Origin of the sequence: Pseudomonas sp. MWU16-30323 (genome assembly GCF_020515595.1) — a bacterium.
GTDB lineage: Bacteria > Pseudomonadota > Gammaproteobacteria > Pseudomonadales > Pseudomonadaceae > Aquipseudomonas > Aquipseudomonas yamanorum.
The window spans coordinates 56,464-112,910 of sequence record NZ_JAIWYM010000015.1 but is presented as its reverse complement, the minus strand read 5'-3'; the positions used below and the strand labels follow the sequence as shown (position 1 = coordinate 112,910).

The 56,447-nt window shown below is 61.5% G+C and carries 52 protein-coding genes and 1 pseudogene (2 of these 53 only partly in view); 31 read left to right on the top strand and 22 right to left on the bottom strand.

The window, feature by feature from the left end; translation table 11 throughout:
- From LIY45_RS18565 to LIY45_RS18505, 13 genes are all read right to left on the bottom strand, one after another.
- Positions 1–1,810: the 5' portion of an acetoacetate--CoA ligase gene (locus LIY45_RS18565; protein WP_226477174.1), read on the bottom strand. It extends 149 nt beyond the left edge of the window; only the first 1,810 of its 1,959 coding nucleotides appear in the window; it begins with the start codon at positions 1,808–1,810; its stop codon lies beyond the left edge, outside the window.
- Positions 1,811–2,004: 194 nt separating this feature from the next.
- A complete protein-coding gene (locus tag LIY45_RS18560) occupies positions 2,005–2,778 on the bottom strand; it encodes a 3-hydroxybutyrate dehydrogenase (protein ID WP_226477173.1) in 774 nt (257 codons plus the stop codon).
- Between the two features lie 7 nt (positions 2,779–2,785).
- Positions 2,786–4,177: a GntP family permease gene (locus LIY45_RS18555; protein WP_226477172.1), complete on the bottom strand. Its 1,392-nt coding sequence runs from the start codon at positions 4,175–4,177 to the stop codon at positions 2,786–2,788.
- A 295-nt stretch (positions 4,178–4,472) separates the two neighbouring features.
- The gene (locus tag LIY45_RS18550; protein ID WP_226477171.1) at positions 4,473–5,870 is read right to left on the bottom strand and encodes a sigma 54-interacting transcriptional regulator; all 1,398 of its coding nucleotides are present in this window, start codon (positions 5,868–5,870) and stop codon (positions 4,473–4,475) included.
- Positions 5,867–7,438, bottom strand: a complete 1,572-nt coding sequence (locus LIY45_RS18545) for an ABC transporter ATP-binding protein (RefSeq protein ID WP_226477170.1) — start codon at positions 7,436–7,438, stop codon at positions 5,867–5,869. Before LIY45_RS18545 ends, LIY45_RS18550 begins: the two co-directional genes overlap by 4 nt.
- 11 nt (positions 7,439–7,449) lie before the next feature.
- Complete coding sequence (locus tag LIY45_RS18540) at positions 7,450–8,472, bottom strand: ABC transporter permease (RefSeq protein WP_003208019.1); 1,023 nt, start codon at positions 8,470–8,472, stop codon at positions 7,450–7,452.
- A complete protein-coding gene (locus LIY45_RS18535; RefSeq protein ID WP_003208021.1) occupies positions 8,472–9,533 on the bottom strand; it encodes a microcin C ABC transporter permease YejB in 1,062 nt (353 codons plus the stop codon). The genes LIY45_RS18540 and LIY45_RS18535 overlap by 1 nt, the downstream gene beginning before the upstream one ends.
- On the bottom strand, positions 9,533–11,392 hold the full coding sequence (locus LIY45_RS18530) for an extracellular solute-binding protein (protein ID WP_063029235.1): 1,860 nt from the start codon (positions 11,390–11,392) through the stop codon (positions 9,533–9,535). The genes LIY45_RS18535 and LIY45_RS18530 overlap by 1 nt, the downstream gene beginning before the upstream one ends.
- Before the next feature lie 140 nt (positions 11,393–11,532).
- Positions 11,533–11,814, bottom strand: coding sequence for a peptidylprolyl isomerase (locus LIY45_RS18525; RefSeq protein WP_017479831.1), 282 nt, complete (start codon positions 11,812–11,814; stop codon positions 11,533–11,535).
- 88 nt (positions 11,815–11,902) lie between these two features.
- Complete coding sequence (locus LIY45_RS18520; protein WP_226477169.1) at positions 11,903–12,820, bottom strand: helix-turn-helix transcriptional regulator; 918 nt, start codon at positions 12,818–12,820, stop codon at positions 11,903–11,905.
- Positions 12,817–14,235 (bottom strand): aminotransferase, encoded by a 1,419-nt coding sequence (locus LIY45_RS18515; RefSeq protein WP_226477168.1) that lies wholly within the window; start codon positions 14,233–14,235, stop codon positions 12,817–12,819. The genes LIY45_RS18520 and LIY45_RS18515 overlap by 4 nt, the downstream gene beginning before the upstream one ends.
- Positions 14,236–14,260: 25 nt before the next feature.
- The gene (locus LIY45_RS18510) at positions 14,261–15,361 is read right to left on the bottom strand and encodes a polyamine ABC transporter substrate-binding protein (RefSeq protein ID WP_226477167.1); all 1,101 of its coding nucleotides are present in this window, start codon (positions 15,359–15,361) and stop codon (positions 14,261–14,263) included.
- 104 nt (positions 15,362–15,465) lie between these two features.
- Positions 15,466–15,960, bottom strand: a complete 495-nt coding sequence (locus LIY45_RS18505; protein WP_226477166.1) for a DUF1543 domain-containing protein — start codon at positions 15,958–15,960, stop codon at positions 15,466–15,468.
- Between the two features lie 108 nt (positions 15,961–16,068).
- Here LIY45_RS18505 and LIY45_RS18500 point away from each other — a divergent pair, with 108 nt between their 5' ends.
- Positions 16,069–16,890 carry an aldo/keto reductase gene (locus LIY45_RS18500; protein WP_226477165.1) on the top strand — a complete coding sequence of 274 codons (822 nt, stop codon included), beginning with the start codon at positions 16,069–16,071 and terminating at the stop codon, positions 16,888–16,890.
- Positions 16,891–16,945: 55 nt separating this feature from the next.
- Here LIY45_RS18500 and LIY45_RS18495 read toward each other — a convergent pair whose 3' ends face one another.
- Complete coding sequence (locus LIY45_RS18495) at positions 16,946–17,461, bottom strand: type VI secretion system tube protein TssD (protein WP_003208034.1); 516 nt, start codon at positions 17,459–17,461, stop codon at positions 16,946–16,948.
- Between the two features lie 475 nt (positions 17,462–17,936).
- On the opposite strand from LIY45_RS18495, the gene tssA reads away from it, so the two are divergent.
- Genes tssA through LIY45_RS18415 form a run of 16 tightly spaced genes read left to right on the top strand, consistent with a single transcriptional unit; the run spans position 17,937 to position 37,839 of the window.
- Positions 17,937–19,490, top strand: a complete 1,554-nt coding sequence (tssA, locus tag LIY45_RS18490) for a type VI secretion system protein TssA (protein WP_226477185.1) — start codon at positions 17,937–17,939, stop codon at positions 19,488–19,490.
- A 32-nt stretch (positions 19,491–19,522) separates the two neighbouring features.
- Positions 19,523–20,020, top strand: a complete 498-nt coding sequence (gene tssB / locus LIY45_RS18485) for a type VI secretion system contractile sheath small subunit (protein WP_226477164.1) — start codon at positions 19,523–19,525, stop codon at positions 20,018–20,020.
- A 27-nt stretch (positions 20,021–20,047) separates the two neighbouring features.
- Positions 20,048–21,523: a type VI secretion system contractile sheath large subunit gene (gene tssC, locus LIY45_RS18480; RefSeq protein ID WP_226477163.1), complete on the top strand. Its 1,476-nt coding sequence runs from the start codon at positions 20,048–20,050 to the stop codon at positions 21,521–21,523.
- Entirely contained in the window at positions 21,520–21,942 is a 423-nt protein-coding gene (tssE, locus tag LIY45_RS18475; protein WP_226477162.1) for a type VI secretion system baseplate subunit TssE, read from the top strand. The genes tssC and tssE overlap by 4 nt, the downstream gene beginning before the upstream one ends.
- The gene (gene tssF / locus LIY45_RS18470; RefSeq protein WP_226477161.1) at positions 21,932–23,707 is read left to right on the top strand and encodes a type VI secretion system baseplate subunit TssF; all 1,776 of its coding nucleotides are present in this window, start codon (positions 21,932–21,934) and stop codon (positions 23,705–23,707) included. The genes tssE and tssF overlap by 11 nt, the downstream gene beginning before the upstream one ends.
- Positions 23,671–24,678, top strand: coding sequence for a type VI secretion system baseplate subunit TssG (tssG, locus tag LIY45_RS18465; RefSeq protein WP_226477160.1), 1,008 nt, complete (start codon positions 23,671–23,673; stop codon positions 24,676–24,678). Before tssF ends, tssG begins: the two co-directional genes overlap by 37 nt.
- A 12-nt stretch (positions 24,679–24,690) precedes the next feature.
- On the top strand, positions 24,691–27,255 hold the full coding sequence (tssH, locus tag LIY45_RS18460) for a type VI secretion system ATPase TssH (protein WP_226477184.1): 2,565 nt from the start codon (positions 24,691–24,693) through the stop codon (positions 27,253–27,255).
- Positions 27,255–28,787: a sigma 54-interacting transcriptional regulator gene (locus tag LIY45_RS18455; RefSeq protein ID WP_226477159.1), complete on the top strand. Its 1,533-nt coding sequence runs from the start codon at positions 27,255–27,257 to the stop codon at positions 28,785–28,787. The genes tssH and LIY45_RS18455 overlap by 1 nt, the downstream gene beginning before the upstream one ends.
- A 33-nt stretch (positions 28,788–28,820) precedes the next feature.
- A complete protein-coding gene (locus tag LIY45_RS18450; protein ID WP_063029260.1) occupies positions 28,821–28,952 on the top strand; it encodes a hypothetical protein in 132 nt (43 codons plus the stop codon).
- A gap of 17 nt (positions 28,953–28,969) precedes the next feature.
- Positions 28,970–30,151 (top strand): type VI secretion system-associated FHA domain protein TagH, encoded by a 1,182-nt coding sequence (gene tagH, locus LIY45_RS18445; protein ID WP_226477158.1) that lies wholly within the window; start codon positions 28,970–28,972, stop codon positions 30,149–30,151.
- Between the two features lie 5 nt (positions 30,152–30,156).
- The gene (gene tssJ, locus LIY45_RS18440) at positions 30,157–30,639 is read left to right on the top strand and encodes a type VI secretion system lipoprotein TssJ (RefSeq protein ID WP_226477157.1); all 483 of its coding nucleotides are present in this window, start codon (positions 30,157–30,159) and stop codon (positions 30,637–30,639) included.
- Position 30,640: 1 nt separating this feature from the next.
- Positions 30,641–31,969 (top strand): type VI secretion system baseplate subunit TssK, encoded by a 1,329-nt coding sequence (tssK, locus tag LIY45_RS18435; RefSeq protein WP_226477156.1) that lies wholly within the window; start codon positions 30,641–30,643, stop codon positions 31,967–31,969.
- 4 nt (positions 31,970–31,973) lie between these two features.
- Complete coding sequence (icmH, locus tag LIY45_RS18430; RefSeq protein ID WP_226477155.1) at positions 31,974–32,834, top strand: type IVB secretion system protein IcmH/DotU; 861 nt, start codon at positions 31,974–31,976, stop codon at positions 32,832–32,834.
- Between the two features lie 15 nt (positions 32,835–32,849).
- On the top strand, positions 32,850–36,239 hold the full coding sequence (tssM, locus tag LIY45_RS18425; protein WP_226477154.1) for a type VI secretion system membrane subunit TssM: 3,390 nt from the start codon (positions 32,850–32,852) through the stop codon (positions 36,237–36,239).
- The gene (locus LIY45_RS18420; protein WP_226477153.1) at positions 36,236–36,964 is read left to right on the top strand and encodes a PP2C family serine/threonine-protein phosphatase; all 729 of its coding nucleotides are present in this window, start codon (positions 36,236–36,238) and stop codon (positions 36,962–36,964) included. Before tssM ends, LIY45_RS18420 begins: the two co-directional genes overlap by 4 nt.
- Positions 36,961–37,839 (top strand): serine/threonine-protein kinase, encoded by an 879-nt coding sequence (locus LIY45_RS18415; protein WP_226477152.1) that lies wholly within the window; start codon positions 36,961–36,963, stop codon positions 37,837–37,839. The genes LIY45_RS18420 and LIY45_RS18415 overlap by 4 nt, the downstream gene beginning before the upstream one ends.
- Here LIY45_RS18415 and LIY45_RS18410 read toward each other — a convergent pair.
- Both LIY45_RS18410 and LIY45_RS18405 read right to left on the bottom strand, forming a co-directional pair.
- Positions 37,836–38,165 (bottom strand): DUF6388 family protein, encoded by a 330-nt coding sequence (locus LIY45_RS18410; protein WP_017479846.1) that lies wholly within the window; start codon positions 38,163–38,165, stop codon positions 37,836–37,838. The genes LIY45_RS18415 and LIY45_RS18410 overlap by 4 nt on opposite strands.
- A 27-nt stretch (positions 38,166–38,192) precedes the next feature.
- A complete protein-coding gene (locus LIY45_RS18405) occupies positions 38,193–39,509 on the bottom strand; it encodes a serine hydrolase (protein WP_226477151.1) in 1,317 nt (438 codons plus the stop codon).
- Between the two features lie 247 nt (positions 39,510–39,756).
- On the opposite strand from LIY45_RS18405, the gene LIY45_RS18400 reads away from it, so the two are divergent.
- Entirely contained in the window at positions 39,757–41,850 is a 2,094-nt protein-coding gene (locus LIY45_RS18400; protein WP_226477150.1) for an EAL domain-containing protein, read from the top strand.
- On the opposite strand, the gene LIY45_RS18395 is transcribed toward LIY45_RS18400, so the two are convergent.
- Entirely contained in the window at positions 41,828–42,694 is an 867-nt protein-coding gene (locus tag LIY45_RS18395) for a LysR family transcriptional regulator (protein ID WP_226477149.1), read from the bottom strand. The two genes, LIY45_RS18400 and LIY45_RS18395, sit on opposite strands and share 23 nt — an antisense overlap.
- 92 nt (positions 42,695–42,786) lie before the next feature.
- Between LIY45_RS18395 and LIY45_RS18390 the strand changes: the two genes are divergently transcribed.
- The 4 genes from LIY45_RS18390 (at position 42,787) to LIY45_RS18375 (ending at position 45,543) form a co-directional block, all read left to right on the top strand.
- Positions 42,787–43,341 carry a DUF4865 family protein gene (locus LIY45_RS18390; RefSeq protein ID WP_226477183.1) on the top strand — a complete coding sequence of 185 codons (555 nt, stop codon included), beginning with the start codon at positions 42,787–42,789 and terminating at the stop codon, positions 43,339–43,341.
- A gap of 92 nt (positions 43,342–43,433) precedes the next feature.
- A complete protein-coding gene (locus LIY45_RS18385) occupies positions 43,434–43,997 on the top strand; it encodes a histidine phosphatase family protein (RefSeq protein ID WP_226477148.1) in 564 nt (187 codons plus the stop codon).
- Between the two features lie 58 nt (positions 43,998–44,055).
- Positions 44,056–44,811, top strand: coding sequence for a precorrin-6A synthase (deacetylating) (gene cobF / locus LIY45_RS18380; RefSeq protein ID WP_003208076.1), 756 nt, complete (start codon positions 44,056–44,058; stop codon positions 44,809–44,811).
- A 12-nt stretch (positions 44,812–44,823) separates the two neighbouring features.
- Positions 44,824–45,543, top strand: coding sequence for a dienelactone hydrolase family protein (locus LIY45_RS18375; RefSeq protein WP_226477147.1), 720 nt, complete (start codon positions 44,824–44,826; stop codon positions 45,541–45,543).
- Between the two features lie 145 nt (positions 45,544–45,688).
- On the opposite strand, the gene LIY45_RS18370 is transcribed toward LIY45_RS18375, so the two are convergent.
- Both LIY45_RS18370 and LIY45_RS18365 read right to left on the bottom strand, forming a co-directional pair.
- Positions 45,689–46,267, bottom strand: coding sequence for a hypothetical protein (locus LIY45_RS18370; RefSeq protein WP_226477146.1), 579 nt, complete (start codon positions 46,265–46,267; stop codon positions 45,689–45,691).
- 72 nt (positions 46,268–46,339) lie between these two features.
- Entirely contained in the window at positions 46,340–48,148 is a 1,809-nt protein-coding gene (locus LIY45_RS18365; protein ID WP_226477145.1) for a monovalent cation:proton antiporter-2 (CPA2) family protein, read from the bottom strand.
- A 626-nt stretch (positions 48,149–48,774) separates the two neighbouring features.
- Between LIY45_RS18365 and LIY45_RS18360 the strand changes: the two genes are divergently transcribed.
- From LIY45_RS18360 to LIY45_RS18350, 3 genes are all read left to right on the top strand, one after another.
- On the top strand, positions 48,775–49,080 hold the full coding sequence (locus LIY45_RS18360) for an XRE family transcriptional regulator (RefSeq protein ID WP_226477144.1): 306 nt from the start codon (positions 48,775–48,777) through the stop codon (positions 49,078–49,080).
- Between the two features lie 112 nt (positions 49,081–49,192).
- The gene (locus tag LIY45_RS18355; RefSeq protein WP_226477143.1) at positions 49,193–50,746 is read left to right on the top strand and encodes a DUF726 domain-containing protein; all 1,554 of its coding nucleotides are present in this window, start codon (positions 49,193–49,195) and stop codon (positions 50,744–50,746) included.
- 41 nt (positions 50,747–50,787) lie between these two features.
- The gene (locus LIY45_RS18350; RefSeq protein ID WP_226477142.1) at positions 50,788–52,107 is read left to right on the top strand and encodes an Nramp family divalent metal transporter; all 1,320 of its coding nucleotides are present in this window, start codon (positions 50,788–50,790) and stop codon (positions 52,105–52,107) included.
- 1 nt (position 52,108) lies between these two features.
- Here the strand turns inward: LIY45_RS18350 and LIY45_RS18345 are convergent, their stop codons facing one another.
- Positions 52,109–53,041, bottom strand: a complete 933-nt coding sequence (locus tag LIY45_RS18345) for a LysR family transcriptional regulator (RefSeq protein ID WP_226477141.1) — start codon at positions 53,039–53,041, stop codon at positions 52,109–52,111.
- 118 nt (positions 53,042–53,159) lie between these two features.
- Between LIY45_RS18345 and LIY45_RS18340 the strand changes: the two genes are divergently transcribed.
- The 3 genes from LIY45_RS18340 (at position 53,160) to LIY45_RS18330 (ending at position 54,368) form a co-directional block, all read left to right on the top strand.
- Positions 53,160–53,645 (top strand): DMT family transporter, encoded by a 486-nt coding sequence (locus tag LIY45_RS18340; protein ID WP_026078275.1) that lies wholly within the window; start codon positions 53,160–53,162, stop codon positions 53,643–53,645.
- 4 nt (positions 53,646–53,649) lie between these two features.
- Positions 53,650–54,105 carry a DMT family transporter gene (locus tag LIY45_RS18335; protein WP_003208100.1) on the top strand — a complete coding sequence of 152 codons (456 nt, stop codon included), beginning with the start codon at positions 53,650–53,652 and terminating at the stop codon, positions 54,103–54,105.
- A 92-nt stretch (positions 54,106–54,197) separates the two neighbouring features.
- Positions 54,198–54,368 (top strand): metallothionein, encoded by a 171-nt coding sequence (locus LIY45_RS18330; protein WP_008437063.1) that lies wholly within the window; start codon positions 54,198–54,200, stop codon positions 54,366–54,368.
- An 11-nt stretch (positions 54,369–54,379) separates the two neighbouring features.
- Here the strand turns inward: LIY45_RS18330 and LIY45_RS18325 are convergent.
- Positions 54,380–54,481, bottom strand: a pseudogene (locus tag LIY45_RS18325) (outer membrane lipoprotein carrier protein LolA); the annotation flags it as partial.
- Positions 54,482–54,493: 12 nt separating this feature from the next.
- On the bottom strand, positions 54,494–54,736 hold the full coding sequence (locus tag LIY45_RS18320) for a DUF6555 family protein (protein WP_017479865.1): 243 nt from the start codon (positions 54,734–54,736) through the stop codon (positions 54,494–54,496).
- A 116-nt stretch (positions 54,737–54,852) separates the two neighbouring features.
- Here LIY45_RS18320 and LIY45_RS18315 point away from each other — a divergent pair, with 116 nt between their 5' ends.
- The 3 genes from LIY45_RS18315 to LIY45_RS18305 all read left to right on the top strand — a co-directional run.
- Positions 54,853–55,617, top strand: a complete 765-nt coding sequence (locus LIY45_RS18315; protein ID WP_226477140.1) for a helix-turn-helix transcriptional regulator — start codon at positions 54,853–54,855, stop codon at positions 55,615–55,617.
- Positions 55,618–55,706: 89 nt separating this feature from the next.
- Complete coding sequence (locus LIY45_RS18310; RefSeq protein ID WP_177070947.1) at positions 55,707–55,880, top strand: DUF1427 family protein; 174 nt, start codon at positions 55,707–55,709, stop codon at positions 55,878–55,880.
- Positions 55,881–55,908: 28 nt separating this feature from the next.
- Positions 55,909–56,447, top strand: the 5' portion of a protein-coding gene (locus LIY45_RS18305) for a zinc-binding alcohol dehydrogenase family protein (protein ID WP_226477139.1). The gene runs 421 nt beyond the window's last position; the window shows 539 of its 960 coding nt (coding positions 1–539); the start codon lies at positions 55,909–55,911; its stop codon lies off the right edge, out of view.

The following is a 56,447-nucleotide window of genomic DNA, read 5'->3' as shown; positions in this document are numbered from 1 at the left end:
TCACCGCGAGGATCTTCGCCGGCACGTGGCGCGGCGTGGTGTTGGCGCGGATCACCTGGCGGATCTGCTGCTCCAGGGCGTCATCCAGTTCGACGCCGTCGTTGAGCCGCACAAACAGCACCACTCGCACGTCATCCTGCCAGCGTTGGCCGATGGCCAGGCTTTCCAGGACCTGCGGCACCTTTTCCACCTGGCGATAAATCTCTGCGGTGCCGATGCGCACGCCGCCGGGGTTGAGCACCGCGTCCGAGCGGCCATGGATCAGCAGGCTGCCATTGGGCCGTTGTTCGGCGTAGTCGCCTTGGGCCCACACGCCGGGGAACTGGCTGAAATACGAGGCCCGCAGTTTTTCCTGGTGCGGGTCATTCCACAGGCCGATGGGCATCGCCGGGAAGTGCCGGGTGCACACCAGTTCGCCTTTTTCGCCCACCCGCGGGCGGCCCTGGTCGTCCCAGACTTCGATGGCCATTGCCAGGCTCTTGCACTGCATCTCGCCACGCCGCACCGGCAGCACCGGGTTGCCGATCACAAAGCAGGAGACGATGTCGGTACCGCCGGACATCGACGACAGGCACAGCTGCGGCTTGATCTCGCGGTACACGTAGTCGTAGCTCTGGGGCGACAGCGGCGAGCCGGTGGAGATCAAACCCTTGAGACTGCCCAGGTCGTGACTCAGCCGCGGTTGCAGCCCGGCCTTTTCCAGGGTAGCGAGGAACTTCGGGCTGGTGCCGAACACGCTGATTTTTTCCTGGTCGATCAGGTCCATCAGGCGTTCCGGCCCCGGGTGAAACGGTGAGCCGTCATACAGCACCGCCGTGGCGCCGATGGCCAGCACCGACACCAGCCAGTTCCACATCATCCAGCCGCAGGTGGTGTAGTAGAACAGGCAGTCATCCCGGGACAGGTCGGCGTGCAGGCCGTGTTCCTTGAGGTGGGTGAGCAGTACGCCGCCGGTACCGTGGATGATGCACTTGGGTACGCCAGTGGTGCCGCTGGAATAGAGGATGTACAGCGGATGATCGAAGGGCACGGCGACGAAATCGGGTTCGCCGCCGGGGCTGTAGACGTCGTCCCAGAGCGCGACGTTGGCCCGGGTCTGATAATCCTCGGGACGCGCCTGCGGGCGGGCATACGGCACGATGATCAGCTGTTGCAGGGACGGCAGCCGCTCGAGGATTTCATTGAGCTTGCTGCTTTGGTCGATGACCTTGCCGGCGTAGCGGTAGCCGGCGCAGGTGATCAGCACCTTGGGTTCGATCTGGCCGAAGCGGTCGATCACACCCTGGGTACCGAAGTCCGGCGAAGAGCACGACCAGATGGCGCCGAGGCTGGTGGTGGCGAGCATGCCCACCAGGGTTTGCCAGGTGTTGGGCATGCACGCGGCCACCCGGTCACCGATGCCCACACCGGCCGCCCGCAGGCTGCGTTGCAGGCCGGCGACGTGGCGGGCCAGTTCGGCATAGGTCAGTTGTTCGCGCTGGCCGTCTTCGCTGATGGCGACCACCGCAGGATGATCGTCGCGACGGCGCAGCAGGTGTTCGGCAAAGTTCAGGGTAGCGCCGGGAAACCACTGGGCGCTGGGCATCTCGGCGCCTTCGATCAGCACCGCGCTGGGTGGCGTGCGGAACTGCACGTCGAAGAACTCGACGATGGACTGCCAGAAGTCCGGGCGCTGGTCGATGCTCCATTGGTGCAGGGCCGGGTAGTCGCTGATCTGCAAGGCATGGCGATCATTGATGAAGCGCCGGAACTGGTCCATGCGGGTGTTGTGGATGCGTTCGGGGGAGGGTTGCCAGAGTATTTCGGACATTATTGGCCTCTTGTTATGTGTCGACCGCAAAGATGCTCTAAATGTGGCGAGGGAGCTTGCTCCCGTTGGGTGGCGAAGCCGCCCCAGCAATGCTCATGCGGTCTTTCAGATAAAGCACGGTTGCAGGTTTTGGGGCTGCTGCGCAACCCAACGGGAGCAAGCTCCCTCGCCACAAAAGCGTCACTGATGAATACTTACTGGGCCAGCCAGCCGCCGTCGATATTCCACGCCGCGCCCCGCACCTGGCTGCCGGCTTCGCTGCACAGGAACAGCACCAGTTCCCCCAGTTGTGGCGGCGTCACGAACGCCAGGGACGGCTGCTTCTCCGCCAGCAAATCCTGCTGCGCCTGCTGCGGATCAACCCCGGTGGCAATGCGATCATCAATCTGCTTCTGCACCAGCGGCGTCAGCACCCAGCCCGGGCAGATGGCATTGCAGGTGACATTACTCTGGGCGGTTTCCAGGCCCACCACCTTGGTCAGCCCGATCACCCCGTGCTTGGCCGCGACGTAAGCCGCCTTGCCCACCGACCCCACCAGCCCATGCACCGAGGCGATATTGACGATCCGCCCCCAGCCCCTGGCCTTCATCCCCGGCAGGCTCAACCGCGTGCTATGGAACACCGACGACAGGTTGATCGCAATGATCGAATCCCAGCGCTCCACCGGAAACTCATCCACCGGCGCCACATGCTGGATCCCTGCGTTGTTCACCAGGATGTCGATGCCGCCAAACTCGCGTTCGGCGTAGGCGACCATCTCGGCGATCTGTGCCGGGTCGCTGACGTCCGCCGGGTGATGCCCGACCTTGCCGCCGAAGGCCTGCACCTGGGCGATCACCGCGCTGGCGTCGCCGAAGCCGTTGAGGATCAGGTTGGCGCCGGCCTTGGCCAGGCTCAAGGCGATGCCCAAGCCGATGCCGCTGGTGGAGCCGGTGACCAGGGCGGTCTTGCCGTTCAATGTCGTCATATCAACCTCACACAATGCCGGTGGCGTAGAAAGTACCAATCACCACGAACACCGCGAGGGTCTTGATGATCGTGATGCCGAAAATATCTTTATAGGCTTCGCGGTGGGTCAGCCCGGTGACCGCCAGCAGTGTGATCACGGCGCCGTTGTGGGGCAGGGTGTCCATGCCGCCGCTGGCCATGGCCGCGACCCGGTGCAGTACTTCAAGGGGGATATTGGCCGCATGGGCGGCTGAAATAAAGCTCTCCGACATGGCCGCCAACGCAATGCTCATGCCGCCTGAGGCAGAGCCGGTGATACCGGCCAGCAGGGTCACGGTAATCGCTTCGTTGACCAGTGGGTTGGGAATGCCCTTGAGCCAGTCCGCCAGCACCAGGAAGCCCGGCAGCGAGGCGATCACCGCACCAAAACCGTATTCCGACGCGGTGTTCATCGCCGCCAGCAGTGCACCGCTGACCGCGCTCTTGCTGCCCTCGGCGAGCTTGCTGCGAATCGCCGAGAAACCGAACACCAGCACCACGATGATCCCCACCAGCAACGCCGCCTGCACCGCCCAGATCGCCGTGAGCTTGGCGACTTCGGTCTGCACCGGCACGCTCATGCCCGGCAGGCTGAGGGTGTGGGTCTTGCCGTACCACAGCGGAATCCAGTGGGTGAACAGCAGGTTCATGATGCCCACCAGCAACAGCGGCGACAGGGCGATCCATGGGTTGGGCAGCTTGATGTCTTCGGCGGTCTCTGGCTCGTTGCGCAGGTTGGTGCCATAGCCTTCACCGGCCCGCTGGGCCTTGTTGCGCTGGCGAGCCAGGTACAGCATGCCGACGCAGAACACGAAGATCGTGCCGATCAACCCCAGCCACGGCGCGGCCCAGGCGGTGGTGTTGAAGAAGGTGCTGGGGATGATGTTCTGGATCTGCGGCGTGCCGGGCAGGGCGTCCATGGTGAACGAGAACGCACCGAGGGCGATGGTCGCCGGCAACAGGCGCTTGGGGATATTGCTCTGGCGGAACATCTCGGCGGCAAACGGGTACACCGCGAACACCACCACAAACAGCGACACACCGCCGTAAGTCAGCAGGGCGCACACCAGCACGATCACCAGCATCGCCTGGCGGGTGCCCAGCAACTGGATCGCGGCGGCGACGATGGAGCGCGAGAAGCCGGAAATTTCAATCAGCTTGCCGAACACCGCGCCGAGCAGGAACACCGGGAAATACAGCTTGAGGAAGCCGACCATCTTCTCCATGAACACCCCGGTGAAGGCGGGGGCGACGGCGGAGGGGTCGGTAAGCAGCACAGCGCCGAGGGCGGCGATGGGGGCAAACAGGATGACGCTGTAGCCACGGTAGGCGGCCAGCATCAGCAGCGCCAGGGCTGCGAGGGCAATGATCACACTCATGGTGTGTCTCCATCTGATTGTTATTTTTGTGGGGTGAGGCGGTGGGGAAGGGCTATAGCGAGATGTGTGCCAAGTGGTTAACTTGTTGAAATATAAAGATAATATTATTTTTTAGGTTTGAATTTTGAAGTTTGTCTCTGATTTGAGACTGGCGCTGATCAAATGTGGGAGCTGGCTTGCCTGCGATGGCGGTTTGTCAGTGGGTGGATGTGTTGGCTGACCCACAGCTATCGCAGGCAAGCCAGCTCCCACAGTCGATTGTCTTTGATATGAGATTATTGTCTCTATTTCGAGACTAGGCGATGCCCAGCGCGACCATTTTCTTGTACAAGGTCGACCGGCCAAGCCCCAGCCGCTTCGCCGCTTCCACAACATTCCCTTCACACGCCTTCAACGCCGCCCCAATCACCTGCCGGTCAAACCGTTCCCGGGCCGCGCTGAAACTCTCGCCCTCAACGGTCTCTACCGAACTGTGTTCCACCGGGCTGAACGTACCAATTGCCGCGCGGATTTCACGGGCATCCAGCACCAGGTCATCACTCAACAGCGCCGCCCGCTCCAGGACATTGCGCAGCTCGCGGATATTCCCCGGCCAGGCATGCTGCGCCAATAGCGCCAGCGCTTCCCGGTCCAGCTCATGCTGGCTGCGCAACTCCTCCAGAATCGCCTCACTCAACGCCGGCAAATCATCCAGCCGCGCGCGCAACGGCGGTACCTGGATCGGCAGCACATTCAGGCGGTAATACAGGTCCGCCCGAAATTCCCCGCGCTTGATCGCCGCTTCCAGGTCCATCGACGTGGCGGCAATCACCCGCACATCACTGTGGATCATCTCGTTGGAGCCCACGGGCTCGAACTCTTTCTCCTGCAACACCCGCAGCAGCTTGCTTTGCAGCGGCAGCGGCATGTCGCCGATTTCATCGAGAAACAGCGTGCCGCCCTGGGCAATCTGCAACTTGCCGGGACGGCCCTTGCGGTCGGCGCCGGTAAACGCGCCCGGTGCCGTGCCAAAGAATTCGGCTTCCAGCAAATCATGGGGAATCGCTGCGCTGTTGATGCTCACAAAGGCTTTGTGCGCCCGAGGCGATGCACCGTGAATCGCCTGGGCCAGCAGTTCCTTGCCGGTCCCGGTTTCCCCCAGCAACAACACCGGCGACTCCGCGCTGGCACTGCGCCGCGCCCGGCGTTTGACTTCCAGGCTGGCCGCGCTGGTGCCGATAAAGTGCGCGAAGTTGTACTTGCTTTGCCGCGACCTCAGCAACGATCGGGTGGACGCCAGTTCCTGCTGCATGCTCAGGTAGCGCTCGATCAGCGGCGACAGGTTGCGCAGCTCATCAAACAACGCAAACCCGATGGCGCCGATCACCTTGCCCGCGTCGTCATGGATCGGCAGGCGCATCACCACCAGCGGGCCTTTGGGCGTGTCCTGGATATCCAGCAATATCGGTTGGTCGTTGCGTACCACCTGGCGCAGCAGGCTGTTGGAAATCACCTGCTCGCACGGTTGGCCGATGGCTTCGTCGGCGCTTTTCAGGCCGAAGCGCTTGGCGTAACGCTCGTTCATCCAGACGATGTTGGCGTCACCGTCGACAATCACCGTGCCTTCGCTGGACTGCTCGATGATCTCGAACAACGACTGGATCGCCAGGCCACGAACGTATTGGTAATCCTTGAGGCTGCCGCTGGTGCTCATGGATGTGCCGCCGCGAGGAGTTCCTGGGTGTAGGGGTGTTGCGGCGCGGCAAATACTTCATCGCTGGGGCCGCGCTCCACCACCTTGCCGTCCTTGATCACAATCATGTCGTGGGCCAGGGCCCGCACCACCGCCAGGTCGTGGCTGATAAACAGGTAAGTCAGGCCGTACTTTTCCTGCAGCTCAAGCAGCAGGGCGACCACCTGTTTCTGCACGGTGCGGTCCAGCGCCGAGGTGGGTTCGTCCAGCAGGATCAGCGCCGGTTTGAGCACCAGGGCACGGGCGATAGCGATGCGTTGGCGCTGGCCGCCGGAAAATTCATGGGGGTAGCGATGGCGGCTGGCGGGGTCCAGGCCGACGTCTTCCAGCACGCGGATCACTTGGGCTTCGCGGTCCTTGAGGCTGCACGGGGCATGCACTTCGAGGCCTTCGCTGATGATCTGCGCCACCGACATCCGCGGGCTGAGGCTGCCGAACGGGTCCTGGAACACCACCTGCATCTGCTTGCGCCACGGCTGCATCTGTTTTTGCGTCAGGCCTTCGAGAGCCTCGCCCTGGAAGCGAATCGCGCCGCTGGAATCCAGCAGCCGCAGAATCGCCTGGCCCAGTGTGGATTTGCCCGAGCCGGACTCGCCGACAATCCCCAAGGTCTTGCCGCGCTGCACCGTCAGGCTGATGCCGTCCACTGCTTGCAGGTACTGCTTGCGCCGGAACAGTCCGCCGCCCAGCGGGAACTGCACGCTCAGGTCTTCCACCTGCAACACCGTGTCCCGCGCCTGGTGATTCAAGACGATGCCTGCCGGTTCAGCATCCAGCAACAGGCGGCTGTAAGGGTGCTTGGGGGCGCAGAACAGGGTTTCGCAATCTGCCTGCTCGACAATCTCCCCGGCCTTCATCACGCACACCCGCTGGGCAATGCTGCGCACCAGGTTGAGGTCGTGGCTGATCAGCAGCAGCGACATGCCCAGGCGTTGTTGCAGGGACTTGAGCAGCAGCAGGATCTTGCGCTGCACCGTCACATCCAGCGCGGTGGTCGGTTCGTCGGCGATCAACAGTTCCGGCTCGCAGGCCAGGGCCATGGCGATCATCACCCGCTGGCGCTGGCCGCCGGAGAGTTGATGGGGGTAGGCCTTGAGGCGTTCCTGGGGCTTCTGGATGCCCACCAGTTCCAGCAACTCAAGGATCCGCGCCTGGGCTTGCTTGCCGCCCAGGCCCTTGTGCAGCAGCAGGGTTTCGCCGATTTGCTTCTCGATGCTGTGCAGCGGATTCAGGGACGTCATCGGCTCCTGGAAGATCATCGCAATCCGGTTGCCCCGCAGCTTTTGCAGGGTGGCGGGTGAGGCGCCGAGCAGTTCCTGGCCGCGATAACGCACTGAACCGGTGGTTTCGGTGCCGGCTTCGGGGAGCAATTGCAGGATCGAATGGGCGGTCACCGACTTGCCCGACCCCGACTCGCCCACCAGTGCCAGGCACTCGCCAGGGCGCACGTCCAGGCACAGCTTGCGCACCACGGTCTGGCCGTTGAAGGCGACGCTCAGATCGCGAATCTCGATCAGGTTTTCAGTCATCTCAGGGCCCTTCATGAGCGTGGGTCGAAGGCGTCACGCAACGCCTCGCCGATAAACACCAGCAACGACAGAATCAGCGCCAGGGTGAAAAACGCGGTCAGCCCCAGCCATGGCGCCTGCAGGTTCTGCTTGCCCTGGGCGATCAGCTCACCCAGTGACGCGCTGCCGGCGGGCATGCCGAAACCGAGGAAATCCAGGGCGCTCAGGGTAGAAATCGCCCCGGTCAAAATGAACGGCAAGTAGCTCAGGGTGGCGGTCATTGCGTTCGGCAGGATATGCCGGCGGATGATCTTGCCGTCCCCCAGGCCCAATGCCCGCGCGGCCTTGACGTACTCCAGGTTGCGCCCCCGCAGAAACTCGGCGCGCACCACGTCCACCAGGGCCAGCCACGAAAACAGCGCCATGATCCCCAGCAACCACCAAAAATTCGGCTCGACAAACCCCGACAGAATGATCAGCAAGTACAGCACCGGCAGCCCGGACCACACTTCCAATATTCGTTGCCCGAGCAAGTCGACCCAGCCGCCGTAGTAACCCTGCAACGCCCCGGCGGCGATGCCGATGGCGGCGCTGATGGCGGTGAGGGCCAGGGCAAACAGGATCGATACCCGTGCGCCGAAGATCACCCGCGCCAGGACGTCGCGGGATTGGTCGTCGGTGCCCAGCCAGTTCACGCTCGATGGCGGGCTGGGGGCAGGGCGGGTCAGTTCGTAGTTGGGGGTGTCGTCGCTGAACGGGATCGGCGGGAACAGCATCCAGCCGCCGTCCTTTTTGATCAGGTTCTGCACGTATTCACTGCGGTAATCCGCCTGGAACGGCAGTTGCCCGCCGAACTCCTGCTCGGTGTAGCGCTTGAATACCGGGAAATACAGTTCGTTCTGGTAGCTGAGCACCAAGGGTTTGTCATTGGCGATCAACTCGCCGCCGAGGGTCAGGATAAACAGGCCGATAAACAGCCACAGCGACCACCAGCCGCGACGGTTTTTCTTGAAACGTTCAAAGCGCCGACGGGCCACGGGAGAAAGCTTGAGCATCAGGCGTTCCTCGCGGCGAAGTCGATACGCGGGTCCACCAGGGTGTAGCAGAGGTCACCGATGAGTTTGATCAAAAGGCCAAACAGCGTGAAGATAAACAACGAGCCGAACACCACCGGATAGTCCCGTGAAACCGCCGCTTCGTAGCTCATGCGGCCCAGGCCATCGAGGGAGAAAATCACCTCGATCAGCAGCGAACCGGCAAAGAACACCGCGATAAACGCCTGGGGAATTCCCGAAATCACCAGCAGCATGGCATTGCGAAACACATGCCCGTACAGCACCCGGCGTTCACTCAAGCCTTTGGCTCGGGCGGTGACCACGTACTGGCGGGTGATTTCATTGAGGAACGAGTTTTTGGTGAGGATGGTCAAGGTGGCGAAACCGCCGATCACCAGGGCGCTGACCGGCAGTACCAGGTGCCAGAAGTAGTCGGCGATCTTGCCCACGGTGCTCAACTGGTCGAAGTTTTCCGAGACCAGTCCGCGCACCGGGAACCAGTTCAGCGAAGTGCCGCCGGCGAAGACCACGATCAGGAACATCGCAAACAGAAACGCCGGCATCGCATACCCAATCACGATCGCGGTGCTGCTCCACACATCGAAACTGCTGCCATGGCGCACCGCCTTGCGAATCCCCAGCGGGATCGACACCAGGTAGGTGATCAAGGTGGCCCACAGGCCGAGGGAAATGGTCACCGGCATCTTTTCCAGGATCAGGTCGGTCACGCTTTTGCCGCGGAAGAAACTGTTGCCGAAATCCAGCTGGGCGTAGCTCTTGAGCATCAGCCACAGGCGTTCCGGCGCGGGCTTGTCGAAGCCGTATTGTTTTTCGATGTCCTTGATCAGCTTCGGGTCCAGGCCACGGCTGGCCCGTGAACCGCTGCTGAGGCTTTCGGCAGACGAGCCGCCGACGCCACCGCCGCCGATGCCTTGCAGGTGAGCGATGGCCTGTTCCACCGGCCCGCCGGGTGCGGCCTGCACGATAACGAAGTTCACCAGCAGGATAATCACCAGGGTGGGAATGATCAGCAGCAAGCGCCGCACGATATAGGCAAACATCAGCGGGCTCCCGGGCGTTTGGTCAATTCGGCTTTCATCTGTTCATTGGTCAGCGGCGTGGGGCTGATTTCCCACCAGGTTTCCAGGGCCTCATCGGTCTTGGCTTCCACGGCCGGGCGGCCGAAGCGGTTCCACCACGCGGCGGAGGTGCCCGGCGGGTAGTAGTTGGGAATCCACAGGTAATTCCATTGCAGCACGCGGTCCAGGGCGTGGGCGTAACTGAGCATCTGCGACTGGGTGTTGGCCTTGACCAGGCCGTTGATCAGGCTGTCCACGGCTGGGTCCTTGAGGACCATGTAGTTGTTGGCGCCGGTATCAAACGCGGCGGCCGAGCCAAAGTAGTTGTACAGCTCCATCCCCGGCGAGGTGGTGACCGGGAAGCCGGTGACGATCATGTCGTAGTCCCGGGCCATCAGGCGGTTGACGTATTGCGAGGAGTCGATACGGCGGATATTGAGGGTGATGCCGATTTGCGCGAGGTTGCGTTTGTAGGGCAACAACAGGCGCTCAAGGCCGTTCTGGGCGTTGAGGAAGGTGAACTCCAGCGGCTCGCCTTCGGCATTTACCAGCTTGTCGCCGTCGGGTTTCCAACCAGCCTGTTCCAGCAGGGCCAGGGCTTGCAGCTGCTTGTCGCGGATCATCCCGGTGCCGTCAGTGGTGGGGGCCTTGAACACCTGGGTGAAGACTTCGTCGGGAATCTGCCCGCGCAAAGGTTCCAGAATCGCCAGCTCCTGGGCGTCCGGCAGTTGGGTCGCCGCCAGTGGGCTGTTGGAGAAGAAGCTTTGCTGGCGGATGTACATGTTGCGCATCATCTGCCGGTTGGCCCATTCGAAGTCCCACAACATGGCCAGGGCCTGGCGCACGCGGCGGTCCTTGAACATCGGCTTTTGCACGTTGAACACGTAGCCCTGGGCCGGTTGCGGTGCTTCCTTGGCCAGGTGCGCGCGCTGCAGGCGGCCATCGTCGAGGGCCGGGCCGTTGTAGCCGATGGAGTAGCCGGTGGCGGAGAATTCGCGGTTGAAGTCGTAGGCTCCGCCCCGCAGGACCTGACGCGCCACTTCGGTGTCGCCGAAGTATTCCAGGCTCAGGTGATCGAAGTTGTACAGGCCACGGCTGATGGGCAGGTCCTTGCCCCACCAGTTCGGGTCGCGCTTGAAGGTGATGGTGTTGCCGGCATCCACCTTGCTGATGGTGTAGGGGCCGCTGCCGAGGGGAATCTCGTAGCCGCCGCCGTCGGCGAAGTTGCGGGTCTTCCACCAATGCTCGGGGAACACCGGCAGGGTGGCGACATCCAGGGGCAGGGTGCGGTTTTCGTTGCTGGAGAAGTCGAAGCGCACCTGGCGCGGGCCTTCGACTTCGACGTGTTTGACGTCGGCGAACAGCGTGCGGTAGCGCAGGCTGCCCTGGGTCATCAGCAGGTCGAAGGTGTAGCGCACGTCTTCGGCGGTGATCGGCTGGCCATCGGCGAAACGCGCCTTGGGGTTCAGGTAAAAACGCAGGGACAGACCGTCGTCTGACCGCTCCATCTTTTCCGCCACCAGGCCGTAGACCGTGTAGGGCTCATCCAGGGAGCGCTGGGCCAGGGGCGAATACAGCCAACCGTCGACCTGGCTGACACCGATGCCTTTGTCGCCATAGGGCAGCACGTGGTCGTAGCGCCCGATTTCGATCGCCGAACGCCGCAAGCTGCCGCCCTTGGGGGCATTGGGGTTGGCGTAGTCGAAATGGGTGAAGCCGGGCTGGTATTTGGCCGGTTCGCCGTACACGGTCAGTGCCGATTGCGGCGCGGCGATCACGGCGGTGCTGGCCAGCAGCAGGGCCAGGGTGGAGCAAAACAGGGTAGAAAAAGCGACTCGCATTATCAGCCTTGGGCGCCGGGTGAAGAGGTAAAGGGATTTGTACGCTATGCGCGTACGCCTCGCCAGTCTTCACACTGTCACAGATGCACAACGGCCCACCAAAAGGCGGGCCGCTGTTTTAAACATAGGTGCGGACTGGATCAGTCCTGACGGCTGGTCACTTCCAGCAGGTGATAACCGAACTGGGTTTTCACGGGGCCTTGCACGGTGTTGACTGGGGCGCTGAATACGACGGTGTCGAATTCTTTAACCATTTGGCCCGGGCCGAACGAGCCCAGGTCGCCGCCTTGACGGCTGGACGGGCAGGACGAGTTGGCTTTGGCAACTTCGGCGAAATCAGCGCCGGCTTCGATTTGCGCTTTCAGTTCGTTGCACTTGTCTTCGCTGGAAACCAGGATGTGACGGGCGGTGGCTTTGGCCATGAGGGATAACTCCTTGGGTAAAAACGGTGAGCGTACCGGATTCAGGTGGTTATTTCCTGGCAAAGTTCCCCCGGGTTGCATGGACGGTTCAGGATCGGGCCATTACGCCGCTTTGGGTCAGCCAGTCGATAAACAGCGCAAACAGCTCCGCCTGGGAATTGATTTCAAGCTTGGTATACAGATGCTTGCGGTGCATGCGCACGGTTTCCGGGGAAATGCCCAGTACCTGCGCGGTGGATTTCACCGAGTGCCCGCGCAGGATCAGGTGGGCGATCTCCCGTTCGCGCACGGTCAATACGCCGCTGCCAAAGTGCATGAACGCCGCTTCAATCTGCTGATGCACCTGGGTCTGGGTGAAGGCGTCGTCGCTGATCACCTTGCACAGCCCGCCGGTGGTGCCGAAGCGCCGCAGCAGTTCACGCACGATGGGTTGGGCGGTTCGTTGCAGCGCCAGTTGCTCATCGCTGAACTGGCCGGCACTCAGCCCCTGGAACATGCACAGGGAAATCTTGCTGTTGGGGCACAGGTCAACGATGTAGTAGCTCTCCTGGGCGCCGCCGCTGCGCAGGTAGTAGGTCTTGTAGTACGCGCTGTTGAAGAAATCGTCCGGGGCGATTTGCGCCAGGTGGTAGAAGCCTTCGGCGAGGCCCTTGTCCACCGCCAGGCAGAACGGGTCCAGCAGGTAGCCCCGGGAAAAGTAGCGGTTGATGATTTCTTCGTAGTGCGGCCGGGGGATGCCTTGCTGGTACAGCAAGTGCGGCGCCTGGCCCTGGCGCTCCAGGCTGATCATCATCGATTCGATGGGGGTCAGGGCACTGAGGGCACAGGCCAGGTGTTCAAGGAATGAGGCTTCGTCAACGCTGACGAAGGCGTGGGCCAACGCGCCGTTCCAGGCTTCGAGCACCTGGAAGGACGGGGCAGGGCAGTGATCGGCATTCTGGCTCATGCCGGCCAGTCTACCCGCCGGCCAGGGCCCCGGCAAAAGCACCGGGGCGCCCAGGCTCATCGGCCTTGATACTCGCCGCTCTGGCGCAGCTCTTCGGCGGTGTCGAGGATGCACTGGCGCAGGATCTCCACCACTTCATCCACTTGGGCATGGGTGATGATCAGCGGCGGCGACATCACGTTCAGGTGGCCGATGGGCCGTACCAGCAAGCCCCTGGCCTGGGCCCGCAGGTGGATCTTCTCGCCGATGTTCACCGCGTCCGGCAGCAGCGCCTTGGTGTGTTTGTCGGCAACAAACTCGATGCAGGCCATCAAGCGCTGGCAGCGCACGTCGCCCACCAACGGCAGGCTGGCCAGGGTTTGCAGGCGCTGTTCGAGGTACACGCCGACGTCTTCGACATGGGCCAGCAGGTGTTCCCGCTCGATGATCTCGATGTTCTTCAGCGCCGCCACGCAACTCACCGGATGGCCGCTGTAGGTGAAGCCATGGGTAAAGCAGCGGCCCTTGCCCGGCTCGCCGATCACTTGCCAGATGCGGTCCGAGAAAATACAGGCGCCCAGCGGCAGGTAGCCGGAAGTCAGGCCCTTGGCGGTGGTGATGATGTCCGGCTGCATGTCGAACACCTCCTGGGAGGCGAAGAATTTGCCCAGCCGACCGAAGGACGTCACCACTTCATCCGCCACGTAGAGCAGGTCATAGCGTTGGCAGATGTCCCACATGCGCCGGTGATAACCCTTTGGCGGGATGATCACGCCACCCGAGCCCATGATCGGTTCGGCAAAGAACGCGGCCACCTTGTCGGCGCCGATGGTCAGGATCTTGTCTTCGAACTCATCCACCAGGAAATCGAGGAACTGCGCCTCGCTCATGCCTTCTGGCGCCCGGTAGTAGTTGGGGCAGGAGATGTGGTGGAACAGGTCGCTCATGAAGTCGAATTCCGGCGCACGGTCGGCGGCCTTGTTGCCGATGGACATCGTCAGGAACGTCGAGCCGTGGTACGCACTGAGGCGCGAGATGATGTGTTTCTTCCCATGCTTGCCGCGACTGTTCTGATAGAACTGCACCAGGCGATAGGCGGTATCGACAGCCGTGGAGCCGCCGGTGGTCAGGAACACATGGTCGAGGTCGCCGGGGGCCAGGCTGGCGAGCTTGGCGCACAGTTCGATGGCGGTGACGTTGGCCATGTCGCAGAACGGGTTGGAGTAGGCCAACTGGCGCACCTGGTTGGCGATGGCGTCGGCCATTTCTTCGCGGCCCAGGCCGATATTCGTGCACCACATGCCGCCGACGGCATCCAGGTAACGGTTGCCGGCGGTGTCGTAGATGTAGGCGCCGTCACCGGCCGCAATGTTCAGCGAGCCTTGTTCACGGTGTTCGTCGAACATATGGAAGCCGTGCATGTAATGGGCCTTGTCGGCGGCGTCCAGTTGCTCGTGGTCGAACTGGGCGAAAAAAGCAGGATTTGGCAGGGTCATGGCATTTACCTTCAATGGCTGGGTTTCACTTGCCGGTCTTCACGGCGTTCCAGGTACGGGTGATCAGGCGCACGGCGGCTTGGGACTGGCTTTTCTGGGTGAACAAGCGCTGCATCGTCGCCAGGTCCGGGTAGATGGCCGGGTTGTCGCGTATGTCCGCATTTACAAAGGGCTTGGACGCCAGATTGCTGTTGGCGTAGTGAATGGTGTTGCTGACGCCGGCGATGACTTCCGGTTGCAGGAGGAATTCGATGAATTTGTGGGCATTCGCCACATGGGGCGCGTCGCTCGGGATGTAGAAGTTATCGAACCAGATCAGCGAGCCTTCCTTGGGGATGAAGTAGCCTAGGTTGACCTTGGCCCCGGCTTCCGCGGCCCGGGCCTGTGCAGTGGCGTAGTCGCCGGACCAGGTGGTGGCCATGCACAACTCGCCGTTGGCCAGGCCGTTGATAAACCCGCTGGAGTCGAATTTGCGTATGTACGGGCGTACCGCCATCAGTACGTCCTGGGCAGCCTTGAGGTCTTTGGGCGCCACGCTGTTGGGGTCCAGGCCGAGGTAGGTCAGGGCCAGCGGGATCATGTCGGTGGGGGAGTCCATGAAGGTGATGCCACAGTCGGCGAAGCGCGAAACGATCTTGGGGTCGAAGATCATCGCCAGGGAGCCGATGGGCGCATCCGGCATGCGTTCCTTGATCTTGTCGATGTTGTAGGTCACGCCATTGCTGCCCCAGGTGTAAGGCGCGGAATAGGTCACGCCCGGATCATGGGTTTCCAGGCTTTTCAGCACTTGCGGGTCGAGGTTGTTCCAGTCCGGCAGCAGCGCTTTGTTGAGGGGCTGGAAGGCCTTGGCCTTGATCAGCAGCGGCACCAGTGACGCGTTGAGCACCACCAGGTCATAACCCGAGCGCCCGGAGAGCAGCTTGCCCTGCACGGTTTCGTAGGAGTCGTAGGTGTCGTAGACCACCTTGATGCCGGTGGCTTTCTCGAAGTCGGTGAGGGTGTGTTCCCCGATGTAATCGGCCCAGTTGTAGATGCGCAAGGTGTTGCCCGGGTCGTCAGCGGCCTGGCTGAGGGACGTGGATGCAAGCAAGACAGCGCTGAACAGGGCGATAACGGCTTTATGCATGGCGGACCCACCTTGATGTTGTGCTTATTGTCAGGCCGAGGGGCTGATTGCACTTTCAGGCAGGTGGCGGGTGGGGCGCCATACCCCGTTCGGGTAGGAGGCGGTCAGGGCAGGACGATGTAGTCGTTTCGCGTGACGACCGGGCGGTGGACGCCCTGTTCCAGGTGGACGTAGCGCCCGTCTACCAGGTCGATGGGCAGGCAGTCGTCGATATCCAGTACGCCGTCGGTGTGGGATTGCGTCCAGTGCGTGAGCATCTGCCGTTTGCCTTGGGCCGCAGCTTCCCTGGCCGTGCGTGCAACCACCAGCAGGTAGTGGTGGGCTTCGCCAAAGATGTTCGATTCATAACCGCCCAGGTTGATGAAGTACAGGCGCGGCGCACCCGCGTTAGGTGCCAGGTGGCTGAGCTGGACTTTCCAGCCGTCGACGCCGTCCACCGTCATCCAGGAGTCGATATGCACACCTTTCTGGCTGCCAAACCAGCCCTCGCGCAGTTGCGGGTAGGCGGCTTCCAGGGTGTCGGCCACGGCGAACACCACATCATGCACTTCGATTTTCGCCCGGGGGTGCTTGCCCCCCAGCATGACCACAAACAGCATTGCGCGCCCTTTCTATGGCTGGGATGGAAAGGGCCACCTTCCTTCGATTGAACCCTTTTGTCCAGTCGGTGCCACACTGTTAATTCGCGAATTCATCAGGAGGTTGTCATGCGCACCATTGATCTGGCCGGCGTTCCCGTCCCTGTCATCGGCCAGGGGACCTGGCGCATGGGCGAAAATCCCGGGCAACGCAGCGCCGAGGTGGCGGCGTTGCAATTGGGCATTGATGAGGGCATGACCCTGATCGATACCGCTGAAATGTATGGCGAAGGCGGCGCCGAGGAAGTCGTCGGCGAAGCGATTCGCGGCAAGCGCGACCAGGTGTTCCTGGTCAGCAAGGTGTACCCGCACAATGCCAGCCGTAAGGGTGTTCCACAGGCATGCGAGGCCAGTCTCCAGCGCCTGGGCACCGACTACATCGACCTGTATCTGTTGCATTGGCGTGGCCAGTACCCCCTTGAAGAAACGGTGGAAGCCTTCGAACGCTTGCGGGAGGCGGGCAAGATCGGTCGTTGGGGCGTGTCCAACTTTGATGTGGCCGACCTGCAGGAACTGGCGTCCCCGGCCTGCGCCACCAATCAGGTGCTCTACAACATTGAAGAGCGCGGTATCGAATTCGACCTGCTGCCGTGGTGGCAGCAACATAATTTGCCATTGATGGCCTACTGTCCCATCGCCCAGGGTGGCGAGCTGTTGGCCAGCCCGACCCTCAAGCAAATCGCCCGTCGCCACGAGGTCACTCCCGCCCAGGTTTCCCTGGCCTGGGTCTTGCGCCAGGACGGTGTGATCGCCATTCCCAAGGCCGTGACGCCCGAGCATGTGCGGCTCAATGCCGCGGCGGCAAAGCTGGTGCTGGATGAGCACGACCTGGACGCGATTGACCGGGTGTTTGGTGCGCCGAAGCGCAAGCATCCGTTGGCGATGGTCTAGCAGCCGACAGAAACGGCGCCGTCCATGGCGTTGCCGTTTCTGTTTCGGTGGGGGCTTAGCCGGCTACCGGGCTGCGCCAGTCATCAGACCCCGAGGTGCCGGATACCTCATGGGTCCAGACGATTTTCCGGTAAGTGAAATACACATCCTCCAGATGCGTGAAGTGCGCGTTGTTCGGGTCCTGGCAGTTGGGCATCCGTGACTGGATGTCCACCAGGATCGCGTCCTCCAGCTCAATGGTGAAGTAGTGTTCCTGGGTGCCGGCTGAGGAGGTTCGGTACCACTCAAGGCGGCACTTGACCATTTCCCCGGAAGTCAGTGCGCTGAACAGCAGCGGCGAGGATTTATCGAATACCTTGCTGATCATCAGGGGCTTGTGCACACGCTGGCCGGTGGGCTGGCCGGATTGCGGGTCGCGGGGAATGATTACCTGATGCTGGAATGCTTCCACCAGGATCTGGTCTTCGTGGCCTTCCTGGTAAATATTGCCGACCGAGTCCTGGGTAAACGTGCCTGCCGTGATCAAGCCTTGCTTGGTGCCGGTGATGGATAGATACGCGGGTGTTGGCATGACGGTTTTCCTTGCCTGATAAATGAGGTCGTCCCGGCCGACGGATTTGCCGACCGGGTAATACTCGATATCAAGAAGCGTGCCGGAAAGTTCGAGCGCTAGTGAAAGCAGAGGGTTAAGGGTTTATTGGTTTTCCTTTTAAACAGCATGGCGGTTTTTTAATCGGGTTTAGTTGTATTTGTTTGCGCAGGGGTGTGCAGTTAGTTGCTCATGCTGATGGGCGGCTTTATTCGCCGGGCTTGCGTAATTAATAAGGGTGCTTGTAACTTTGGCTGCGCAAATTCTTGCGCGTCACCGATTTTTCTATTTTCGTAGGAAATTCCTTAACCGCTATCTCCTGGCTTGAACAATGCTTTTTGCATGGATAAGGTTCGTGCTCTTCTTGTAGGGAAGACAAACTTTAATCAGCCTGCTGATGTGCGCTTGAATGGCCATTAGTTAGCTGAACATGTTCAGGGAAGAAAGTACGCCCATAATGGTTTATTCAGACAGGCTTTCCGATTATTACCTCGAACTTGCGCAGGCACCTAACTCGAAAGCGAGTTATGCGGGCGCTGATATGCGTTTTTCGACCGAGTATGAGGCACTTGAAACCGAACTGGGCAAGGCACATTCCATTCACGGAAACAGTCAGCCTGATTGGCAATGGGTCGTGGAAAAAAGCGAGGCGCTGTTACGCCACCAGTCCAAGGACTTGCGGGTTGCTGTCTGGTTGACCTGGGCATTGCATCAGCGCGAGTCCTTCCCCGGGTTGCTCGCAGGCCTCGGATTGCTGCGCTACCTCTGTGAGCATCATTGGGCGGTGGTGTATCCGGGCAAGCTGCGTACCCGCAGTGCCGCCTTTGGCTGGCTGGTTCCGCGCCTCGAGCAGGTGCTTGCGCAACCTGTGTCATTCAAGGACCAGCGCGCCCTGTTCCACTGCATGCTCGAACACCTGGCCCGGCTGGATGAGTTATGGACCGAACACCTCCTCGACGATGCGCCACTGTTACTGCCGGTTCGCAGGCAACTGTCGGAAAGGTTGCAACAGTCTCCCGAGAATGAAGCTCCACCAGGCGGTAGTACAGGTGTGATCGCCCATATCAAGCAGGTCGCGACTCAGTTGATGGCGCCCGAGCCTGTTGTGGATAACGAAAAAGACGCCCACAAGCTGCTGCGCACGGTGCAGGAACATGCCCGGCCTTTGTCGGCCTGGTGGCAGCGCCAGAATGCCACTGACCTGCGCGCACTGCGCCTGAACCGAACGCTGACCTGGCTGACAATCACCAGCCTTCCGGACTGTGACAGCGAACAGGTCACACCTTTGCGTGGCCCGGCGCCCGACAAGCTCAAGCGTTACCGGGAGCGCTTTGCCCAGGGGCAGCATACCGACCTGCTGCTGGAGCTTGAGGGCAGCCTGGCCGGCGCACCGTTCTGGTTTGACGGCTTGTGCCTGGAGTGGGAGTGCCTGCAGGCACTTCAGGCCGACCTCGCCATGACCGAGCTGGAAGTGCACTTCGCCTTGTTGCTCCAGCGTTTGCCTGGGCTCGTGCAGTTGCGCTTTCACGATGGAACACCATTCGCTGACCCCGCTACCCGGGGCTGGATCAACACTCAGGTTGTCCGCCATTTGCAAGGTCCGGTGCCGGACAGGTCGGCACTTGATGCCCAGGCCGCGCCTTGGGACAAAGCGTTGCACGACGTCATGCCCGTGCTGCGCAAGGACGGATTCAAGGCGGCCGTTCGGTCGCTCAAACAAGGCATGCAAAGTGCCACAGGTGAGCGCGCCCGATTTCATTGGCGGCTTGGCCTCGCCAGGTTGTCTGTGCTGGCGGGCAAGCATGACCTTGCCAAAGTCCAGCTTGACCACCTGGATCACGAACTGCAGCAGTCAGGCTTGCAGCGCTGGGAGCCTGAATTGGCGGTTGAGGTGCTGCAACTCTTGCATGGCTGTTGTGACGTGTTGCCGCAAAGCCACTCTGTGCGTGAGCGCAAGGAAGATGTCCATCGCAGGTTGTGCCACTTCGATCTTGAAGCGGTACTTGAATAGGCTTTCGAGCCACCCGAAAAAGGAGAAACACCATGGCGAAAGAAGGTTCGGTAGCCCCCAAGGAACGCATCAATATCACGTTCAAACCCGCCGTCGGTACTGCGCAGGAAGAGCTGGAACTGCCGTTGAAACTGCTGGTGCTTGGCGACTTTACCCAGCGTGAAGACCCGCGCCAACTCGAAGACCGCAAGCCTGTCGGGGTCGACAAGAACACCTTTGACGAGGTGTTGGCCAAGCAAGCCTTGAGCTTGACCTTAAGCGTTCCCAATCGGCTCCAGGACTCTGCCGAGCTGGATGAGCTGGCGATCCAGGTCAGGATCAATTCGATGAAGGACTTCAACCCTGCGCACCTGGTCGAGCAAATACCCGAGCTGAAAAAACTCATGGAGCTGCGTGATGCACTCGTGGCGCTCAAGGGCCCGTTGGGCAACACGCCGAGCTTTCGAAAGGCGATTGAAAACGCACTTGCCGATGACGAGTCCCGCACCCGGGTATTGGCTGAATTGGGGCTGGGCAGCTCCGCCGCATGACTCCCTCAGTAAAAGGACACTGACACTATGACTACCAGCCAAAGCCCGTTGCATGCTCGCGCAATGGATGAATGCAGCATTCTCGACAACATCATTGCCCAGACCCGTCTCAGCGCCGACGATGAGGCCTATGGCATCGCGAAGCGCGGGGTCTCGGCATTTATCGAGGAACTGATCAAACCGCAGAACAGGGGCGAGCCGGTCAAGAAGCGCCTGGTTGACCGGATGATCGCCGAGATTGACGCCAGACTCAGCCAGCAAATGGATGAAATCCTCCACCATCCCGATTTCCAGTCATTGGAGTCATCATGGCGCGGCCTGCAGTTGTTGGTTGATCGCACCGACTTTCGTGAAAACATCAAGATCGAACTGCTGAGCGTCTCTCGCCAGGACCTGCTGGATGACTTCGAGGACTCGCCGGAGGTTACCCAGTCCGGCCTCTACAAGCATATTTACAGCGCCGAATACGGTCAGTTCGGCGGTCAGCCCGTCGGGGCAATCATCGCCAATTATTTCCTTTCCCCCAGTGCGCCCGACGTCAGGTTGATGCAGTACGTTTCCAGCGTGGCCTGCATGGCCCATGCACCCTTTATCGCGGCGGCTGGCCCAGGCTTCTTTGGCCTGGAGAGCTTTACCGGCCTACCTGACCTCAAGGACCTGAAAGACCACTTCGAAGGGCCGCAGTTTGCCAAATGGCAGAGCTTTCGCCAGAGCGAAGATGCCCGTTACATCGGGCTCACCGTGCCGCGCTTTCTGCTGCGTACGCCTTACGATCCCATTGATTCCCCGGTCAAGACCTTCGCCTACCAGGAAAATGTAGCCAACAGCCACGAGCACTATCTGTGGGGCAACACGGCGTATGCCTTTGCCACCCGCTTGACCGACAGCTTCGCCCGGTTTCGCTGGTGCCCGAACATTATCGGCCCGCAAAGCGGTGGTGCGGTGGAGGACTTGCCGCTGCATCACTTTCACAGCATGGGCGAGATCGAAACCAAGATTCCCACCGAGGTGCTGGTATCCGACCGGCGGGAATACGAGCTGGCGCAAGAGGGCTTCATCGCCTTGACCATGCGCAAGGGCAGCGACAACGCGGCGTTCTTTTCCGCCAGCTCGGTGCAGAAACCCAAGTTCTTTGGCATCAGCGCCGAGGGCAAGGTCGCCGAGCTGAACTACCGGCTTGGCACCCAACTGCCTTACATGATGATCGTCAATCGACTGGCTCACTACCTCAAGGTACTGCAGCGCGAACAGCTGGGATCCTGGAAGGAGCGCACCGACCTGGAACTGGAGCTCAACAAGTGGATTCGCCAGTACGTAGCCGATCAGGATAACCCCAGCGCCGAAGTGCGTGGACGTCGCCCGCTTCGCGCGGCACGTATTGTGGTCAGCGACGTCGACGGGGAGCCCGGTTGGTACCGCGTCAATTTGAGCGTTCGGCCGCACTTCAAGTACATGGGGGCGGACTTCACATTGTCTCTCGTCGGCAAGCTCGACAAAGAATGAGCCGCCACGTGATTACCCAAAACCGCAGCCTGTTCGAGCGCCTGGATTCCGGCGAGGGGCGCAGCCCGCAGGGCTGTGCCGTGGCGTCCGTGGCAAGCCACCTGGCGAAAATGCTCAGCACCCGTGTCGGCAGCGTACAAACGCTACCGGACTACGGGCTGCCTGATCTGAACGACATGCGCCTCAGCCTGCATGACGCGTTGAGCCAGGCCCGTTTCCTGATTGAGCGCTCCATCCAGGCCTATGAACCCCGTCTGAAGGATGTATGTGTCAGGCCAATACCCCAGGACCGTGACCCGTTGACCCTGGCTTTTTCCATCGAAGGTGCAATGGAGGTCGACGGCCTGACGCAAATAGTCGCTTTCCGCGCAAGCCTGACCCACGGCGCACAGGTTGAGGTCAAACCGGATGTCGTTTAACCGCTACTACCAAGGTGAGCTGAGTGCGCTGCGACAGTTGGGGCGACGCTTCAGCGAGCGCAACCCGGCAATCGCACCGTTTCTTGGGGAGGCCGGCCAGGATCCGGATGTGGAGCGGTTGCTCGAGGGTTTTGCATTCCTCACGGGTCGGTTGCGTCAGAAGCTTGATGACCAGTTGCCGGAGTTGAGCCACTCGTTGATGCAGTTGCTGTGGCCCAACTATATGCGGCCGCTGCCGGCGTTCAGCATGCTGCAGTTTGACCCGCTCAAGCGAGCAGGGCCTGCCATCAGGGTCGAGCGGGATACGCCAGTGGAAAGTATTGCGATCAACGGTGAGCGCTGCCGTTTTCGTACCTGTTACCCGACGCAGGTGTTACCGCTGCAACTGGCGGCCCTGGAGTACTCGGTGCAGGGCGAGGGCGCTTTGCTGTGCCTGCGTCTGGAAATGACGGCCGAGGGTAACTTCAGCGAGTTGGCACTGGACTGCTTGCGTCTGCATCTAGCCGGGGAGCAGCTCCTCAGCCAGGCGCTTTACCTTGGCCTTTTGCGTCATTTGGACGGGTTCGAGTTAGTGCCTTTGGGACGCGACGGGCAGCCGTTTATCGGTGCTGATGGCGAGGCGACCTCATTGCGTCTGTCCAGTAACGAGATCAGCCCAGTCGGTTTTTCGGAGGAGGAGGCACTGATCCCTTACCCGTTGAATACCTTCCGTGGCTATCGTCATTTGCAGGAGTATTTCGCCTTTCCCGACAAATACCTGTTTGTCGATGTAGGTGGTCTGGAGGTGCTCAAAGGCTTGCCCCTTGACCTGCTCAAGCAAGTGCATGGCCTGGCGCTGCGCTTCAACATGCGTGGCCGCGGCCTTGAACGACTGACGCCGACCCTGGACAACGTGAAGCTGTATTGCACGCCCATCGTCAATCTGTTCAAGCACGATAGCGTGCCAATACGTCTGGACGGCAGGCAGGACGAATACCTGCTGTTGCCTGGCGAATACACCCGGGGTAACTGCGGCATCTTTTCCGTCGACAAAGTCACAGGATGGCGGCCGGGAGGCCTGGGTTATCAGGAGTACGTACCGTTCGAGTCGTTTGAACATGATTTTGGCAGCGGGTCGCCCAGCTATGGCGTTCGCCTGCGACCTTCACTGCAACATACCGGAATGGACACATGGCTGAGTTTCGACCAACGCCAGGGGCATGACCAGGAGACCCTGTCGGTTGAGCTGACCTGTACCAACCACAACCTGCCGCGCCTGTTACAGGTGGGAGATATCAACCAGACCTGCGAGCAGACGCCCGAATTTCTGACGTTTCGCAACCTCACAGCCGCAACGCCCAGTTTTTCGCCCCCTCTGGACAGCGACTTCCTGTGGCGACTGATCAGCAATATGTCGCTCAACTATTTGTCATTGACCGATATCAACGCCTTGAGAGTGATCCTCGAAACCTACGACCTGCCGCGTTATCACGACCGCCAGGTGGAGAAGGTCAGCCGCAGAAGGCTCGGTGCACTCCAGTCGATCAGTCACCAGCCGGTGGACCGATTGCACCGAGGCCTGCCATTTCGCGGCTTGCGGGTTGATCTCACCATCGATCCAGAAGGCTACCTGGGGGAGGGCGACGTGTTTGTCTTTGCTTCGGTGCTCAATGAGTTTTTCGCGCTTTACGCCAGCCTCAACTCGTACCACGAACTGCGAGTCATCAGCACACAAGGAGACGTGTACCTATGGCCACCCCGGATGGGCCAGCAGCCCCTGCTTTAACCGCACTGTCCCGCGTGATTCGCGAGTACTCGGTGTTTCAGGCGGTCGCGCAGATCATCGAGCGTTTGCGTGAAGCGCACCCCTCCCTTGACGAGGAGGCGCTGTACGACCAGTTGGAGTTCCAGGCCAATCCAGGCTTTGGGTTTCCCGGCAACGACATTGACCGGGTGGAGTTTTTTGTCGAGCACGGCCAGTTGCGGGCACGCCTTCGTCTCAATGTGCTGGGGCTGTTTGGTACAGGATCACCGCTGCCCGCGTTCTATGGCGAGCAAGCTTTTGCCGACGTATCAGGGGGTCATTCGACGCGTGATTTCCTGGATCTTTTTCACCATCGCCTGCACCGGTTGCTGGTGCCGATCTGGCGAAAATACCGTTATCAGGCGAGCTTTCAAACGGGCGCCTGCGACCCATTTTCCGAGCAGATGTTCGCGTTGGTAGGCCTGGGTGGCGACGCGATTCGCAGCACCGCTCAATTGAACTGGAAACGTCTGTTGCCCTACCTGGGGCTGCTCAGTCTGCGTGCGCACTCCGCCGCACTGATCGAGACCGTGCTGCGTTATTACTTCAAGCACAGCCGGCTGGTTATCGAGCAATGGGTCAAGCGCACGGTGGTGATCGGCCAGGAGCAGCGTAATGACCTTGGTCGCAGCTATAGCACGCTGGGTTCTGACCTGGTGTTGGGGGACCGAATGCTCGACCGCAGCGGGATGTTCAGGGTCCATGTGCTGGCACTGGGCTGGGAGCGGTTTCATGATTTTTTGCCCACCGGAGCGGCTTATGAGCCGCTGTGCGCACTGGTGCGTTTCGCCGTCCGGGACCCCTTGGAGTACGACGTGCGATTGGTGTTGGCAGAGGGCGAGGTTCGGCCATTGCACATTGGTGAGCGCAATGTCTGCCGTTTGGGCTGGACCAGTTGGCTGGGGCATGAGCGAGCCGACGGCGTGGTCACTTTGGCCAGTAAAACTCATTAGGGATTGATGAATATGATGAATGTGGACCTGCAACAACTTATCCGGGCATTGACCGCGCCCACGCGGTGCGATTTGGAGCGCTGCGCCGAACGGTGTGTCACGCGCGGCGGCAGCGAGGTCTTGGTGGAGGACCTGCTGTTGACGTTCCTGGAGTATCCCGACGGCGTACTGATGCGTGCGCTGCAGGATGCGGGTGTGGATGTCGGCGAACTGCATGCGGTGCTGCAACCCCGGACCGACCAGAGCGCCTCCCGTAATCCGGTGTTTTCACCCGCCTTGGTGCAATGGTTGCAACAAGCGTTACTGGTTGCCCATCTGGAGCTGGGGCGAAGCGAAGTGGAACAGGGGGCCTTGTTGCTCGCCTTGTTGCGCAATCCGTTGCAGCACGCGGGCAGCCGTTATCAGGCGGTGTTGAGCAAGCTTGATGCACAGCGCGTGCTCGGGTTTCTCTTGAGCGAAGACCCTCGGACGCCTCCATCTGAAGGGGGGCGTTCATTACTGGAGCGCTTTACCCATGACCTGACTCGCCAGGCTCGTGACGGAAAACTCGACCCCGTACTCTGTCGCGATGACGAAATCCGGCAAATGATCGATACCCTTGCGCGGCGGCGCAAGAACAACCCCATTCTGGTGGGCGAGGCGGGTGTCGGAAAAACCGCAATAGTCGAGGGCCTGGCCCTGCGAATCGTAAGTGAGCAAGTGCCAGAGGTACTCAGGGACGTGCGTCTGCTGGTCTTGGACATGGGCTTGCTGCAAGCCGGTGCCAGCATCAAGGGTGAGTTTGAACGGCGCCTGAAGGGCCTGATCGACGAGGTCAACGTCTCGCTGCAACCGGTCATTCTGTTTATCGACGAGGCCCACACCTTGGTAGGCGCAGGCGGCCAGGCTGGCAGCTCCGATGCGGCCAACCTGCTCAAGCCGGCGTTGGCGCGTGGTGAACTGCGGACCATCGCTGCCACGACCTGGTCGGAGTACAAGAAATACTTCGAGAAAGATCCTGCGTTGGCCCGGCGTTTCCAGCCGGTGCTGGTGCGCGAGCCGACGGTAGAAGAGGCGGTGACCATTTTGCGTGGGTTGGCGCCGGTGTATGAGGCCAGTCACGGGGTCTACGTGCGCGATGATGCCGTGGTTGCCGCCGCGCAGTTGAGTGCTCGTTATCTGGCCGGACGCCAGTTGCCTGACAAGGCCGTGGACGTGTTGGACACCGCTTGTGCCCGGGTGCGCATCAGCCTGGTGACGGCACCGGACGAACTGCAGAGGCTGCGCGCCGAGCTGGCCGAGGGCAGGCGTCAGCAACTCGCCGTGCGCCGGGACGCCGACGCGGGGTTGGCCATCGATGAACCGGCGTTGCAGCAGCTCACACAGAGACTGGAAGAGGTCGAGGTCGCACAGTCACAGCTTGAACAACGCTGGACCTGCCAATGCGACCTGGCCGAGAAGGTGCTCTCGCTGCGCCTGCAACTGGTCGACGCCCGTAACAGCGGCGAAAACATTGAAGCCATCGAACGGCTTTTGGCTGAAGCCCACCAAGCGTTGCAGGCCATACAGGACCCACAGCGGCTGGTCAGTTTTGAAGTGTGCCCACGGCTGGTGGCACAGGTGATCAGCACCTGGACCGGCATTCCACTGGAGCAATTGGCCCGTGAACACAGTGCGAAGGTCCTGAGTTTTGCTGAGGACTTACGCGCTCGCATCCTCGGCCAGGAGTGCGCCGTGCAGGTCCTGGATCGCTGCCTGCGCGCTGTCGCCGCCGGTGTGAACAGGCCTGATGCTCCCGTGGGTGTATTCCTGTTGGTGGGTCCCAGCGGTGTAGGCAAGACAGAAACGGCCCACGCCCTGGCCGACTTGTTGTACGGCGGTGAGCGGTTTGTCACCACGATCAATATGTCTGAGTACCAGGAGAAGCACTCCCTGTCCCGATTGATCGGAGCACCGCCGGGTTATGTGGGCTATGGAGAGGGCGGCGTGCTGACGGAGGCCGTGCGGCAAAAGCCCTACTCGGTGGTGCTGCTCGACGAGGTCGAGAAGGCCGACCCGGATGTTTTGAATCTGTTTTACCAAGTGTTCGACAAAGGCGTAGCCAATGACGGCGAAGGGCGCGAAATCGATTTTCGCAACACCCTGATCCTGATGACTTCCAATCTGGGCGGTCAACGTATCACTGAGCTCTGCGCCGACGCACAGCGACCCGATGTCGAGACCCTGCACGCCGCTATTGGGCCGGTGCTGACTGCTCATTTCAAGCCGGCATTGCTGGCCCGTATGCGAGTGGTCCCGTATTACCCGATGGCGGGCGTGGTGCTGCACCAACTGATTGAAACCAAACTTCAGCGCCTGGCTACTCGCCTGCTTCAGCGCAAGCTGACGTTCAGTCACACAGAGGAACTGGTCGTCCACATGGCCGAGTGCTGTAGCCACGGCGAGAGTGGTGCGAGGTTTGTCGATCAATGGATCGAGGCAAACCTGTTACCGCAGGTGGTGGATCGGCTGCTGAATACGATGGCCGTTGGCAAATCGCTGCAGTTCGCTCATGCCAGGCTTGATCCCAACGGCACTGTCCTTTGTGAGTTCAGCTGATGGCGGACAACCTGTTTACCCCGTTACCGAACCCGCTGGATTACGCCGCTGCCTTGCTGGGGTGGTTCAGCCGATTAGGTCTTGATAGCAACGAATCGACATTGGCCGAAAACCTTGCCATAGGCGCCGCGTCGTTGAGTGGGTGCGAGCTGAGCCAGTTATACCTGCTCGATCAGGCCAGTGGCCGCCTCGATCGGGTTGCCCAGCACTTGCCGGGTGTGTTGCCGGCCGGTGACCTTGAGATCTCGGGAGCGGACTTCAAGAGCGAGCAACTGTTGCAATACGTTATGGAACACAACCGTGTCCTCCACCTCACCGAGCTGCGTGGCAGCCTGTATGACACGGGGTTTCTGCCGGCGGCCGCATCGCCCTGGCAATCGCTGCTGTGCGTGCCACTGCTTGGGCAGCACCAGCAGGTGTCCGGAATGCTGTTGTGTGCCAGCCAACGCAGGACGGAACTGGCTGGCTACGGCACTTCGCTGGGCCAATTGGGCCGTTTTGCCTTGAATCAGTTGGCCATGTTGCGTCGAATGCGTCGGGCTCCAAGTGCGTTGAAAGTGGTTCGCAGCACGCCCGGCACCAGTGCCTATGGCTTGATAGGAAACAGCGCGGCAATGGATGAGACGTGCCGTCTGATCGGCAAGGTTTTAAATAGCCCCTACACCGTATTGCTCCGGGGGGAGACCGGCACGGGTAAAGAAGTGGTCGCCCGGGCCATTCATGCTGCCGGGCCGCGCAGCAACAAGGCATTTGTGGTGCAAAACTGCGCTGCGTTTCCCGAAGGCTTGCTCGAAAGTGAATTGTTCGGTTACCGCAAAGGCGCGTTCACCGGGGCCGAAAGAGACTACGCCGGCCTGTTTGACACCGCCCACGGCGGCACGCTGCTGCTCGACGAAATCGGTGACATGCCGCTGTCACTGCAGGCCAAGTTGTTAAGGGTACTGCAGGAAGGCGAGATTCGGCCATTGGGTGCCAATACGGCCCACAAGGTCGACGTACGAATCCTCGCGGCGACCCATCGGGACCTCACCCGCATGGTGGCTGAAGGGAGCTTTCGCGAGGATCTTTATTATCGGTTGGCGCAGTTTCCTATCGATTTGCCGGCGCTACGCCAGCGCGAGGGCGACGTGCTGCAGCTGGCCCGGCATTTCGCTGACAAGGCCTGCGCCATGCTGGGGCGAGCGCCGGTGGGCTGGTCGAGTGCGGCGCTGGATCAACTGTCCAGCCACAGCTTCCCCGGCAATGTGCGCGAGCTTAAATGCATGGTGGAGCGGGCGGTGCTGCTGTGTGACGACGAAGTCATCCTGCCCCCGCACTTGTCGCTGTCGTCAAGCCTGACTGCACCGGCTGTTGACGCGACACTGCGCCAGCGCATGGAGCGGGTCGAACGGGTTGTGCTGATCGACTGCCTGCGCAAAAACCGTGGCAATCGAACGCGCACGGCCCGTGAGCTGGGGCTCGCGCGGCGCACGCTGCAATACCGTCTTGCACGTCTGGACATTCCCTTTGGCGACGTCAAGGGGGAGTGCTGAATGGCGCGCCCCTCAAATTCCGGGAGATATCTGATGCCTGTTAGTCAGTGGCAAGCCCTGGTGCTTGTGTTGTTTTTGCTGAGTGGCTGTAACACCAACCATGTCTTTGACGACGGCGACTACCGCCCGCTGGGTGATCCGCGGTCCATCGGTCGCGGCCAGTGAGCGCGGGGGAGTCCCACATGCAACTAGTGTTTGAGGTATGCCCTGCAGGGCAAGAAGGGGCAGCGCCGGACCTGCGCAAAACCTTTAACGGTGTTGGCGGCGTCATAGGTCGTGGGGCCAGTTGTGACTGGACACTCCCTGACCCCAGTCGCCAGGTTTCCAGTCGTCACGCGGTGATCAGCTATCGCGACGGTCGTTACTTCCTGATGGACATCAGCAGTAATGGAACCCGCCTGGCAGGCAGCGACGAGCGTCTGCGGGAGGGGCAGGAGTATCCGGTAGATGACGGCGTGATATTTCAGTTGGGGCCGCTGAGTATTCGTGCACGGTTGGTCAGCTCGCCGACGGTGCCGGACCCTGAAGGATTACCCATGCTGATTCCCGATGATGCATTTCTTCAGCTGGATCCGGTGCAGGCACTGGCCAGCGAACGGCAGCTTCAGGACGCGTCGCAAGACTTGGCCGCGCTGACCACGGCCAATCACGAGGCATTGCGGTGGACGGACCATGCAGCGGCAGACCGGGATCATCTGACGGTTCCCGAACTTGTGGAGCCTGCCCGCAGGGTTGGCCCGAGCCTTCCATCGCCACTTCCAAGTCAAGGCTCAGCGCCATTTTGGTCTGCGTTTGCGCAGGCCCTGGGTGTCGATCTGGACACCCTTGATGAGCCAGGAAGAGAAGTGCTGGCGATAAAGGCGGCGGGGTTGCTCAGGCAAATGACAGAGGGATTGCAACAGAGCCTGAGTACTCGCAATGAGCTTAAACGCGAGTTGAAACTATCACCTACCCATACACCGCTCCAGAGCCCCGATCCGCTTAAAGACAGCGCCGACGCCAGCACGGCCCTGGGATTGCTGTTGGGGGCCGGGCAGTTGGGGCAGGTGCCTGCCGAGATGTTCGTCACACGAGCCTACCGCGACATGCAGGCCCACCAGGTGGCTCTGCTGGTGGCCTGTCGTGCGGCACTACGCGGGGCTCTGGCGGCCTTCGCACCCAGTCATTTGCTCCTGTGTTTCGAGCGCCAACCGAAGCCCCCGTTGATTCCTCGGTGTGGCACCTACTGGCGTGCGTATCAGCGGCACTACCAGGCGCTGATCGAGGACGAGCACTTGAGCGAAGGCCTGCTGGGCAGCGACTTCACCAAGGCCTATGAAGAGCAGATTCGTCTGATCTCAACCCTTCACCGTTATCCAGGATGATCTTCATGTCCCGAGTCGTCGTTGCATTGTTGTGTGCTGTGATGGGTTTGCTGGGTGGTTGTGCCCTGTCGCCCTTTTCGAAGCTGACCAAGGTGGACCTGACACTGACGGCCAGCGAGCAGGTCAACCCCGATCTCCATGGTCGCCCATCGCCGATCGTGGTGCACCTGATGGAACTGCGACACCCCGTGGCTTTTGAGAATGCAGACTTTTTCAGCCTTTACGGCCATGCAGAGCAGGCCTTGCCCAAAGACCTGGTGAACCTCGAAGAGCTGGAACTGCGCCCTGGCGATCACGCCACACTCAAACTCAGTCTCGAACCAGGCAGTCGCTATGTCGGCGTGCTGGCCGCTTACCGTGACTTGCCCCACTCGCAATGGCGCTATGTGTTACCGGTGACCCCGCAACGAGTGACGCGTGCCGAACTGGTCCTTGATCAGGCCGGTATTCGTCTGCTGAACCCGCAACCAGCCAGGGCGGGGGACTGACATGCACAGCCAAAAAGTCATCTGGCAGGAAGGCATGTTGCTGCGCCCTCAGCATTTTCAGCAAAACGATCGTTACCACGATCAGCAACTCAAACGCCGCACCCAGTTGTTGTGCGCCCACGGCTGGGGCTTCCTGGCCCTGGAAATCGATCTGCAGTACTTGAACATGGGCAAGGTCGTGGTGAATCAGGCCAGTGGGATCTTGCCGGACGGCAGCCTGTTCGAACTGGGTGGGGGCCTGGAATCGCTTGTGCTGGAGGTTCCGGTCAATACCGGGAAACAGGCGATATACCTGGCCCTGCCGTTGGTCACGAGTCACTGCGTTGAAGCCCGTCGCCCCGAGCAGGTCGAGGTAGTGGCACGCTACAAGACCCTTGCGGTAGACGTCAGCGACTCGAATGCCGGGGAGGATTCCCTTCGTCAGATACAGTGCGGGCAGCTGGATTTTCGTCTGCTGCTGGGAGAGCAGCACAGCGACCAGCATTACGTGAAGCTCAAGGTTGCCCAGGTGCTCAACTGCACCGAAGAGGGTGTCAGCCTGGACGCCGATTTTATCCCGACCTTCATTCACCTGCATGGCTCGAGTTACCTGCTGTCTTGCCTCAAGGAGGTGATCAGCCTGCTCGCGTACCGGGGGGATGCCATCGCCGAACGGATTCGCGCCAACGGCACCGCCGCCGGCGCGGAGGTCGGTGACTTCCTGATGCTGCAATTGATCAATCGCACCGAACTGGTCTTGCGTCACTACCTGGGCCTGAGCCAGGTCAGCCCTGAAGCGCTGTATCGAAAATTGCTGTCGATCCTGGGTGAACTCGCGACGTTTGCCAGCGACAGCAAGCGTGCGCACTTCGACGGGCATTACCGGCACAGCGACCAGGGCGCCAGCTTTCGCGGCTTGATGGAGCCGATTCGCGGCCTGCTGTCGATGGTGCTTGAGCAGCATGCCATTGAGCTGGTGCTGCAGCCCCGCCAGTACGGGGTGTTGGTGTGCCCTGTAAGCGATCTCAACCTGTTGGGTTCGGCGACCTTCGTTCTGGCCGCCAGTGCCCATTGTGACGCCGAGGAGCTGCGCCACCGGCTTCCGGCGCACCTCAAGGTCGGGCCTGTGGAGCGGATTCGCGAATTGGTCAACCTGCATTTGGCGGGCATCAAGGTCAAGCCGCTGCCGGTGGCTCCCCGGCAGATACCGTTTCATGCCGCAAAAACCTATTTCATGCTCGAACTCGGTGCCCGGGACATCGAGCAGTTGAAGCAGTCGGGAGGTTTTGCCTTACACGTCAGCGGCGACTTTGCCGAACTGGAACTGAAATTCTGGGCTATCAGGAACTGAGACCATGGACAGGGAATATCCTCAGGATGAAAAAACCATCCTGCTCGATCGACAGGGGCGCGGGCCGGCGCAGGGTCCGATAACCGACTTCGCATCGCCGCCGCGCTTCGAACAACTGGAAGACCGGATGATTTACGCCGCCCGCTTGCAGGGCGTGGAGTACTTCAACGTTGGCCTGAACCGTTTGGTTGCGTCTGCGTCGGCACTGTTGTCCGAGGTGGTCCGGCTCAAGCGCAGCACCGCTCAGGAAAGCCTGCGCGCGCTCAACGAACGGCTGTCATCCGCAGTCAGGTTGTTCGAGACGCGAGCCCGGCATGACGGCGCGCAGAGCAGTGAGGTGATGGCGGCGCGGTACGTACTGTGCAGCGTGATCGACGAAGCCGTGGTCACCACCTCATGGGGCAGCCAGAGCGATTGGTCGAAGATGAGCCTGCTGAGCAGCTTTCACAACGAGACCTTCGGCGGCGAGAAATTTTTCCAACTGCTTGAGCGTATGTCGAGGGATCCCATCAAGCACCTGGCGATGCTGGAACTGATGTACCTGTGCCTGTCACTCGGGTTCGAAGGCAAGTACCGGGTCATGGAGCGTGGGTTGTTGCAGCTTGAGCAGGTTCGGGACGCGCTGTATCGGCAGATCCGGCATGTGCGGGGCGATTCCCCTCCGGCCTGCGCACCGCCGCCCAAGCCGGAGCAGCAACGCCAGAAACGGCTGAGGGTCGTGCCGGCCACCTGGGTTGCGGTGTTTGTCGTTTCCAGCCTGTTGACCCTGCACGCGGGGTTTACCTGGGTACTGGGGCAGCAGCGCGAGACCGTGCTGCAAGCGTATCAACCTGTGGCGCCGGATATTACCCGCGCGCCGCACTAACGCAGGGAGCAACACATGAACGCATTCTTCAGGAGCGCGGGCGCCGTGCTGGGCAGAATTTGGGTCTGGAGCCTGTTGCTGGTGTTCGCGATCGCGATGGTCGTGTGGTTCTTCGGACCATTGCTGGCTGTCGATGATTATCGATTCTGGCAAGCGACGGCGGCGCGCTGGTTGACGATCAGCGGGCTGTTTTTGATGTGGGGGCTGGCGATGGTGTATGCCAATGGGCGCAGCATGGCCCGGCAACGAGCCGTCGATAATGTCGAGCCGTTCCCGCACAAACACCGGGTGGAAAACGAGCAGAAGCACCTGCGTGGTCGCTTCAAGGATGCTCTGCACACCCTGAAAAACTCCAGGTTTTATGGTGAGCTCAGCCCGCGCGGGCGCGATGCATTGCCGTGGTATTTGCTGATCGGCAAGGAAGGCAGTGGCAAGTCCCGGATGTTGGAGGCCAGTGGGTTGCAGTTGCTCCAGGATCGGGGTGAGCCGAGGGTGACGACGGACGGCGGTGGCACACGAGACTGTGAATGGCATTTTGCCGAAGCCGGGGTGTTGCTCGACACGGCTGGCCGCTACATCAGCCAGCCGGACAGCCAGGTGGATGGCGCGGGTTGGTCGACACTGCTGGGCCTGCTCAAGGCGCGGCGCCGAACCGGCCCGCTCAATGGTGTGGTGGTGGCGCTGTCGATGGATACGTTGCTTCATGGCAGTGAACGTGATCTGGAGAATGATGCGCGGGCAGTCCAGAGTCGGCTGCTGGAGATCCGGCAGACGTTGCATGTGGATGTGCCGATCTACCTGGTGGTGACTCAGGCCGACCGGCTGCAGGGATTTGGGGAGTTCTTCGACTGTACGCTGGGAGAGGGCACTGACGCGGTGCTGGGGGAATCTATCGCGCCGGGCAGGGACGGGATGGATACTGGCCAGGTACGCCAGGCGTTTGAAGCGCTGCTACAGCGCTTGAGTGGTGAGCTTGTGCAGCGACTCCATCAGGAGCGCAACAGCGACCTGCGCGGCCGGATGCTCGACTTTCCCCATCAGGCGGCCCGGATTGGCGAGCGTCTGAGCCTGTACATCGACGTTGCGTTCTGCGGTCCGCGTTATCAGCACAGCAACGGCTTTCGTGGTTTCTACTTGACCAGTGCGGACGGCGGCCCGCAACCACTCGAACGTCGTCCGCACTTTATCCAGGGCTTGTTCAACCGGGTGATTCTGGCGCAAGCCGATCTGGCGGGCCTCGATAGCGAGGAGCAGCGTCGAATTCGCAGGCGCCAGGGTTTGCTGGCCTTGAGCGCGTTAGTGGTCGTCGGGGCGGCGGGCCTGCTTTGGACCCATAGCTACTCGTTCAATCATCAACGCCTGGAGCAACTTCAGGCGCTGGCGCGACGGCCCGCGTCCGTACAGCCCGGATCGGACGCTACCCTGGCGCTTCTGCCGCTGCTCGACAGCCGCCTGGCGGCCACACGGGTTTTCCCTGTGCAAGGCGAAGCCAGACTGGTTGAACGGGCTGGGTTGTATCAAGGCACTATCAGCCGCCCTGTGCTGGAACAGGCCTATGAGCACGCCTTGGGTCAACTGCTGCTGGCCCAGGTCGGCGAGATGTTGCAAGAGCAGGTTCGCGGTAGCCTGGAGGATCGCGAGCGGCTGTTGGACAGCCTCCGGGCGTACCTGATGCTCAACCTGCGGGAGCGTCGAGATGTCGGCTGGCTGCGCGAGCGGGTGGCGGGGCACTGGTCTGTGCGTTTTGCCGGGAAGCCCTCCGTGCAGAGTCGTTTGAATGAACACTTCGCGCGCTTGCTTGAACAGCCGTTCGTACACCCGCTCGACACCGAATTGGTGGCCCATGCGCGCCACGTGTTGCGGGGCGAATCACTGGTCGATGTGGTGCACCGCGTGCTGCGTGAGCAAGCCCGCGGCCTTGAACCGTTGCGCCTTGCACACGGGCAGGTGTTTGAGGGTGGCGACCAGCCCATTCCGGGTTTTTATACACGCAAGTACCTGCGGTATTTCGAGTCCCAGGGCGCGCGTCTAGTGAACACCATCGTCCAGGACAACTGGGTGCTGGGGGAGGGGGCCGACTTGAGTGCGATGGACTTGCGGCGGTTGATGATGGAACTTGAGCAACGCTACTTCAGCGAGTATGCCGAGGCGTGGAGCGAGGCGATTGGACGGATTCGCCTGCGCGAGATTGACAGTTCCAGGCAGGGCGCCGAGCAACTCGCCAGCCTCACGTCAGCCCAGTCTCCCCTGGTGCAGCTGTTACAACAGGTTCGTGACAACACCCGCTTGCCGTCGGCCAATGAACACCTGGATGACCTGGCTGCCAAACTGCCAGGCCCTGCGGTAGCGCAGGTGCAGACCGCAGTCGGGCTGGCCAATCCCATGCCCGACACCGCTCGGCGTGCCCTGCAGCGTCGCTTCGAGCCCTTGCACCAGTTGCTGGACAGCCACGAGAACCCGGGCACCGAGTTGACCCAGGTGCTGCAGGCGCTCAACGACTTGCACCTGCAATTGGCGACCTTGAATCGCGAAGGTTCGCCGGAGCCTGTCGCCTTCGAGATGGTCAAGCGGCGGACCCAGGGGCAGCAGGATGCACTGGGTAACCTGCGTAACGTTGCCGCCCGTTTGCCACTGCCCCTGGCGGGTTGGTTCGAAAGCTTGGCCGACGAGCATTGGCGCGGCCTGCTCGACCAAGCCTATCGGCATGTGAACCAGCGTTATCAGAGCGAGGTATATGGTTTTTACGCCAAGGCGATCAAGCAACGTTATCCGTTCAATGCCCACGCCAGCAGCGATGTTTCCCTCAACGATTTTCAGGAGTTCTTCAAGCCTGAGGGGATCATGGCGCGATTTTTTGACAGCTACCTCAGGCCGTTTGTCAGCGGTGATGCGGGACGCTACAGGCTGCGCAGCCTGGATGGGCGCAGCTTGCCGATGTCCCGGGCGCTGCTCGACCAGCAAGCGAAGGCGCAGGTGATCAGGCGCGGTTTTTTTATGGATGAACCGGGTGGCTTGCACGTCCGTTTCACCGTCGCGCCCTACAGTCTGGACCCTTCGGTAAGTCGCGCGGTCTTGCGTCTGGGCGGCCAGCAGATGGAGTACCGGCACGGACCGATTGTGCCCATGGCGATGCAATGGCCAACCGAGGCTGAAAATGGTCGCAGCAGCCTGGTGCTGGAGCGGGGCAGCGAACGGCCGTTGGGCCTCGAGAAAAATGCCGGGGCGTGGTCGCTGTTCCGCTTGTTCGACCTGATGCAAAGCGAAGTCTCCAGCGGGCAGGATGTATTGATCCTCAAGGCCGACCTGGCAGGCTTGCGCGCCAACTATCTGCTGACCAGCCGGCGTACTCCCAACCCGTTTCAGATGACGCAGTGGCGTACCTTTCGCCTGCCGGAGCAGCTGTGAACCGAGGCCCGGATCGCTGGCGCAGCGCTGGCCGTACGGACCGTGGCAAGCTCAGGTCGCGCAACGAGGATGCCTTTCTCGACTGCCCTCGGCAGGGCTGCTGGGCCGTGGCAGACGGGATGGGCGGGCATCAGGCCGGGGATGTTGCCAGCCAACTGGTGGTCGATAGCCTGGCGTTATTGCCAGGCCAGGGGAGCCTCGACGAACGGGTCGAGGCGACCCGCCGTTGCCTGCAATGGCTCAATCGGCGGCTGGGCGAAGAGCGAACAGTCACCGACCATGGCGGTGATCGCACCATGGGGAGCACGGTCGTGGCATTGCTGCTTCAGGGCGATCGCGCCGCGTGTATCTGGGCCGGTGACAGCCGCTGTTATCTGTGGCGAGCGCAGACGTTGTACCAGCTGTCGCGAGATCACTCGCTGTTCGAGCAGTTGATTGACCAGCGGGTGAGCCTGGAGCAGGCCAGGGCGCATCCCGATGCACGGGCGCTGACCCGCGCCATCGGCTCGCGGGAACCGTTGAGGCCGCAGGTCTTGGAACTCGGGACCTTGGCAGGGGATGTCTTTCTGCTGTGCAGTGACGGCCTGTACCAGGCGCTCAGCCATGGCGAGCTGGGGCAGGCGTTGAGCCTGGGTGACCCACGGCGGGTCCTGGACCAACTGTTTGCAGGCGTATTGCGCGGTGCCGCCCGCGATAACCTGACCGCTGTGGTCGTGCAGTCATGAGCGACGTGACCCACTTTGCCTTTGCCAAGGCCACGACAAACCCACCGCGTGACGGCGTCCCCGAATTACTCGCCGGGCGATACCTTATCGAGCGCGTGCTGGGTGCCGGCGGCATGGGCGTGGTTTATCGCGCCCGGGACCTGCTGTATGAACAGTTTGGTGAGTTGCGTTCCAGTGTGGCGATCAAGGTGCTGGGTGAAGCCATTCGTGAATGTGCGGACGCCCATGTGCTGCTGTACAACGAGTTCGCCCTGACCCGCAGCCTCCGCCATGAGCAGGTGGTGCGTGTATTTTCGTTTGAAGTGGACGCCCCCGGTCACATCGCCTTCTTCACTATGGAGCTGCTTCAGGGAATGACCCTGGACCGGCTGCTGCTGGAATGCCCTGAAGGTTTACCCTGGCGCGCGTTGCAAGGCATCGCCGTGCAATTGCTTGATGCGTTGTGTCATAGCCATCAACAGGGTGTGCTGCACGGCGATGTGAAACCCTCCAATGTCATGGTGGGAGAGGGCGGGTTGCGTTTGTTCGATTTCGGTCTGGGGCAGGCGTGCGGACAGGCCCCGGCGGGGTCCCCAGGGTTGAGTCGCAGTCGTTTCAATGCCTGGACACCGATGTACGCCGCGCCAGAGTTGCTGGCCGGCGGAGCGCTGTCGGCCAGTGCCGATCTGTATGCAGTGGCCTGTGTGCTTTACGAATTGGCACAAGGCCGGCGCCACTCCAGTGACCGACCGGCCCGGCCCGGGCAACTGCCTCGCCATTGCTGGCGAGCGTTACGCACGGCGTTGGCGATCGATCCTGAACGCAGAACAATCACCCTGGATGAATTACGTGCGGTGATCGGCGATACCCGCCAGGGCTTGAGCCGCTGGTTCTAACCGGGCAAGTCATGCAACTGGCAATATTCCGCCCAACTCAGGCCCGCCATCTGCGCCACTTCCTTGTGCACTTCAAGGCGCTGGGCCTCGAACTCCGCGGGTGAATGCGCCGTCAGTTTCAGCGTCAGCTCCCAGGCAAACAGGCCCTGTTGCTCGGCTTCTGCCTCGAAGGCTTCATGCAGGCGTTCGGCGCGGTACTGCTCCATGGTTTCCCCCTTGGCCTGGGCCGCCAAGGGGTTCAACGTATTCAGTTCTGCGGCCAGGGCCGGGTGTTCGCTCAAGAATCGGTCCAGGGCTAGCTGGTGGTTTTCGCCGGGTTGGGACAAAGGTTTACTCCACGTTAAGCGAGACGGTCAGTCTGGCTTGGTCATCAAAAAAGTCGCCATGGCCTCATAGGCCGGCAACGTCACCCCATCATTGGCAGCATTGCCCGCCACCGGATGGGAGGCATAACGAACAATCACCATCTCGGCCTTGGGGTCGATATAGATGCTCTGGCCATGTACTCCACGGGCCATGAAGGCACCGTGGGGATTGTGGGTTACCCACCACATGTTGCGATAGCTCCAGCCCTTCAATTGGCCATAACCGGCCTGGGCGAACGCCTGCTTGTCGCCGCCTTGGCGAATAGCCTTGACCACGCTTTCGGGCACGATCTGCTGGCCGTTGAACTGCCCGCCGTTGCGCAGCATTTCAGCAAAGCGGGCCAGGTCCCGTAGCCCGGTGTTCAGGCCACCACCGGCAAACGGTGTGCCGATGGAATCGACGGTGAAGTAGGCGTCCTGTTCGGCGCCGAGCCGGCTCCAGATGCGTTCGCTGAGCAGTTGCGCCACATTGCGCCCGGTCGCGCGGGCGATCACCCAGCCCAGCACGTCGGTATTGACGGTCTTGTAGCCGAAGGCGCGCCCGTGTTCGCCGCGCTGTTTTACGGTTTGCAGGAACTCGTAGTAGCTGCGCGGCCCGGTGTAGTCCTTGGGTTTGGGCAGCGGGTTGCCGGCCTGGGCGTGGGCCCAGACTTCGGCGTTGGGGTCGGCATAGTCTTCGCTGTAGTCCAGGGCGGTGGTCATGTCCAGCACCTGGCGCAGGGTGGCACTGCCAAAGGCGGAGCGGCCCAGTTCGGGCACGTAGTCGACGATCTTTTTCTGTGGGTCGAGGGTGCCATCGGCCACCAGCATCGCGCCCAGTGTGCCGATCACCGATTTGGTGACCGACATGGCCGCGTGTTGCCCGTCGTCCTTGAGCACCCCGAAGTAACGCTCATACACCACCGTGCCGCGATGCATCACCACGATGCCATCGGTGTAGGTGGCGTCCAGGGTCTGGCGCCAGCTCAACGGCTGGGTGGCACCCACGGGCTGCACGGGGATTGCATCGAGTCCCGGATCGAGTTTGCGTGGCAACGCCAGCGGCGCACCCAGCCCGCGGGAGACGTTCACTGTGGGCATCAATTGGCGAAAGTGGGCGACGCTCCAGCGCATGGCCGGGAAGCGGAAATAGCTGCCGTCTTCAAAGCGTACGGTGCGATCTGCCGGCGGCGGTGCGCCGACCATCCATTGCAGCTTGGCCGGGTCGCTGGCTTGTGCATCCGGGAAGGTCGGGCTGGCGGCGTTGGCCAAGGGGCTGATGAGGCCGAGAAGCGCGCAAGTGAGCAGGGGGGGAGTTCGCAGCATCAGTCGAGTCCGTTCGAGGGCGTGTCGTTTTTTACAACAGCCAGTGCGCCGAAGGATGGGCCAACCGGAGACAATCGACAAGCAGCAGGGCCAAGGGGCGAATCTGAATAATTGCGCCGCTGGCGGCAAAAGCCTTTCGTTCGCGGTATCAGGACGTGTAGCGTTACCTTGTCGATAAAGGCAACGGCTCAGGTGTTTTTGCGACCTTGGCATCAGGGACCGCGTGCTATGTGCAGAGGGACAGGTGATGGCGCAAACGCTGTTCAAGCTTTTCTTCACCCAGCGGCTGGCGGCCTTGGCCAGCACCGAGTCGTTGCGGGCCATACGTGAGGGGTTGTTGTGGATCCTGCCCTGCCTGCTGGTGTCGGCCGGTTTCCTGATCCTGTCCGAATGCGCCCGCGTGCTGGGTTTCGACCCTCAATGGGTGGCCTTCCTCGCGGGTCTGCACAACCAGATCAGCTCGGTGATCCCGCTGCTGGTGGCCGCCTCCATCGGTTACATGCTTGCGATCCAGCACCGCCTGCCGCAGCTACCTGTGGCGTTCCTGTGCCTGGCCCATGTGGTGATCGCCACCTTTGTGCTGCGGGATTTTCCCCGTGCTTCGGCGACCTTCGTATTGTTTATCGCCATCGCCTCCCCGTTGATCAATGTACCCGCCATCGCCTGGCTGCATCGGCGTCGCTGGACCCGGTTGATCAACGAAGACCTGGTGGGGCACAACCTCAAGGGCACCCTCAATATGGTGGTGCCGGGGGCGATCACGGCGCTCGTGCTGGTGCTCTTGCTGTCGTTGCTGTTGCAGATTCCGCAGGTGGCGCAGCTTCAGGGGCCGCAGGTACTCGATGCACTGGAAACGCCCTATGGCAGCGGTCTGTTTGTGACCCTGATGAATTCACTGCTGTGGTTTTTCGGGATCCATGGGGTCTACGCCATGCAGCCGTTGTTTGATGTCCTGGATCAGGCTGTCGCGCTCAACAACGCTGCAGTGGCGGCGGGCGAGCCGGTCAAGTATTTATTGAACGGCGGCTTGCTGGGCAGCTTCGCGTTTATCGGTGGCTCGGGTGGCGCATTGTGCCTGCTGCTGGCGATCCTGCTGTTTTCCAAGAGCCGTTCCATGCGATTGGTGGCGATGGCCAGCCTGCCGCTGTCGTTGTTCAATGTCAGTGAAGTGTTGTTGTTTGGCTTGCCGATCATCCTCAACCCGCGCCTGTTCATTCCCTTTCTGGTGGTGCCGGCCTTCAACGCGATGCTGGCGCTGATGGTGGTGCAGATTGGCTGGGTGTCGCCTGCGGTGGTGAGTGTGCCGTTTACGGCGCCGGTGTTGCTCAATGCCTATTTGAGCACCCACGGGGACCTCGCGGCGGTGTTGCTGCAGGTGGTGTTGCTGGGGGTTGGCATGCTGATTTACGCGCCCTATGTGCGGGCGATCAATCGCCAGGCCACGGAAGGCGGCACGGTGTATTTGAAGTCGCTGGACATGACTTTTCGCGGCCTGGAAGAAAAGGGCCGCTTGCTGGAACTGGACCCGGTGATGGCGTCCCATAAGGCCCAGGCACGCCAGGTCAGCGAGTTGAGCCATATCCAGCAGATCAGCGACTACGAGTTCTACCTCGAATTCCAACCTCAGATTTCCACCCTGACCGGGCTGTGCACCGGTTGTGAGGCGTTGATGCGCGCGCGGGATGCCGAGGGCACGGTGCATTCGCCCTGGGAGTTCCTGCAATGGCTGGCCAACGCCAGGTTGATGCCCGATGTGGATGTGTGGGTGGCGTCCCAGGCTGTGCGCCAGTATCAAAAGTGGCGAAAGGTCGGTTTTACCTTGCCGATGACGATCAATATCTCCAGCGCCACACTGACCACCCCGGCCTATGGTGACCGACTGGTGGAGATACTGGCCCAGGCCCACGGGCAGGTGTCGGTGGAGATCACCGAGGATGCGTTGGTGGGGGATATTCAGGGCACCCGGCAGATGATCGAGAAGCTGCAGGCGATTGGTGCCAAGGTGTACATCGATGACTTCGGCACCGGGTTTTCAGCGCTGAGTTATCTGCATCAGTTCCCGGTGGACTTCATCAAGATCGATCGCAGTTTTGTAGTGGCCCAACATGATCCGAAGGGCGCCCAGGTGTTGACCGGGATGCTCAGGTTTTGCGAGGCGTTGAACCTCGGGGTGGTGGTCGAAGGGGTGGAAACCGCCGAGCAACTGGCGTTTTTGCAGTCAGGCTCGGAGTTGATTATCCAGGGCTGGTATTTCAGCAAGGCGCTGCCGGGAGACGAGCTGGAGCAGTTTGTACGCGGACGCTACGCGCAGATGCAACCTAACGCTCCAGAACCCCTCTGAAGGTCGCACTCAAGGCCCGCAATGTCTCACGGGAGCGGCCATCGCTGATCCGACTATGCAGCACGATTTCACTGACGGGCAACGCCGGTAATCCGTACTGTTCACTCACGTCCACAGCGCCCGCGGGCGCCACCCGCCGGGCCAGCGCCGCCACCCCCAGGCCGGCGCTGACCGCCGCACCGACTGCCATCACGCCGCCGCCGACGAATACTTCGGTCCAGTCAATCCGCGCTTCATCCAACGCCCGCACCGCCAGCTGTCGCACACCGCAGGGCGAGGCCATGGTAGCCATGCGTACCGGCGTACCGGGGGTGTGTTGCCAGGTTGGTGCAGCGAACCAGCCAAAGCGCTCCACCACCAACACTTCGCCGTCCTGGCGGTCGCCTTCATTGCGCACGATCACCGCGTCCAGTTCGTTGCGGTCGAACGCCGCCACCAGGTCCCGGGACGAAGCAATCCGCACCTCCAGGATCACCAGCGGGTCATAGGCGGCCAGGCGGCTGAGCCACAGTGGCAGGTCCGGCCCGGCCACGTGGTCGCTGATGCCGATCACCAGCCTTCGTGGTGCGCCGTTGCCCATGTCACCCAACGCCCGTTCGTGGGCATTGAGCAGCGCGCGAGCGGCGACGATGAACTGCTCGCCCTGGGGCGACAACCGCACATGGCGGGGTGTGCGCACCAGCAGGCGGTAACCGAGGCGGTCTTCCAGGCGCTTGAGCTTGAGGCTGATGGCTGCCTGTGAGGTGTCCAGGGCCTGGGCTGCGCGGGTGAAACTGGCGAAATCCGCCACCAGGACAAAGGCCTGCACGGTGTCGATGTCCAGCGGCTTGAGTGCGTCGCTCATTTCAATTCCTTATCACACCTATATTCGATGATATATTGCTGAAATCATGGGCGCTGCGCAAGCTGGCCACTCATCTGAACAGGAGCGCCATGATGTTTGCCAAACAGTATTCACACCGCTTGCCAGCTGATTACGACATGGGTGTCATCCGCGAGCGCGCCGCCCGCCTGGGGCCGCAGTGGGATCACACCGAGGGTTTGCTGTTCAAGGCGTTTATCGCTCAGGAACGGGGGCAGGGGCCGGGCGTGGGCAACCTGTATTCGTCGGTTTATCTGTGGTCCGATCCTTTGCAGGCGGCGGACTTTTTACTCGGCGAGCGCTTTGAGAAGGTCCTCGACAGTTTTGGCCGGCCGCACATTGAGTCCTGGTTACCGCTGGATGTGCAGCGAGGGCCGGCGCAGAACGCCTTGAGCCTGTACCGGGAAGAGTGGGCGCTGGAGCCAAGTGCGGACCGTGGGCAAATCCTGGCAACCGAAAAAGCCCGCAATCAGCAGCTTGCCGACAGCCGTGATCATTTTGCGGTGTTTCTGGCGCTGGATGTGCAGGCGTGGAAGCTGGTACGGATTACCTTGTCGGGCAAGGCGCTGGATGTGAACCATCCGGGCAACGGCTACGAGGTGTTCTACCTGGCGCGGCCCGGGGTGTGAATGCCGGTAGCCGCCGATCCTTCGGCGGCTACCGGTTTCCTGTGTGCGGATCGTTGTAAGCTATTGAACTATCTTCGCCAGAGCGATTTGTCATGCAGGCCACCCGTTTGACCCTGATTGCCCACGCCAGCACCCGCGCCCGGAAACGCGCACGCTTTGCGCTGGATGAGTCGGTGGAGATGGACTGGCAGCAGGCGGCGTTGTCCCAGGCACCGCGCTTCAAGCGTGCACCCCTTGTGCTGTGCGGCCCCGAGGCGCGGACCCGGCAGACGGCGGCGCTGTTTGCCGCCGAGGCTTGGGTTGAAACAGCTCTGCGCGATTGTGATTTCGGCCGCTGGCAAGGGTTGGCGATCGATGAGGTTCAACAGGCTGAGCCCGAAGCGCTCCAGGCCTGGTTGACCGACAGCACCTGCGCACCCCACGGCGGCGAATCGGTGATGCAGTTGTGTGAGCGGGTCGGGCAGTGGTTGCAGTCCCTTGAGCAAACGCCGGGGCATGTGCTGGCGGTGACGCATCCATTTGTCATCCGCGCCGCGCTGCTGCACGTCATGCAATCGCCGCCCTCGCTGTTCAACCTGATCGATGTGGAGCCGCTCTCATCCACTGAGCTGCGGTTCAACGGCCATTGGCGCCTGCGCCTGGAAACTCACGCCTGACGCCCCGAACATGGCAAAATCCGCTCCCCGCACCGAGAACACCCATGAAGACTTTCCCATGAAACGCATCCTGATCATCGGCATTGGCGCCGGCAACCCCGACTACATCACGATGCAGGCGGTCAAGGCGCTCAACCGCACCGACGTGTTTTTCCTGATGGACAAGGGCCAGAGCAAGGACAAGCTGATCGACCTGCGCCGGGAAATCTGCGAGACCTACATCACCGACCACGCCTACCGCTTTGTCGAGGCCGATTGCCCCGAGCGGGTGCGTGGCGATATCGACTACACCACCGCCGTGAAGGACCTGAACCGCGACAAGCAGCAGACCTTCGAGCGGATGATCAATGAAGAAATGGCCGACGGCGAAGTCGGCGCATTCCTGGCCTGGGGTGACCCGGCGCTGTACGACAGCACCATCCGTATCCTGCAGGCGATTCTGGCCAGCGGCAGCTGCGAGTTCGAGTTTGAGGTGATCCCCGGGATCACCAGCGTCCAGGCCTTGGCGGCCCAGCACAAGGTGCCGTTGAACCGCATTGGCCGCTCCATCGAAATCACCACCGGGCGCCGGTTGGCGGCGGGGCAGGCGAGTGATGCCGACACCCTGGTTGTCATGCTCGACGCCGAAGATTCCTACCGCACCGTGGCCGATCAGGACCTGGATATCTACTGGGGCGCCTACCTGGGCACGCCGGACGAAATCCTGATCAGCGGCAAGGTGGCCGAAGTGGCCGAAGAGATCGAACGGGTGCGCAAGGCGGCGCGCCAGGCCAATGGCTGGATCATGGATACCTATTTGTTGCGCAAACCCTAGAGGTTGATGCCCATGCTCAAACTGATTGCCCTGACATTGGCGCTGTTTACCGGCGCCGCACAGGCCGAAGACGTAGTGCACACCGACCTGCCGCTGCCTTACCTGGAACAGACCCAAAGCGATGCCCGCAACGAGCCCCTGGTGATCTTCCTGCACGGTTATGGCAGTGACGAGGCCGACCTGTTCGGGCTCAAGGACCGCTTGCCGTCGACCTGGACCTACCTGTCTGCGCGGGCACCGATGCCGGTGGAGGGCGGTGGTTACCGTTGGTTTCGCAAGAAGCCGGGCGACGGCGATTTTGATGGCGAGACCGCCGACTTGCAGAGCAGTGCCAAGCTGATCGAAGACTTCGTCGCCCAGGCCACCACCAAGTATCACACCCAAAGTGAGCGGGTGTTTCTGGTGGGGTTCAGCCAGGGCGCGATCATGTCGTACGAAGTCGGGCTAAGGCATCCCGAAACCCTGCGCGGGATTGCGGCGTTGAGCGGCAGCCTGCTGCCGGTACTCAAGGCTGAGCTCAAACCGGACGCGCGACTGGGCAAGCTGGCGATTTTCATCGGTCACGGGACGTTGGACCAGGCGCTGCCTTACTACTCGGCAACGCGGGCCAACGAGGTGTTGCAGGGGCTTGGCCTCACACCGGAATTCCACGGTTACCCGGGGATGATTCATACCGTCGGTGAGGCGGAGTTGCTGGACTTGAAGCAGTGGCTGGAAAAGAGCCTGCGCTGAGTCCGGTGATGTGGACGCGGTCAAAATGTGGGAGCGGGCTTGCTCGCGAAAGCGGTGGGTCAGTTAATACATGTGCTGACTGAAACACCGCTTTCGCGAGCAAGCCCGCTCCCACATTGGATTTTCATTGCCAGATTAAAACCGGTTATTTACCGCCAGTAATCTGCTTCACCAACAGCGCATGGCCTTTCTCGTCATCCGCCCGGGAAATGGCCTGCACCACCAACTGATGGCTGCCGGAGCCCGTGAGGAAGGTGGAACTCAGCGTCTTGCCCCCGCCCAGGGTCGCGGTGCTGTCGACCTGGCGCAGGGCCAGGCCCTTGACGGTGAGTTTCTTTTCGGCGCCTTTCTTGAAGTCCGGCAGGGCCGCGCTTTGTTCCTTGACGAAATCCGCCACGGCACCGTCGAGGAACTGTGGGTCGTTGTCCTTGATCAGGCCGGCGACACTCGGTTTCTCAACCACAAAAATCACGCTTTTGGTGGCCTGGTCGCTGTACATCGTGCCGCTGGCGCCCGCCGTGCCGTGTTCGGCATCACCGGCCGGCAGTGGGTCGGCCTGGTAGGACTTGGGCAGGTTGAAGCTGAACTTGCCGTCCAGGGTGGAGATGGTCTGGGTGGCGGCTTTCTGCGCCGCAGGCTTGCTGGCGGCGAGGACTTGGCTGGCGCCGAAGCCGGCGGCCAGCGCGAGGGCCAAGAGGGCTGCGGTCTTGCTGAGGGTGGCCATGAAGCTCTCCAGGGATGAACGAAATTGCGCCGTATTCTGTCAGAAATTTCGCAAGATCGTTCATCTCCATCCTTACACCTTGTCGGACTCTTCCTCGAGCCGGTCCATCTCAAACAGCCGCGCCAATTCTGTCCGGGCTTCCTGGGCCGATTGCATCACCTTGGCCGCGTCGTCATATACCGCGTGCTGGGCTGCCAGCAGTTGCAGGTCGTGGTTTTTGAAACGGCTGATGCGCGCATCCGCCTGGGCCTGGGTCAAACCAAGGCCCACCAGGGTGCGGCGGCTCATTTCCAGGCTGGAGTAAAACGTCTCGCGCACCGGTGACGCGTCGAGGTCCACCAGGCGGTGCACGTGCTGGCGGTTACGGGCGCGGGCGATGATTTTCATGTGCGGATAGAGGCTGCGCACCAGCTCGGCGGTCTTGATATTGATTTCGGGGTCGTCCATGGCGATCACGAAGAATTCAGCCTGGTCGACTTTCGCCGCGTGGAGGATTTCCGGGCGCTGGGGGTCGCCGTAGAACACCGGCATGCCGCCAAAGCTGCGGGTCAGCTCGATGGTTTCCACTGAGGTGTCGAGGGCGATAAACGAGATGTTTTGCGCCCGCAGGATCCGCGCCACGATCTGCCCCATACGGCCCATCCCGGCGATCACCACCCGGGGTGCATCGCTTTCGATGGCGCGGTATTCCTCGGGCACTTCCACCGGCTTGACCTTGGGCTTGAACAGCTTCGGGCAGAGCAACAGCAGCAATGGGGTCACGGCCATGGACAGGGTGATGGTCAGCACCAGGACGTCGTAGAGGTGCGGTTCGAACAGGCCCTGGTCGCGGCCGATCTTGAACACCACGAAGGCGAATTCACCACCGGCCGCCAGCACCACGCCCAGGCGCAGCGCGCTTTCACGGTTCAGGTCACCGGCCAGTCGGCCCACGCAAAACAGCAGCGGCAATTTGATGGCGATCAGCAGCAGGGTCAGGCCCAGCACGATCACCGGCGCACTGAACAACAGGCTGATATTGGCGCCCATGCCCACGCTGATAAAAAACAGACCCAGCAGCAGGCCCTTGAACGGTTCGATCTGCGATTCCAGCTCGTGCCGGTATTCGGAGTCTGCCAGCAGCAGCCCGGCGAGGAAGGCGCCGAGGGCCATGGACACACCCACCAGCTCCATCAGCCATGCCGTGCCGATCACCACCAGCAACGCGGTGGCCGTGGACACTTCCCGCAGCCCGGTCTTGGCCACGATGCGAAACACCGGTCGCAGCAGATAGCGCCCGCCGATGATCACCACGGCGATGCTGCCCAGTACTTCCAGGCCATGCTGCAGGCCTTGGGAGGTGGTGGCGGGGTGATCGCTGCCGGCGAGCAGCGGCACCATGGCGATCAGCGGGATGGCCGCGATGTCCTGGAACAACAGGATGGCAAAGGCCAGGCGCCCGTGGGGCTGGTTAAGCTCCTTGCGCTCGGCCAGGCTTTGCAGGCCGAAGGCGGTGGAGGAGAGCGCCAAGCCAAGGCCCAGCACAATCGCACTGTTCCATGACTGGCCAAACAGGAACAGCGCTACCACGCCAATCACCGTGCCCGTCAGCAACACCTGCGCCAGGCCGACACCGAACACCGCCTTGCGCATCACCCACAAACGCTTCGGTGACAACTCCAGGCCAATGATGAACAGCAGCAACACCACCCCCAGTTCGGAGAACTGGCTGACGCTTTGCGGGTTGCCCACCAGCCCCAGCACCGAGGGGCCGATGATCACGCCGGCCAGCAAATAACCCAACACGGCGCCCAACTGCAGGCGCTTGGCCAAGGGCACGGTCAGTACGGCGGCGAACAGGAATACAACCGCCGCTTGTAACAGGTTGCCTTCATGGGGCATTGGGGACTCCAGGATCGTTTTGCTGAATCAACAGGGCGTTATTAGAGCGCTTTTTTACAGGGTGAAATCTGAATTTTTGCGCGGCTCAGGGCGTTCACCTCCGCGCTCATGGGAGGTCTTCCAGTGCCTGCGCGGCACTCGCCAAAGTATTAATACCATTTATTTCAATGAGTTTTATGCACGCGGCTAAGGTTGTGACAAACAGGATCCGTTGTCACCACGGTCAGGTATTTCGAAGCAGTGCCGTCACCGTCGTCGGCGTCGGTAACAGTTTCTCCCTCGGTTTCTGATCAAGACCGAGTCTCTTCAACCGCCCGAAAGGGCGGTTTTTTTATGGGCGGATAATTGTGCGGGAATAACCTACAAACATTTTTTCGGGGAAAACGGGAGGCTGTGCGCCCCTGAAGTTTCTACGGTTATGCACTTGAGTTTATATTCCGTGGATGGAATATTTGCATGAGTTGGGACGTTGAATATACGGACGAATTTGGAGTCTGGTGGGGCGATCTGGATACGAAGGAGCAGTCCTCGGTATCGGCCAGCGTGGACTTATCACGAATACGTCCCGCTGGCTGAGACGTTGTATGACGAACAGTTGGAAACACTGCGTAGAGAGGGCCGTCACCATGGCTAAAAAATTCAGTGAGCTTCAGGCTCGCCTGACACCGCAAGCTCGGGCCGATGCAGAGCGCATCCTCCAGCAGCACCTGAAAGAAATGCCTTTGCATGAACTGCGCAAGGCGCAACAGATGAGCCAGGATACGTTGGCCAAAGCGCTGAATATCAATCAGGCGGCAGTCTCCAAAATGGAGCGTCGCACCGACATGTATATCAGCACGCTGCGTAACTACATTCGCGCCATGGGAGGGGAGCTGGAGATTGTCGCCACGTTTCCTGATGGCCAGGTAAAGATCGAAAACTTTGCCAACTGAGTCATCCATGGTGCATTGAGGGCGCTTGCTGCCCGGGCGGGCAGTTTTTCACATTTACCCCGGCAGTGCTTTGATACTATCGCCCTTCGTCGTCACCAGGAGTCACCGTCACATGCAACACCAGTGGGATGAAATGCACCGCACCCGCAAGCCCACGTTTGTCTTGTGTGGCGAGCCCCAAGGGGATGTGCTCAATCTCTACGTGCACGGTTATTCGGCGTTCTTCAACCAGCAGCAACTGGGGAATTTCTCCCGACAGCTGGCAACCATCGAAGGCTCCACCAACCTGATGCTGTTCTGGCCGGCGGGGCATTTCCTGGAAAACCTGTTTGCACCGTTCAAGGATGTGATTGCCTCGATGCTGGGTGGCGGTAGCCTGGGCGCCGCAACCATCGGGGTGGGCAAGGCGATTGCCTATTTCCTCGACCATTACAAAAGTGTGGAGGCTCGGGTGGATGAGGTCGCCAAAAGCCTGCTGCCCGAATTGGCCAACTACCTGCACGGCGAATCGATCAAGGTGCGCCAGATCAACCTGATCGGCCATTCCCTGGGCGCGCGGATTCTGGTCAAGAGCCTGTTGGCAAGCCCCGAAGTTGCCCGTGAATTACCGCTGAACAACCTGTTGCTGATGGGCGGCGCGATTTGCACCTCCAGCCCGTGGGACCAGGTGTCGGCGCCGCTCAAGGGGCGGGTGATCAACTGCCACTCCAGCAAGGATTGGGCCCTGGCCCTCAAGCCCGACACCGAGCGCTGCATCGGTCGTTACGCCATCCCGCTGACACCCGCGCTCAAGGCCAAGGTCGCCAATGTGCACTTGGCCACGTTTGACCATGCCGCTTACTGGCCGCAGTTGAAGACGGTGGTGCAGTACACCGACCTCTTGCAGGAGCGCCGGGGCATGATCCGCGCCGATCAGCGCAGCCCTGAAGTGCGCTTTGCCGAAGAGGATGTCGACCTGTTCCCGCTGCTGGTGCAGGCGCGGCCGGAGGAGTTGAAGTTCTTCGCCGAGCTGATGGCGCAAAAGCGCAGTGCCTCGATCGACGCCACCGTGCGCGAACCCTTGAAGCTGGCCATCGAGTTGCAGCGCATGGGCGGCGACACCTTTATGAACCTGGCCCGCGGTCATGGCGTCAGCTATCGCGAAATCGCCCAGGACGTCGCGCAGCGGGTCGGCATCAAGTTTGATGAACCGATCGAGAAGGTGGCCCTGGCGGATCTGGAATTGCAGGTCGCCGAGCGGCTGATCGAGCAATACAAGGACAAGCTCAGCCAGGCCGATCGCCAAGTGTTCGAGGCGGAACTGCAGGTTGCCGCGCAAAAGGAGCAGGGCTTTTTCAATCGCTTCTATGTCGGACGCTCAGCCACCACCGCCCTGAGCGGCACGGCGCTGGCCGGGTTGACCGGGTTTATCCTGCGCCGGGGCGCGGCCACGGCCATTCCCGTGGTAGGGCAGGCGCTGGCGGCGGCAATGCTGTTGGTCACCGGCGTGCGGGCCTTTTCCGGCCCCGCCTATTCCATCACCACCCTGGCGGTGCTGGTGATCGGGGTGATTCGCGAGCGCCTGGAGCGTGAGGCACTGAACCAGGAGATGGATCTGGTGGTCCAGGTGGTAGAGGCATTTGATCTGCCCCGGGAAACGGTGATGCGTACCGTCGCGTCTGACTGATAAGCTGCGTTCACGTCTTGTGTGAAAGCCTGGTACCCCGCGTGAAATTCAGCCTGCCCAAAATCGCTACCGCCCCGTTCTGCCCACCGGAAGTCGCCGGCTCCATCGTCGTTGATCCCCGTGCCTCGCTTTTCAAGCGCGCGCTGATGTTTGCCGGCCCCGGCTTGCTGATCTCCATCGGCTACATGGACCCGGGCAACTGGGCCACCGCCATCGAGGCCGGTTCGCGCTACGGCTACAACCTGTTGTTTGTGGTGTTGCTGGCGAGCCTGGCGGGGATGGCGGTGCAGTGCCTGTGCTCACGGCTGGGCATCGCCACCGGCAAGGACCTGGCGCAACTGAGCCGCGAGCGCTACAGCCGGCGCTCGTCGTTCGTGCAGTGGATCCTCGCGGAAATCTCGATCATCGCCACCGACCTCGCCGAGGTCCTCGGCTGCGCCTTGGCGTTTCACCTGTTGTTGGGGGTGTCGCTGACCACCGGGATTGTCATCACCGCCTTTGATACGTTGCTGATCCTGGCCTTGCAAAATCGTGGTTTCCGCCGGCTGGAAGCGATCATGCTGGCGCTGGTGGCGACCATCGGCGTGTGTTTTTTCATCGAACTGGTGCTGATCAAGCCTTACTGGCCGGATGTGTTCCGCGGGTTCACCCCGTCGCTGTCCGCCATCAGCGATGCCGCACCGCTGTACCTGTCCATCGGAATTCTGGGGGCCACGGTGATGCCCCATAACCTGTACCTGCATACCTCTATCGTGCAAACCCGCCTGTTCGGCAAGGATTTGGCCAGTCGCCAGGACGCGGTGAAACTGGCGCGTATCGACACCATCGGTTCCCTGGCTCTGGCGCTGCTGGTCAATGCGGCGATCCTGATACTGGCCGCCGCCGCTTTCCACCAGACCGGCCACACCGACGTGGTGGAAATCCAGGACGCCTACCACCTGCTCGACCCACTGGTAGGTGGCGCCTTCGCCAGTGTGCTGTTCGGTGTTGCGCTGCTGGCTTCCGGCCAGAGCTCCACGTTCACCGGCACCATCGCCGGGCAAGTGATCATGGAAGGCTACCTCAACCTGCGCATTCCCTGCTGGCAGCGACGCCTGATCACCCGTGGCCTGGCGCTGATCCCGGCGTTCCTCGGGGTGTGGCTGATGGGGGACGATGCCATCGGCAAGCTGCTGATCCTCAGCCAGGTGGTGTTGAGCCTGCAGTTGCCGTTTGCGTTGTACCCGCTGATCCGCATGACGGGTGACAAGCGTCTGATGGGGCCGTTCGTGAACAGTTTGCCAACGCGGCTGTTGGCTTGGAGTTTGTTTGTGGTGATCAGCGGGGCGAATGCCTGGCTGATCGGGCAGTGGTTGTTTTGATTCAACGGTCCCAATACGGCACCGTTCCAAAACACTCGACGAAGTAGTCAATCACCGTCCGCACCTTCAACGACAACCGCCGACTGCCCGGCCACAGCGCCGCAATCTGCTGCGGCTCCAGGGTTGTCGCCACTTCATAGTCCGTGAGCACCGCCTGCAGCGTGCCGGCACGCAGCCCTTCGCCGATCAACCAGGATGGGAAGACCACCAGCCCCAGGCCTTGCTCGGCGGCATGGGTCAGGGTGTCGGCGTGGTTGCCGGTGATCGGGCCCTTGACGCTGTAGGACGTCCAGTCGTCCTGGTCGCGGCGGAAGAACCAGCGTTGTTGGCCGGTGACACCCTTGTAGGCCAGGCACTGGTGGTTCACCAGTTCGTCCGGATGCCGGGGCGTACCGAAACGTTCCAGGTAGCCGGGGCTGGCCGCAAGGCGGAAGCGCTGCGGGGCGAAGATTCGCGCCTGCATGCCGGAGTCGTTCAGCACGCCGATGCGAAACAGCAGGTCGGTGCCGTCTTGCAGCGGGTCGACGTAGGTGTCGGTTTGCTGGATATCCAGTTGCAGCTTCGGATAACGCCGGCACAACTCCCCGAGCCACGGCGATAGATGGCGCTGGCCAAACACCATCGGCGCATTGATCCGCACCAGGCCGCTGGGTTCGCTTTCCTGTTCCTGTAATGCCTGGCCGGCGACTTCCAGTTGCTCCAGCATCAACCGCGCATGATGCCCAAGCAGACGCCCGGCTTCCGTAGGGCTGACCGCACGGGTGTGGCGGTACAGCAACTGTTGGCCAAGGGCCTGCTCCATCAACTGGATTTGCCGGGAAATGGAGGAGGGCGCCAGCCCTTCACGGCGTGCGACTTCGGAGAAACTGCCGTAGTCCAGTACTGCGACAAACAGGCGAAGCGCCTTGAAACTCAGTTCGTTCAAGCCCTGCATCATGACTCCATGCTGTGCGTATTGCGCAAAGGTGTTGTCGGCATGCTCCCATTTATCGCACAGCAGCGCCACCGGATAATGCGCGTCATTGTTCCTCCCTTTAACGCGCAGGTGATGTATGCAGGCTTCTTCAATGGCGGGTGTGGCTCAGGCCAGGCCCAAGACGTTTCTTCGATTGCTGTTGCTGCCGCTGGTGATTTTCGCAGGCATGGGCTTGTCGGTGGAGGCCGGGTTGCTGGGCCCGCTGGGTGTGCAGGTGGGGCACTTGTGGGCAACCTTGAGCATCTTCGGCGTCGGCTCGGCGATCCTGTTTTTGCTGTTGCTGTTCAGCGGCCCGCAAAAGGGCCCGGCGTTGACCGACCTGCCGCGCTGGCAATTGATCGGCGGCTTCCTGGGGCCGATGTACGTGGTGGTGCTGACCCTGGCCACACCGCATATCGGCATCGCGATGACCATGATCGCGATCTTGTCGGGCCAGGTGGGCAAGAGCGTATTGATCGACCACTTCGGCTGGTTCGGCACCGCCCGCAAGCGGGTCAACGTTGAGCGCTGGATTGCATTGGCGTTGATCGTGGTGGCACTTGTTCTGATTGCACGAGGTTAAGGCGATGAATCTGATTCTGTTGTTGGTGTTGGTGGTGGCCGCCGGTGCGGTGTTGAGTGTGCAGGCCGCCATCAACGGCCGCCTCGGGCAGGCGGTGGGTGTATTGCGCAGCAGTCTGCTGACGTTTGTGGTGGGCGCGATCAGCACCGGGTTGTTGATTCTGTTCTTCGAGCCAGCCCATGCAGTCAGCCTGCTGGATGTGCCGAAGTGGCAGCTGACCGGCGCATTGTTCGGGGTGGTGTACATGATGGTGATGGTGGGCGCGGTACCGATTGTCGGCACGGCGGTGGCGACAGTGGCGGTGATTGTCGGGCAGTTGGGCATGGGCATGTTGATCGACAACTTTGGCTGGCTCGGCAACCCGGCGATCGAACTGTCTGGCAGCCGGATCGTGGCGATGCTTTGCCTGGCGCTGGCCCTGGTGTTCATGTACCGCAGCAACGCTCGTCGGGCTGACTGAAGGGCCTTTGAACCTTGAATGATTGCCTATAGTCACTGCTTGAGGTGCCGGCGTTCGCCGCATCTGGACGACCACGAAACAGGAGTCTGATCATGCAAGAGAAAACATGCGCCTGCCCCCACTGCAATTGTCAGTTGGGGAAAAACGCGGTGATGAAGGATGGCAAGGGGTATTGCTGCCAAGGCTGTGCCGAGCATCATGCCCATGGTGAGCCTTGTGCTTCGGCGACCGGGTGCGAGTGTGCCAAGTCGGCACATGGCTGACGCGGACGACCTGTAGGCGCGAGCTTGCTCGCGAAAACCCTGAGAGCGGCGCGGGGCACCAGATGCCCCGCGTTCTCGTTAACCAGCTTCGCGAGCCAGCTCGCTCCTACAGGTTCAAGCGGTTTTCAGGCGGTGGGGCGCGCATCCGAGCGGCGCCACTGCACGTTTTCGATGCCGAATTTCTCGGCCTGGGGCTGGCTTGTTTTCTTCACCTGCTCCCGGGCGAAGCGCCCGATGCGCCCCACGCCGGCGTCGCAGCTCGCCCAATGCCAGGCTTCGGCGTTGTCGAGTTTTTCCAGACGGATGATGAACGATTTGGGCTGGCCATGCAGCGTGTAGTCGATCACGAAAAGTTTTGCGTTAGTCATGGATCCGTTAACCCTCCCTGTGTCGTTAAGTGACCCTCCTGATGCGGTAAAAATTCACTCGGATTATCCGCCGCAGGTCTTATCATGGCTTTCCAGCCTTGAACGATGTGCCCTCCATGGCCCTTGCCGCGCCGCCCGACCTCAGCAATCACGCCGTCCCCGTGCAACCCTTGGCGCGTACCTACCCACGCGGGTTGTACGTCGAGCCCCATCAGCACGATTGGGGCCAGTTGCTTTACGCCATGAGCGGCGTGATGTGGGTCGAGACACCCCAGGAAGCGCTGGTGGTGCCGCCCCAGCGCGCGGTGTGGCTGCCGCCGGGTGTCGAACACGGGATACGCGTGGTGTCGGACTTGCAGATGCGCAACATCTACCTGCGCCCGGCGCTGGCGGCGACCCTGGACAGCCAGGTGCAAGTGATCGAGGTCGGCGGGCTGCTGCGCGAACTGATCGTGGCGCTGGTGGAGCAGGGCGACCAGGGGGGCCAGGCCTACTACGAGGCCGTGGTCGGCCTGGCCTTGCTGGAACTGCAACGGGCCCGGCGCTCGCCGATCCGCATTGCCTTGCCCGTGGGCGCCGACCGACGCCTGACGAGTGCCTGCCAGGCGGTGATGGCGTCGCCTTCCCTGGACATTCCTTTCGAACAGCACGCCGAAGCGGCCGGTGCCAGCGTACGCACCCTGGCTCGGCTGTTTCAGAACAGTCTGGGCATGGGCTTTGCCGAGTGGCGCCGCCAGGTGCAGTTGGCCACCGCCGTGGCTGAGCTGATCCAGGGCCAGTCGGTCAGCGCTATCGCCCGTTCCCTGGGGTATTCGCCGAGCAGTTTCAGCGACATGTTTCGTCGCGAGCTGGGCATGGCGCCGTCGCAGTACCCGGTCTAAGGCTTGGCCGAAATCCTGAAGCACTTGGCCGATGCTTCGGATTTGGCTTCCCTACACTGACCGCATCAACCCTTGCTGCGGAGTGTTCCATGAATTACCTGATTTCCCTGGCCATCGGCCTGTTGGTCGGCGTGATTTACGGTGCCCTGGACTTTCGCTCGCCCGCGCCTCCCGCCATCGCCCTGGTCGGGCTGATGGGCATGTTGATGGGCGAGAAGCTCTGGCCCATGGGCCGGCAGATGGTCAGCGCCTGGTTCTCCTGAAACCCTTTAACCTCGATGGATATTGGCCATGAAAGCACTGCAATTTTCCGCCACCGGCGATCTCGCTGCCCTCGCTTACGTCGACGTCGCCACCCCGGTGCCGGCAGCCGGTGAAGTCCTGGTGCAGATCAAGGCGGCCGGGTTGAACCCCAGCGATGTGAAGAACGTACTCGGGCGTTTTCCCTACACCACGTTGCCACGCATCCCCGGGCGGGACTTTGCCGGGGTGGTGGTGGACGGCCCGCAGGCGCTGGTGGGCCAGGAAGTCTGGGGCACCGGTCGCGACCTGGGCTTTTTCGCTGACGGTTCCCACGCCCAGTACCTCACCGTGTCGGCCAAGGGCGTGGCGCACAAGCCCAGCCATCTGAGCTTTGCCCAGGCCGCCAGTCTCGGCGTGCCGTACACCACGGCGTGGGATGCCCTTGAGCGCAGTGGTGTCACTAAAGGCACGCGTTTGCTGGTGATTGGCGCCAATGGTGCTGTAGGCAGTGCGGCTTTGGCCCTGGCGAAAATCCGTGGGGCCCAGGTACTCGGGGCGGTGCGTCGGCCGGAACAGGTCGAGGCCTT

Excerpts from the sequence above, each read along its gene's own strand:
- LIY45_RS18560 (WP_226477173.1), bottom strand. The coding sequence starts at position 2,778 with ATGACGACATTGAACGGCAAGACCGCCCTGGTCACCGGCTCCACCAGC.
- LIY45_RS18555 (WP_226477172.1), bottom strand. The coding sequence starts at position 4,177 with ATGAGTGTGATCATTGCCCTCGCAGCCCTGGCGCTGCTGATGCTGGCC.
- LIY45_RS18550 (WP_226477171.1), bottom strand. The coding sequence starts at position 5,870 with ATGAGCACCAGCGGCAGCCTCAAGGATTACCAATACGTTCGTGGCCTG.
- LIY45_RS18545 (WP_226477170.1), bottom strand. The coding sequence starts at position 7,438 with ATGACTGAAAACCTGATCGAGATTCGCGATCTGAGCGTCGCCTTCAAC.
- LIY45_RS18540 (WP_003208019.1), bottom strand. The coding sequence starts at position 8,472 with ATGCTCAAGCTTTCTCCCGTGGCCCGTCGGCGCTTTGAACGTTTCAAG.
- LIY45_RS18535 (WP_003208021.1), bottom strand. The coding sequence starts at position 9,533 with ATGTTTGCCTATATCGTGCGGCGCTTGCTGCTGATCATTCCCACCCTG.
- LIY45_RS18530 (WP_063029235.1), bottom strand. The coding sequence starts at position 11,392 with ATGCGAGTCGCTTTTTCTACCCTGTTTTGCTCCACCCTGGCCCTGCTG.
- LIY45_RS18525 (WP_017479831.1), bottom strand. The coding sequence starts at position 11,814 with ATGGCCAAAGCCACCGCCCGTCACATCCTGGTTTCCAGCGAAGACAAG.
- LIY45_RS18520 (WP_226477169.1), bottom strand. The coding sequence starts at position 12,820 with ATGAGCCTGGGCGCCCCGGTGCTTTTGCCGGGGCCCTGGCCGGCGGGT.
- LIY45_RS18515 (WP_226477168.1), bottom strand. The coding sequence starts at position 14,235 with ATGACCCTGCCAAATCCTGCTTTTTTCGCCCAGTTCGACCACGAGCAA.
- LIY45_RS18510 (WP_226477167.1), bottom strand. The coding sequence starts at position 15,361 with ATGCATAAAGCCGTTATCGCCCTGTTCAGCGCTGTCTTGCTTGCATCC.
- LIY45_RS18505 (WP_226477166.1), bottom strand. The coding sequence starts at position 15,960 with ATGCTGTTTGTGGTCATGCTGGGGGGCAAGCACCCCCGGGCGAAAATC.
- LIY45_RS18500 (WP_226477165.1), top strand. The coding sequence starts at position 16,069 with ATGCGCACCATTGATCTGGCCGGCGTTCCCGTCCCTGTCATCGGCCAG.
- LIY45_RS18495 (WP_003208034.1), bottom strand. The coding sequence starts at position 17,461 with ATGCCAACACCCGCGTATCTATCCATCACCGGCACCAAGCAAGGCTTG.
- tssA (WP_226477185.1), top strand. The coding sequence starts at position 17,937 with ATGGTTTATTCAGACAGGCTTTCCGATTATTACCTCGAACTTGCGCAG.
- tssB (WP_226477164.1), top strand. The coding sequence starts at position 19,523 with ATGGCGAAAGAAGGTTCGGTAGCCCCCAAGGAACGCATCAATATCACG.
- tssC (WP_226477163.1), top strand. The coding sequence starts at position 20,048 with ATGACTACCAGCCAAAGCCCGTTGCATGCTCGCGCAATGGATGAATGC.
- tssE (WP_226477162.1), top strand. The coding sequence starts at position 21,520 with ATGAGCCGCCACGTGATTACCCAAAACCGCAGCCTGTTCGAGCGCCTG.
- tssF (WP_226477161.1), top strand. The coding sequence starts at position 21,932 with ATGTCGTTTAACCGCTACTACCAAGGTGAGCTGAGTGCGCTGCGACAG.
- tssG (WP_226477160.1), top strand. The coding sequence starts at position 23,671 with ATGGCCACCCCGGATGGGCCAGCAGCCCCTGCTTTAACCGCACTGTCC.
- tssH (WP_226477184.1), top strand. The coding sequence starts at position 24,691 with ATGATGAATGTGGACCTGCAACAACTTATCCGGGCATTGACCGCGCCC.
- LIY45_RS18455 (WP_226477159.1), top strand. The coding sequence starts at position 27,255 with ATGGCGGACAACCTGTTTACCCCGTTACCGAACCCGCTGGATTACGCC.
- LIY45_RS18450 (WP_063029260.1), top strand. The coding sequence starts at position 28,821 with ATGCCTGTTAGTCAGTGGCAAGCCCTGGTGCTTGTGTTGTTTTTGCTG.
- tagH (WP_226477158.1), top strand. The coding sequence starts at position 28,970 with ATGCAACTAGTGTTTGAGGTATGCCCTGCAGGGCAAGAAGGGGCAGCG.
- tssJ (WP_226477157.1), top strand. The coding sequence starts at position 30,157 with ATGTCCCGAGTCGTCGTTGCATTGTTGTGTGCTGTGATGGGTTTGCTG.
- tssK (WP_226477156.1), top strand. The coding sequence starts at position 30,641 with ATGCACAGCCAAAAAGTCATCTGGCAGGAAGGCATGTTGCTGCGCCCT.
- icmH (WP_226477155.1), top strand. The coding sequence starts at position 31,974 with ATGGACAGGGAATATCCTCAGGATGAAAAAACCATCCTGCTCGATCGA.
- tssM (WP_226477154.1), top strand. The coding sequence starts at position 32,850 with ATGAACGCATTCTTCAGGAGCGCGGGCGCCGTGCTGGGCAGAATTTGG.
- LIY45_RS18415 (WP_226477152.1), top strand. The coding sequence starts at position 36,961 with ATGAGCGACGTGACCCACTTTGCCTTTGCCAAGGCCACGACAAACCCA.
- LIY45_RS18405 (WP_226477151.1), bottom strand. The coding sequence starts at position 39,509 with ATGCTGCGAACTCCCCCCCTGCTCACTTGCGCGCTTCTCGGCCTCATC.
- LIY45_RS18400 (WP_226477150.1), top strand. The coding sequence starts at position 39,757 with ATGGCGCAAACGCTGTTCAAGCTTTTCTTCACCCAGCGGCTGGCGGCC.
- LIY45_RS18395 (WP_226477149.1), bottom strand. The coding sequence starts at position 42,694 with ATGAGCGACGCACTCAAGCCGCTGGACATCGACACCGTGCAGGCCTTT.
- LIY45_RS18390 (WP_226477183.1), top strand. The coding sequence starts at position 42,787 with ATGTTTGCCAAACAGTATTCACACCGCTTGCCAGCTGATTACGACATG.
- LIY45_RS18385 (WP_226477148.1), top strand. The coding sequence starts at position 43,434 with ATGCAGGCCACCCGTTTGACCCTGATTGCCCACGCCAGCACCCGCGCC.
- cobF (WP_003208076.1), top strand. The coding sequence starts at position 44,056 with ATGAAACGCATCCTGATCATCGGCATTGGCGCCGGCAACCCCGACTAC.
- LIY45_RS18375 (WP_226477147.1), top strand. The coding sequence starts at position 44,824 with ATGCTCAAACTGATTGCCCTGACATTGGCGCTGTTTACCGGCGCCGCA.
- LIY45_RS18370 (WP_226477146.1), bottom strand. The coding sequence starts at position 46,267 with ATGGCCACCCTCAGCAAGACCGCAGCCCTCTTGGCCCTCGCGCTGGCC.
- LIY45_RS18365 (WP_226477145.1), bottom strand. The coding sequence starts at position 48,148 with ATGCCCCATGAAGGCAACCTGTTACAAGCGGCGGTTGTATTCCTGTTC.
- LIY45_RS18360 (WP_226477144.1), top strand. The coding sequence starts at position 48,775 with ATGGCTAAAAAATTCAGTGAGCTTCAGGCTCGCCTGACACCGCAAGCT.
- LIY45_RS18355 (WP_226477143.1), top strand. The coding sequence starts at position 49,193 with ATGCAACACCAGTGGGATGAAATGCACCGCACCCGCAAGCCCACGTTT.
- LIY45_RS18345 (WP_226477141.1), bottom strand. The coding sequence starts at position 53,041 with ATGCAGGGCTTGAACGAACTGAGTTTCAAGGCGCTTCGCCTGTTTGTC.
- LIY45_RS18340 (WP_026078275.1), top strand. The coding sequence starts at position 53,160 with ATGCAGGCTTCTTCAATGGCGGGTGTGGCTCAGGCCAGGCCCAAGACG.
- LIY45_RS18335 (WP_003208100.1), top strand. The coding sequence starts at position 53,650 with ATGAATCTGATTCTGTTGTTGGTGTTGGTGGTGGCCGCCGGTGCGGTG.
- LIY45_RS18330 (WP_008437063.1), top strand. The coding sequence starts at position 54,198 with ATGCAAGAGAAAACATGCGCCTGCCCCCACTGCAATTGTCAGTTGGGG.
- LIY45_RS18320 (WP_017479865.1), bottom strand. The coding sequence starts at position 54,736 with ATGACTAACGCAAAACTTTTCGTGATCGACTACACGCTGCATGGCCAG.
- LIY45_RS18315 (WP_226477140.1), top strand. The coding sequence starts at position 54,853 with ATGGCCCTTGCCGCGCCGCCCGACCTCAGCAATCACGCCGTCCCCGTG.
- LIY45_RS18310 (WP_177070947.1), top strand. The coding sequence starts at position 55,707 with ATGAATTACCTGATTTCCCTGGCCATCGGCCTGTTGGTCGGCGTGATT.